The following is a 57,671-nucleotide window of genomic DNA, read 5'->3' as shown; positions in this document are numbered from 1 at the left end:
GCTTCAGTAATTACTGAAGCCTTTTTTGTTAATCATGTCATCCCACTTGATTCGGGATTCCACAGATAGTCTGCTAATTTGCAATTAAGTAATTATCCATGGCGTTGCAATCAAACTTGGATTATATTGCGACTTTGCCTTACTTACGGGTAACTTCAAGGCCATCTGATTTTCGGTAAAGTATTGTCCTTTCCACTTAATGGCACGTTCTTCCGAACTAAATGTGCGGAAGCCAAATTGCTCATAAAGTTTTATCGCCTTCATGTTGTTGGCTATTACTGTAAGGTTTATCTGCTCTATGTTACCCAGCTTAATAGCCCGGTGAATTATTTCACTTATCAGTTTTTTCGCCAGGCCTTTGCCGCGGTATTCAGATGAAACATACATCCTGAACAATAATCCTTTATGACGAAGCTTTTCCCGTGTGGCGCCTTCACGCTCAAAGCTACCTACACCTGCAAGTATATCGTTTACATAAATGCCTAATGTAAAGCTGTCATCCAAACCATGTGTTGGAAACAGGGCATCCCTATCATCATTGGGCGAAAGCCTGAAGTTATTTTCGTCGTTAGTGAGTGCCTGGTTAAAGAAGGTTTTGTATTCGTTTGCCTGTTCGGCAGTTATTTCTTTTATGGTGATAGTATTCATTTCGGCTGATTCTCTTTTTGCAACTATATAGACAATCATATGTCCGCAATCGTTACAAAGCAGGCACCATACAGTACGAAAATGACACAGTGACTATAATTCTGTACAGCGTTTCGTACGGATTACCAAAAAATCTGTTCCGTTTATTTCAGAACAAACAAAACTGTTAAAAAAGTTTTCAATTGCCTCTTTTGACCACTTGAACCGACATGTTGTATCAATAAACGATACAACTTTGTACAGTATTTATTTCATTTAAACGCTTTAAACGCCGGTTTTAAATTAATTCGACCGGCTATGCTCATCCCCCTTCTTATCGTTATAATAAGTGTTTTTTGTTTTGGCACTGTATTGGAATAAATCCAATCAAACGCATCTGTTATGGTTGTGATAGACAAAAAACAAAACCCCGAAACTCCGCAGGAAGAGAAACAATGGGAAAATCCGGTGAATCCGGAAAAGCCTGCCGACAGCCGGGAAGATGAACAACTGCTAAGGCAATATAAAGAAGCTAAACGCAGGAAAGAAAACCTGACAGACGACGAAGAAACTGAACATACTAACTAACTGACAAAAAATATTCAACTATGAAAACCTACAGAAAACCATCAGCAAGCAAACTGGTAGCTAAGTTCGACAGCGAGTTAAGAGACCTGATCATGAGCGACCTTAAAGCTATCAAAGCCGCTAAAAATCAATTTTCAAATCAAACTAACAACAGCTTAACTGCTGCTTAATTAAACATATTTCAACCCCTGCACTATGAAAACTGTAAAACCGGCAACCAGCAAATTAGTCGCAAAATTCGACGCTCAGTTACGTGAAATGCTAATGGAAGATTTAAAGGCTTTCAAAGCTAAACGCCAATTTGTAGGCACCAACCAGGAAGTTGCTAAGCAAAGCTTATCAGCCGCCTGACCATCATATACATCTACCTATAATTTTTTTCTTACATCACCTATGAAAAACGTAGAGCCCGGCAGATTGTGCCGGGCTTTAGTTTTTTGTGGCGTACTTTACGATAAGTGAAGCAGTTTTTGCAGATGCGCCGGGCTCACCCATACGCCGGTCAAGCTCGTCATAATCAACAAGCATGTTTTGTCGATAAGTATTGTTTTTTACTAACAATTCCAGCTCGGCCGATATCTTTTCTGGGTTGCAATCCTGCTGTATCAGTTCTTTTACCACCGGCTTATCCATAATAAGATTCACCAGTGAGATGAATTTTATCTTGATTACCATACGGCCAATAGCAATAGTTATGGCACTGCCTTTATAAACTACCACTTGGGGCACATTGAATAAGGCAGTTTCCAGCGTTGCCGTACCCGATGCTACTATAGCCGCTTCTGCATGAGTAAGCAAGTCATAAGTGGCATTAAATACTACCGGGATATTCCGCCCGTTCAAATAAGGCTCATAATATCCCGAAGAGAACGAAGGGGCACCGGCTATAACAAACTGGTAATCCGGAAAGCGGCCGGCTACCTGCACCATATCAGGCAGCAAATAATTTATTTCCTGCTTGCGGCTGCCCGGCAACAGCGCGACGATTTTTTTATTTGTTAACTGATACTTTTCAAGAAAAGCCGGATCAGGACTAAACGCGGCGGCTGCATCAAGCAGTGGGTTGCCCACGTAATCAACCTTCATATCCCAGCTGTTAAAGAAATCCACTTCAAAAGGCAGAATACAAAACAGGTGATCAACTACGCGCTTTATTCTGAGCACGCGCTTTTGGTTCCATGCCCATACTTTGGGAGATATATAATAACAAACCAATAAGCCATGGCTTTTGGCAAACTCGGCTATTTTCAGGTTAAAACCCGGAAAATCTATCAGCACAAGCACATCCGGATTCCAGGCAAGTATATCCTGCTTACACTGCTTTAGGTTTTTAAGTATCGAACGCAGGTTTAGCGCCACTTCCAGGAAACCCATGTACGCCATATCGGCATAGTGTTTTACCAAAGTACCGCCTTCAGCCTGCATCAGGTCGCCGCCAAAATAACGAAACTCGGCCCGCGCATCCTGCTGTTTCAGTGCTTTCATTAAGTTGGCGCCGTGCAGGTCGCCCGATGCTTCACCGGCTACCAGATAATACTTCATATTAAAACTTCCAGCTATTTAGTACAGGTATAGCATGATGAGCCGTCATGTCAAACTGCACAGGTACCACCGACACATAGCCATTTTCCAACGCCCAAACGTCGGTGTCCTCGCCTTGGTCGTTTAGTTGAAAAACACCGGTTAACCAATAGTAAGGCCGTTTATGCGGATCCATGCGCTCGTCAAACTCCTCGGCCCATTTGGCGTTGGCCTGGCGGCATATTTTAATACCTTTTAACGGCGATGCCACAGGAAAGTTCACATTTAGTAAAGTTGCTGTCGGCAAGCCATGTTTAAGCACCTGCTGGGCAATTTGTTTTACATATTTAATACAAGGCTTAAAGTCGGCCTGCAAGGTATAATCATCCAAAGAATAACCTATTGACGGAATGCCTTCAATAGCACCTTCAACGGCTGCCGACATGGTGCCTGAGTACAGCACGTTGATGGAGTTGTTTAAACCATGATTAATGCCCGAAACACATAGATCGGGTTTTTTACCTTTAAACACCAAGTTTACTGCAAGCTTTACACAATCAACCGGTGTACCCGAGCACTTATACATTTCAATCCCTTCGTAGATATCCACTTTATCAAAACGCAGGGGTTTACCAATAGTGATGGCATGCCCCATGCCCGACTGCGGACTGTCGGGCGCGACCACCACTACCCTGCCAATATCGTTCATGGCTTCAATAAGCGCTTTTATACCCGGCGCTGTAATGCCGTCGTCATTCACCACCAGAATGGTTGGTTTGCTTTTACTCATAGTGAAGCAAAGCTACTAATAATTGATTTGACCGATGCAAGCACTAAGTATGTATATAACGCCTGTAATTTTTACCTTTGCCGCATGGCATCCATAAAACCATCAGTACCAAAAGGCACACGCGATTTCTCTCCGGCCGAAATGGCTAAACGTAACTATATTTTTGATACGATAAAGTCTGTCTTTCGTAAATATGGCTATCAGCAGATAGAGACGCCTGCTATGGAAAACCTGAGCACCCTTACCGGCAAGTATGGCGACGAAGGTGATAAACTGATGTTTAAAGTGCTAAACAGCGGCGACTATTTGTCGAAGGTTAAATCGATACAAGAACTATTATCTATTCGGCTTGAACTTGATATACATCATGATCGTATTTTAAAAAAAGAACCGGAATACGCTCCAGATATTATTGATCCTGTTCGGGAGGCTATCAAAGAATTGCCTGCTATAGCTCAAATGCTTGGACAAGACTTGGAAGATAGTAGTCTATTATCGAATAAAATCTCCGAAAAAGCCCTTCGCTATGACCTCACCGTACCATTCGCGCGTTACGTGGTACAGCATCAAAATGATATAACCTTCCCATTCAAGCGTTTCCAAGTGCAGCCGGTTTGGCGTGCCGACCGTCCGCAAAAAGGGCGTTACCGTGAGTTTTACCAATGCGATGCGGATGTGGTAGGCAGCGATTCGCTGCTTAACGAAGCCGAATTTATACTGATATATGATGAAGCTTTGAGTAAACTTGGCCTGAAAGATTTTGCTATAAAAATCAACAATAGAAAAATACTATCAGGAATTGCAGAGATCATAGACAAAAGCGATAATATAGTTGACTTAACTGTTGCTATTGACAAACTGGACAAAATTGGGCTGGATGGTGTTACGGCCGAATTGATTACCAAAGGCTTTGCCGTTGATGATATTGATAGATTAAAGCCTATTATTTTACTTGAAGGAACAAACGAAGAGAAGCTGGAGAGCCTGCGTAAAACATTATTTTCATCAGAGGTAGGACTAAAAGGCTGTGATGAGATTGAAACGGTATTTAAATATATTAAAAGAACACCGCTTCAAAAGGCAAAACTCGAGCTAGATGTTACCCTTGCCCGTGGTTTAAACTATTATACCGGAGCCATTTTCGAAGTCAAAACCAATGAAGTAGCTATGGGCAGCATAGGCGGCGGCGGCCGTTATGATGACCTTACAGGCATGTTTGGTTTAAAAAATCTAACCGGCGCAGGTATAAGTTTTGGTGCCGACAGGATTTATGATGTAATGGAAGAGCTGAACCTTTTCCCTGCAGCTGCGGCGCAAAGCACCCAGGTGCTGATATGCTGTTTTGATAAAGAAGCTGAAGAGTTTGCACTTCCGTTTTTACAGCAACTACGTACAAATGATATCAGGGCCGAACTTTACCCGGCAGGCGCTAAAATTAAAAAGCAAATGGATTATGCCAACAGTAAGCAAATTCCATATACTGTATTAATTGGAAGTGAAGAAATGTCGAGCGGGTTGTTAGCATTTAAGGATATGAATAGTGGCGCTCAGGAGAAATTATCAACCACTCAGATTATTGACAGAATTATATAGTTAAGAGCTATTCGATTATTAGATGCCAATAGCTTTTGACTATTACATCTATTCAATCCAATCACTTACTATTTTAGCGGAAAGCAGACACAAAGGGATACCTCCGCCGGGGTGTACACTACCACCGCAGAAATATAGATTACCGATCTTTGACGAACGATTTGCATGGCGCATAAACGCCGCAAACTGGTTGTTTGAGCTTGTTCCGTATAGTGAACCCTGATAAGATGAGGTACGGCTTTCAATACTACGCGGATCAAGTATACCTTCGCTGGTAATTAATGAAGCTACATCCTCTCCCAACAGCCTGCTTAATTTTTTCAAAATGTTACCGCGTGCCTCCGCTATCAACATATCCCAATTCTGACCAATATTTGCAGGTACATTGATCATCACAAACCAGTTCTCGCAACCAGCAGGAGCATCATCCGACTTTAATTTCGAGCTTATGTTTAAATAAACAGTTGGATCAGCACTGATAATTTTTTGCTTCCATATAGCATCAAACTCCGCTTTATAATCAGCACTAAAAAATATATTATGCAGGTCAAGCTGCGGAAACTGCTTGTTTATTCCCCAATAAAAAATTAGCGCTGAACTGCTTCGCTCCTGTTGAAGAATTTTATTGCGGTGAAGTTCAGGATACTTTGCCAGTAGTTGTTTATATGTAGGCCATACATCCATGTTGGATATTACCATATCAGCCGGGAAAAAAGTGTCTTTTGATCTTACACCTTCGGCTTTACCTCCCTTGACAACTATCTCATCAACTTTAGTATTGTAAACAAACTGCACTCTCAGTTCTTCAGCCAGTTTAACCAGCGACGAAACGATGCTATACATTCCGCCTTCGGGAAAATAAGCGCCAAAATGCTGCTCGAAATAAGGGATCACATTCAAAGTGGCTGGTGCCTGGTATGGGTTCGAGCCATTATAGGTGGCATACCGGTCGAAAAACTGCAACATGCGTTTATCTTTGAAAAAACTTTGGTTTGCTGTATGCAGGCTTCGCATGGCATCTATCTGCGGCAAACGCAGTATCGATTTCAAGGTATCCCATCGTAAATAGGTACTCAACCTGTGCAGCGACCGTTCTAAAAAAACATGATTAGTGATATTATATATCCGGGCGCTGTTTTGTTGATGCTTGTACACCGCCTTTTCATCCACTCCGGTTTTGGCAGACAGTTCTTCAACAAACTGGCCCACATCAGCATGAGCTTGTAAACGGGTATCGTCTTCGTAAAAATAGTTACAAACGGAGTCCAGCTTTTGATAATTGAAATAGTCACGCGGGTTTTTACCGGCCAATTGGAACAGTTCATCAACATACTTCGGCATGGTGAACAGGCTTGGCCCGGCGTCGAAACGAAAACCGTCTTGTGTAAACTCAGATAACTTACCCCCCGGATAACTGTTTGCCTCAAACACCTGAACGGCGTATCCTTTAACCGCAAGCCTTATGGCCGCAGCTATTCCCGCAATACCAGAACCTATAATTATGACTTTTGAAGATGGCATGAATGGTATACAAATCAACTTAATAAATCTCAAAAACAAAAGCAGACCTTACTCCTGTTTGGTGAGGTTTTGAATTGATGTCTTAAAGTATTTTGTTGATGCTATAATGTTATTGAATCCAATTTTTTTATAAATAAAAAGCCCCTTTGCGTACAAAGGAGCTTTTCAAACTAACCAACTAAAAACTTGCCTGCCGCTTAAGCAGACGCTTGTATTAAGATCTTAATATCTTCTTTTACGCTCGGCGCGATCTTCACGGCTTTTGCCGGAGAAATCACGGAAGCCACCGCCACCTTTATTTCCCCTGTAGCCACCTTCGCGATTACCACCGCTGCGGAAGCCGCCTTCACGACGGTCGCCGCCGCGGTTACCTTTATAACCACTGCCACCGCTGCGTCTTTCGCTGGTGCCTTCGCCTGATATTTCAATTCGTACTTCACGGCCATTGTAATCAACGCCTTTAAAGCCTTCCATTACTTTGTTTACGTCGTCATTAGCTACTTCGAAGAAAGAGTAAACACCCTTAACGTCGATTTTACCAACCGTACGGCCAACAATTTTGGTTGTGTTGCAGATATAGCCCAGCAAATCGCCGCGGGTAAAATCATCTACCGAACCAAGGTTGATAAACAAACGGGTAAAGTCTGAACGCATACCTGTGCGGTTAAAGCGGTCGCCTTGCGCACCTTCACGGCCTGGCCTGTCTTCAAAAGAAGCATTAAGGTCTGGCGCGTTTTTGTAGTAGTCAAGGAAACGGTTAAACTCAAGCGAAGCGAAGCGTTTAATAACATCCTCTTTGCTCAAATCTTTAAACTCGTCCATGATGCGCGGAATGTACTGCTCAATTTGCTGCTCATTCACTTCAACATTATGAACTTTATGCACAAGGGCAAACAATTGTTTTTCGCAAACATCAAAACCTGTCGGAATTTCAGCCTTAACGAATTTTTTGCCTATAACACGTTCTATCTGGCGTATTTTGCCTATTTCCTTACCGTTAACTATCGAGATGGATACACCTGTTTTACCGGCACGTGCTGTACGGCCACTACGGTGGGTGTAGTTCTCAATTTCATCAGGCAACGAATAGTTGATAACGTGCGTAACATCATTAACGTCGATACCACGGGCGGCAACATCAGTAGCAATTAATAACTGCAGGCTGCGTTCGCGGTAGCGTTTCATTACCTTATCGCGTTGTTGCTGCGACAGGTCGCCGTGCAGCGAGTCGGCATTATAGCCGTCTTTAATCAGCGCTTCAGCAATTTCCTGTGTTTCAATTTTGGTACGGCAAAATACTATACCAAAAATCTCAGGGTTAAAATCTACAATACGTTTAAACGCGGCGTATTTATCACGGGCACGTACTACATAGTACTCATGTTCGATATTGGCGTTACCGGTATTTTTGGTACCCATGGTAAGCTCATACGGATCGTCCATGTATTTTTTTGAAATCCTGCGTACTTCGGCAGGCATGGTGGCTGAAAACAGCCAGGTTTTTTTCTCGTCCGGAGTGGTTGACAGGATATTGTCGATATCTTCCTGAAAGCCCATATTGAGCATTTCATCAGCCTCATCAAGTACTACATACTTAACCTGCGAAAAATCAATCGCCTTACGGTTAATAATGTCAAGCATACGGCCCGGCGTGGCCACTACAATTTGTACACCACGTTTAATCTGGCGTAACTGATCGGAAATGCTTGCACCACCGTAAACGGCAACTACATGAACGTTTTTAACGTTTTTTGAGTAATTTTTAAGGTCGTTTGTAATTTGTAAACAAAGCTCGCGTGTTGGGCACAACACCAACGCCTGCGGATAGTTCTCTTCGAAATCCAGTAACTCTAACAATGGCAAGCCAAAAGCAGCAGTTTTACCGGTCCCGGTTTGGGCTAATCCGACAAAATCGTTGCTGCCTGTTAACAATACCGGAATTGACTGTTCCTGGATTGGCGTAGGATTTTCAAATCCTAATTCAGAGATGGCATTAACAATATCATGACGGATTCCCAATTGAATAAATGGGTTCATGAATTTAAATAACGTATTTGACTGCATTGTCAAATCGGCTGCAAAGGTACGATTATTTAATTATAAGTCAAATCCCAAAATCATTCTGTCTTTTTAGTGACAATGGATATCTTTACAAAAAGATAACATTATGAAATACAAATACTTATTTGCCTTGCTATTTATCTCACTTTCAGCTTGCGGACAACAACCCGCTACTAATTTACAAACAACAAATGGCAAATTTGTTAACATACGTGGGTTCAAAATGTATTATGAAATTTATGGCGAAGGTGAGCCTTTGCTGATGATTCATGGTAATGGCGGCTCAACCCGGGCTTTTGACAAACAGATTCCTTACTTTTCAAAAAAGTATAAAGTTATAGTTGCCGACAGTCGCGCACAGGGTAAATCAACTGACCCAACTGATTCGCTTAGTTACGAAATGATGGCTGATGACCTGAATGCCTTATTAGATACTCTGAAAATTAAACAAGCATATGTTATAGGCTGGAGCGACGGTGGTATAAACAGCCTTTTATTGGCCATACGCCATCCGGACAAAGTAAAAAAACTGGCCGCAACAGGTGCCAACCTTGTACCTGATACTACCGGGCTGGTGCCTTATGTGTATAATGATATTGCTAAGACCGACAAAATGTTGCTCCGTTCTATGAAAACGTCAGGCCGTACATTCTCGCTTAAAAATGCTTATAAAGTGAACCACCTGATGGTGTTGCATCCGCATATTACTGCTGCGCAGTTACATACTATTAAGGTTCCGGCATTGATAATTAACGGTGACCATGATGCCATACCTGTTAAGCATGCAGTTGAAATTGCAGAAAGTATCCCTAACTCGTATCTGTGGATATTGCCTAATTCAGGCCACTCAACGTTGGTGAACTACAAAGATGAATTCAACAAAACCGTCGATGATTTCTTTAGCAAACCTTTCAGGAAGATTGAAGGCGGCGACCGCTATAATTAAGCGGTTGCAGGCGGTAGCTTCTGCTGCGACTTATACGAAAGCAGTATGCCTATAGCACCTGCAGTAACACAAATATCGGCTACGTTAAATATGCCCGTGCGCACATTGCCAATGCCCATATTCATAAAGTCGGTTACATGGCGGTCGTACAAAATACGGTCGATGATATTGCCAAGTCCGCCCGCTATAATTAATGACAGAGATAGCAGCATCAGCTTGTTAAATGTACTGATGTTACGCATTACATAAAATGTTAATCCAACCATAAATATAATGGGCAGCAAGCTTAATAATATAAAATTATACGGCTGAGGCAGGTTATCGCCAAGGCTTAGCGCGGCGCCTGTATTCTCAACATATTCAAGGCGAAAAAAATTATTGAGATACGATTTTGGCGCTTCAAACTGAAGATGCGTTTTAGCCAGATCTTTGGTTACCCTATCACAGCCTATACAGCTAAGGCCGGTAAGTACGAATGTTATTATACGGGCTTTTTTAGTCATCGTCGTTATTAACGTAATCTATCAGCCGAGCGTACAAGCTTTTCATCACGTTGTATCGCTTTTAATGCCAGTATTACCAATATTATAGCTATCGAACTTAAAAACATGCCAATGCCCATGCTGCTGAATTCGATTTGCAAACCACCCGGAACAACTCCTTTTACAGTTTGCGCTATCCAAAAGCTGAATCCTATTATTACTAAAATGGCGCTGTAGCATAAAGCAATTTGCTGCTTGCGCTTTTTATAGAAGAATATCACTGCCAAAGGCAAAAGCGCAACAGGGGCTGTTAGTATTTTTATTGCTACGAACTCAACCGAATATAAACGACCTTCTGCAAGTTCCTGGTAAACGCCTTGTATGCTTACGTTTGATATGGTACCGTTTATGTTCACGGTGTGTATAAGCGGGAATAGGTAAAGCGCCAACAAGGCCAGGGTAGCCAAAAAAAGATAAACGGTTTGTATTCTTTGTATCATGTTATTTCAGATGATTAAGCGGAAATATCGACCGCTTGTTTGAAAGCAAAGATATAGTAATATTGAAATTTTCTATCCATATCAACGCTTTTATAATGTAGGCATAATGGCTTTACGCTTTTACCTTTTTGCTTTCGGCTCAAAAATGTACTTTTGCAAACTTTATAAAAAATACCGGCTATGCTTAGAACTCATACCTGCGGCGAATTAAATATGAGCCATTTAGGCCAATCCGTAACCCTATGCGGATGGGTGCAAAAATTGCGCGATTTAGGTGGCACCACCTTTATTGATGTGCGCGACAGATATGGTTTAACCCAGTTAATACTTAATACCGAAAGCGATGTTACATTGCGAGATCTGGGCAAAGACCTAGGCCGTGAATTTGTTATTAAAGTAAGCGGAAAGGTACTTGAACGCACCAGCAAAAATCCGCGCATACCAACCGGAGATATCGAAATTGGTGTTGAAGAGCTTGAGGTACTTAACGCTGCCAAAATTCCCCCATTTTTAATTGAGGACGAAACCGACGGCGGTGAAGAACTGCGTGCCCGTTATCGTTATCTTGATTTGCGCCGTAACCCGTTACGCAACAACCTGGTGCTTCGCCATAAAATGGCGCAGGAAATACGTAAATATCTTGATGGGTTTGGATTTATAGAGGTGGAAACACCGGTATTAATCAAATCGACACCTGAAGGTGCACGTGATTTTGTGGTACCAAGCCGCATGAACCCGGGCGAGTTTTATGCCTTGCCGCAATCGCCGCAAACCTTCAAACAGTTGCTGATGGTGAGCGGTTTCGACCGTTACTTCCAGATAGTAAAATGTTTCCGTGACGAAGACCTTCGCGCCGATCGTCAGCCTGAGTTTACTCAGATAGATTGCGAGCTTTCGTTTATCGAGCAGGAAGATATCCTTAATATATTCGAGGGTATGACGCGTCACTTATTCAGTACGGTAAAAGGTATTCAGCTTGACAATTTTGCACGCATGCAATACGCCGACGCTATGCGCTTATATGGTTCAGATAAACCTGACCTTCGTTTCGGGATGGAGTTTGTTGAGCTTAATGATATAGTTAAAGGCAAAGGCTTCGGTATTTTTGATAATGCCGAACTGGTTGTGGGCATCAACGCTAAAGGCTGTGCCGAATACACCCGTAAACAAATTGACGAACTTACCGAGTGGCTGAAACGCCCGCAAATTGGCGCTACCGGTTTAATCTATTGCCGTTATAATAATGATGGTACACTAAAATCATCAGTTGATAAATTTTATAACGAAGACGAGCTCACTAACTGGGCAGCCGCTTTCGAAGCAGAAAAAGGCGACCTAATGCTGATACTTGCCGGCCAAACCGATAAGGTACGTAAGCAAATGAACGAGCTGCGTTTAGAAATTGGCGGCCGTTTAGGCTTACGTGACAAAGACAAATTTGCGCCGCTGTGGGTGGTTGACTTCCCGTTGCTGGAGTGGGACGAAGAAAGTGGACGCTACCATGCCATGCACCACCCGTTCACCTCACCAAAACCGGAAGATATTGCCTTGCTTGATACCGAACCGGGAAGCGTACGCGCAAACGCTTACGACCTTGTAATAAACGGCACCGAGATTGGCGGCGGCTCCATCCGTATCCACGAAAAAGGCCTGCAGTCGCTTATGTTTAAACACCTGGGCTTTTCTCCTGAAGAGGCACAAAAACAATTTGGTTTCCTGTTGGACGCTTTTGAGTACGGCGCGCCACCACATGGCGGTATTGCCTTCGGTTTCGACAGGCTTTGCTCAATTTTTGCCGGTCTTGATTCTATCCGTGATGTTATGGCTTTCCCAAAAAATAATTCGGGACGTGACATCATGATTGATTCGCCTTCGGTAATATCTCCTGAGCAGATGAAGGAACTTAATATCACTACAACGTTATAATAATATTTTTTGCCTTCCGTTGTAGCATTGCGTAATTTAACGGCGTAAAACCAATAAGCTATATATTAATGAAAAGGCATTTAATACTCATCGCATTAATAGCGGTGGCAGTTACTGCATGTAAGAAAGACAAGTTTAATGCTGCAGAACAAGCGAAAACTGATGAAGCGGATATAAAATACTATATCGGCATAAATAAAATACCGGCGGTTAAAGACGATGAATCACCTCTGTACTATCAAATAATAAATTCCGGCTCAGACAGTCATCCTACCGAAACAGCGAAGGTTACTTTGGCATTTGAAATTTCATTGCTTGATGGCACACAAATAAACAAAGGAACAACTTCTGCACAGCCTTTAAGCGGCCTTATTGAAGGGTTGCGCCGCGGCATACCCAAAATTGGCGCCGGCGGACAGATCATATTGTTTATTCCATCTGCTTTGGCTTATGGCCCTCAGGGTTATGCCAACATTCCACCCAACAAAGTACTTATATACAAACTTAACTTGGTTAGTTTTAATTGAACCAATCAACTAAATTAAGTTGTAGAAATTTATATTTAATGAAAGCCTTAATATGAAAAAGTTTTGCCTTTTATTCTCTGTCATTATAGCTATAACTACAAAATTAAAAACATAATAAAATGAAAAACTTTCTTTTGGTGGCTAAACTACTGGCGGTATCTTTTACCTCATGCAAAAAAGATAAGACTGTACCCAAAAGCCACGCAGTCAAAGAGGAAGAGTTGATTAAAGCTTATCTATTAGAAAAAAAATTAGTGCTAAAAAAGATACAGCCTCTGGATTATATTACTATATTGAGAATCCCGGTACAGGCATACACCCTTCGTCACTTTCGATACTTACAGTAAATTATACAAGCGAAGTGCTAACAACCGGCAAAGAAATCAGCAGTGGCACTGATGTTAAAATTTGGTTGCCTGAACTATAACATGCTTTAAGATCGGCTTACCTATGATTCGTGAAGGAGGTAAAATAGTTCTTTGCACCATCACATCTGGTCTTTAAAAGCGGTTATGTGGGCATAGTTTCGGAAACTACCGTTGTTATATTTAATATTGAACTACTTAGTCTTAGAAACACTGAATGAATTTAGATGCTTTTAAACAGCTGTAATTCTTATATATTTAAGGCAACCCTTCACATGAAAAAGTTTTGCCTTTTTTTATTCTCTGCCTGTTCGCTTACGGCATCGGCACAAAACAACGCGTTAAAAACTACCATAGCCCAAAAGGCTGACGCCCTGCAAAGCAAGATCATTGCCTGGCGGCGAAATTTTCATCAGCATCCTGAACTGGGCAACCGTGAAGTGCGCACAGCGGGCATTATAGCCAAATATCTCGATTCGCTGGATATTGAAGTAAGGACCGGCGTTGCTACAACAGGTGTTGTAGGAATTTTAAAGGGTGGTAAACCAGGTCCGGTTGTAGCTTTAAGGGCAGACATGGACGGCCTGCCTGTTATTGAACGTGTCGAGCTGCCATTCGCGTCCAAAGTAAAAACCACTTATAACGGCAATAAAGTGGGTGCTATGCATGCTTGCGGGCACGATTCGCATATGGCTATCCTGATGGCTGTGGCAGATATCTTGTCTTCAATAAAAAAAGACTTGCACGGCACCGTGAAGTTTATTTTTCAGCCTGCCGAAGAAGGTGCGCCTTATGGCGAAAAAGGCGGCGCTGAAGAAATGGTGAAACAGGGCGTACTTGAAAACCCTAAGGTTGATGCAATATTCGGCCTCCATATTTGGGCAAACCTTGAAGCAGGCAAAATTGAATATCGCCCGGGCGGCGCCATGGCCGGTGTTAACGACATGCTGATCACTATTAAAGGTAAATCATCACATGGCGCTTACCCATGGCAAAGCGCCGACCCGATAGTCGCATCGGCACAAATAATAACCGCGCTGCAAACCATTGTAAGCCGAAATATAAAAGTAACCGAAAATCCGGCTGTAGTAACGGTTGGCGCAATTAAAGGCGGTAACCGTTTTAATATCATCCCTGAAACGGTGGAAATGCAGGGCACCCTGCGCTATTTTACTAACGCCGATGAAAAGTTGATAACCGAACGGGTTAAACAACTTGCTACCAATATTGCTGAAGCATATAACACCACTGCTGATGTTAAAATTCCTTACAGTAATCATTATCCGGTTACTTTTAACAATGTGGCGTTAACACAACAAATGTTGCCTACGCTGCAGGCGGTGGTAGGTGAGAAAAATGTGATATTAACTCCACCGGTAACCGGTGCCGAAGATTTCAGCTTTTTTCAGGAGAAAGTTCCCGGCTTGTTTATCTTTTTAGGCGGTATGCCCAAAGGCGCCGATCCGGCCAAAGCACCCTCACACCATACACCTGATTTTTATATTGACGAAAGTGGTTTTACATTGGGTGTTAAAGCACTTTGTAATTTAACGCTCGATTATATGAGCCTAAACAAATAACATGATAAAGAAGGCATTATTTATTATGCTGGCTTTTACTTCGGTATCAGCCTCGGCGCAGAATCTGCGCAAAATTGAAGCAGAGATAACGGATGAAGCCAACGCAATGTACAAGTCGGAATGGGCTTCATGGTATGGAACTGATGTTTTTCAGGAGAAATGTGCGAATATAAAGGGTCAGCAGGGCGGCTATCTGTCATACGATAATGGCTCGGGACTTATAAATGTATTTTATTCAAAGGAAGAATTGCCACAGGTTATTGCTACAATAAACTTTGGTTATGGTTTTGATGCGAATAAGTACTTTTTGGATACTCTGAAACGCGAGTTTAATAAGCAAGAAAAAGCGTTGTATGGGATGAGAAAAGCAGCCATCGACGTTATGTATTCTGATACTACATTTAAGTACTATCAAAAATCAAGTTTAAACCCGGTACCGCTTATTTATAAAAACACTAAAAAGGTTTATGTGCTTACAGGTACCAATACCTCAGGCGTAGTTCTATTTGGCAATGATTATCAGATAGATTTTGATAAAAATGATAAAATTAAAGGCATAAGCAAACTCCACAATTCATTGATACCTGCATATTTTAAAAATAATGAAATCGATAGCAGCAAAATCCAAAAAGCCGCTATGCATAACCATATTAAAGGTAAAAGCGAGTTTATAACTGTTACCGATGTATGCACGCTGATGCTGTATTCAAAATTTACAACGTGGCAAACGTATTATGTAATAACCGACAAGTATGTTTCAATTTGGGATTGTAAGAAAAGTGGGTTAGTAATATTAACCCGTGAAGCCTGGGATAAGATATCCCGGGATCAAAAGAAAAAGCAAACTGTAAATTAGTGGCGAACCTGTTATTTATATGCAGTAAAAATCAGTGGCGAAGCCCTACTGCTGAACTGCTATTTAAAAATCACCCTGAACATATAGCCAGGTCGGCGGGTACCAGTATTAAAGCACGCATCAAAGTGAACCAGAAATTAGTTGACTGGGCTGATGTGATCTTTGTGATGGAACGAAAACATAAAACCTTGTTAAAGGAACGCTTTGAGATATCAATCAAACAAATAAACGTCATGGATATACCCGACGAGTATTTGTTTGGCGATGAAAGATTAATTATGATTTTAAAAGATCACCTGATTGATTATTTATAACTTAAATCAATCAACCTTTGTGCGCAGTTCCGACTCTTTCAGGTAAATGCGCTTGCCTTTTTTGTTAATGTAATAGTACTGCGAATTTTTGTCAATATAGATTGTCTCGTTATTAGGACCGGCTTTGCCTGCATATTTCTTATCTACTATTGATGATGCGCCTTTATTGGCAAGCTCAGCACTTTTATTGCCAACCTTCTTTGCAGTGTTACCTACTTTCTTTCCTACACTTTGCGCGAATGATTCTGACGCGATAAACATTCCGGCTGCAAGGGCAGCTATTTTTACTATGTTTTTCATAACCGTAATTGCATGTATAACTAATCAACCCAACTTTTCGGCCAATTGTTTCATTTCAATTATAGGTGGTTTCTTTTCATAAAGAATGGCGTACACTGCTTCGCAAATAGGCATAGAAACCTTATACTGCTTATTTATTTCGTGCAGGCAGTTAACGGCGTAGTAGCCCTCGGCAATCATGTTCATTTCCAATTGCGCCGAGCGGACGGTGTAACCTTTTCCAACCATGTTGCCAAACGTACGGTTACGACTGAATTGCGAGTAAGCAGTAACCAGTAAATCGCCCAGGTAGGCTGTTTCTTTTATATCACGGTCGATAGGATGCACGGCGTCAACAAAGCGCTTAAGCTCACGTATAGCGTTTGATATCAGTACCGACTGAAAGTTATCGCCGTAGCCTACGCCATGGCAAATACCGCTGGCTACGGCGTAAATGTTTTTAAGCACAGCTGCATATTCAGTACCAAAAATATCGTCAGACACGATAGTTTTTATATACCGGGTACTGATCATATTGGCAAATGTCGCCGCCAGTTGGGTATCATGTGAGGCGATGGTTAAATACGACAGCTTTTCAAGCGCAACTTCTTCTGCATGGCATGGGCCGCTTATCACAACAATATCAGTAAATGGTATGCCATAACGCTGGTGCAAAAACTCGCCAATAATAAGGTTCTCATCAGGCACAATACCTTTTATTGCTGATATGATCTTTTTGCCTTTTAAGTCAGCAGGTGTAATATCATGCAAAGCCTCTTTTAAAAACGCAGCAGGCACATTAAGCAATACAAAATCAGCTTTGGCTATAATGTCTTTAATATCGATTGAGATATTTTCCTGCGGAAGTTTTATCTCAACAGAACTAAGGTAGTTCGGGTTATGACGAAATTTATGGATATGCTCAACACTTTGCGCGTTGCGCATCCACCAGAAAATTTCTTTATCAGTATGATTGTCGGCAAGCATTTTAATGTTGGCCGTCGCCCAGCTTCCCCCGCCTATTACCGCTATTTTTATTGGTTGTGGTTGCATTAAAAAGAAAATGTCCTGCCGGGATAATTGTTTTCCGGCAGGACAAATGTACTATAGTTTTGCTGATCATAAAATCAGCTCAGCAACTGTTATTCTTTAGGCGCACCCGTTGACGAGTTACCAAACAGTTTCGATTTATCAACTTTCTCAACCACTTCATTGTCTTTTAGCGTTTTTGAGATAGCTGAATAAGGGGCCGATACCACTTCATCCCCGGCTTTAAGGCCCGACGACACCTGAATGTAAGCGTCATCCTGTATACCGGTAGTAACAGCTACCTGTTTTACCTTGCCAGCATTGTACACGAATACCACTTCCTGCACAGGGCCGCTTATTTTCTTAGCCGCTTCATCATCATCACTGCCGTCAGTTTTCACGGCAGGCGCTTTTTTATCCATGCGGGTAGTTACCGCCTGTATCGGCACTGCTAAAGCTTGTGTTTTGTTGGTTTTTATTTCAACGGTAGCGGTTAAGCCGGGACGGAACGGCGAAGGGTTACCCGCATTTTTCTTAAGTAAACCGGTATACGATGCTGAATCGATACGAACCTTAACCGTGAAATTGGTCACCTGGTCGGCATTGGTACCTACTACGTTAGCCGAACTGCCTATTTCAATAACTTTACCGGTAAATTTCTTACCAAGGAAAGCGTCAACCTCAATATCTGATTCATCGCCAATGCTTATACGGTTGATGTCATTTTCGTTAACATCAACATTTACGTCCATTTCATTAAGGTCTGATATAGTCATCATTTCGGTACCGGCCATTTGGATAGTACCCAGCACACGCTCACCTTTTTCAACAGATAGTTTTGACACCACACCATCAACCGGTGAGTATATCGAAGTTTTAGCCAGGTTATCCTGCGCTTCCTTAACCGATGCCTGTGATTGCTCTAAACCAAACTTAGCGCCTATTACGTTTTGACGTACGGCTTCAAGATTAGCCTTTGCAGTTTCATAATCAGCTTGTGCTTTTTCAAATTCTGCCGTTGTGATAACCTTTTTATCGTAAAGCTCTTTGCTTCTTTTAAATGTTGATGATTGATTAGCAAATGATGTTTCAGCTTGTTTAAGTACCTGGGCAGAGTTACCTACAGCAGCTTTTTGACTGTTGTATGAAGCCACTGCACGCTCGTAGCCTGACTTTAAAATATCAGGCCTGATACGGCAAAGCAGCTGGCCTTTTTTAACCACGTCGCCTTCCTTAATAGGAAGATCAACAATCTCGCCTGATACTTCCGCGCTGATCTTTACTTCAACGTGCGGCTTAATTTTACCGCTTGCCGAAACACTTTCAACAATTACCCGCTCGGTAGCCTTTTCAGTAGCTACCTGCGTTTTTTGAGGTCCGCCTATTAAGCCGGTAACCTTTCCTATTACAATCAACAGGATCAGGGCACCAAGGCCTATCAGAATATATTTAGTAGTTTTTCCCATGGTTTTATGTAGTTATAGCGTTATAGGGTTTCCAAGATAATAATCAATTACTTTACTGCGGAACACCAACTGGTATTGCGCCTGTATCATATCAAATTGTGCTTTGTTAAGATTGGTTAAAGCAGTGTTCAGGTCTAGCGAGTTAACCAGCCCTACATTAAAGCGTTCAAGAATTGCATTATATGCAACCTTGTTTGAGTTATAGGTTTGTATAGCCGATTGATAACGTTTGTCTGCCGCCTGTACGTCCCAAACGGCCTGATAAATAATCTTGCTTAAATTGTTTCTTGCCAGTTGTGCCGTAACCTCCGCATTCTGTAAGTTTATTTTGGCCTTGCGTACCGATGTACGGGTAGCAAAACGTGTAAATATCGGTATTTGTAAGCTAACACCTATCGACTGGTAAAAGTTATCGTTTAACTGCCCGAACACGCTTGGTTTAAAAAATATTGGTTGTTGTGTTATCGGATCTACGCCTGTTACACGCTGATAAATACTTGAATAATTTGAACCCAGTGAAGCGAACATTGCCAAAGTTGGATAATAAGCGCCCTGTGCAACTTTTACGGCCTGAGCCAAAGCATCGCGGCGCAGCTCGGCAAGACGAACATCCGGGTTAACGGAAACAGCGGTGTTGTAAACATCCTGAGCATTAAACAATGTTTTTACGCTTATTTTGCTGATGTCGGGTTTCTCAACCTCAATAACTGTTTCCGGCGGTATCTCAAGGTATTGTTTAAGTGTTAAAATAGATTGATCGAGCGCGTTCTGCGCGTCGGTAACATTCAGGTCGGCTGTTGAAAGCTGCGCCCTTGCCTGTGAAAGGTCGGCAGTGGTTTGGTTCCCTGCTTTAAAGCTTATCTCCGAGCGGTTAAGCGTTTGCCTTGCAATTTCTGTTTGCTGTCTTGAAGCAGTTAACAGATCCTGATTGTTTAATACTGAAAGATAAGTGGTGATCACATTCAGTATCAGGTCGTTTTTTACTTTAGCAGTATTAGTTTTATCGGCCTCTAAAGTGATTTTATTTTGGATGATCTGGTTACGCAACTGCCCGCCCTGGAACAATACAACCTGCGAGGTTAATGACCCATAAGCAGTAAATATCCTTTCGTTGGTGAACGAGTAGGTCGATTGGTCTAAGCTTCGGCCAAAGTTAAATGATCCCTGCGAGTTGATACCAAGATCGGGCAGACGATTATATTTTGATTGTTTAAGGTCTTCTGTTGAAAGCGCCTCATTAAATTGGGCCTGCTTTATGGTAAGGTTACGTTCAAGGGCCAGCTCAACCGCTTTTAACAAGCTGATTTTTTGCTGGGCAACAACGCTTATTGCCGGCACCGTGAACAGGATAAGGCATGTTACGGCTTTTATAATTTTTATTTTCATTTAGGATGAATATCTGCAATTTTAGCAACTAAATGCTGCCTGCCAAAAGTTTTTTAACTACAATTAACGTACTTTGTAACCATGTACCTGGTTAAAACACCATGGTGGCTAAAAATGCTATATCCCACTCTTACATGGGATGTGCCCGCCACGAATAAGCGTATTTATCTCACTTTTGACGATGGACCTATACCTATTGTTACACCATTCGTGCTAAATATTTTAAAGCAGTACCATGCCAAAGCCACCTTTTTTTGCATTGGCAATAATGTCGAAAATCATCAGGATATTTTTAATGAGGTAAAAAACGCCGGCCATGCTATAGGTAACCATACCTATAATCACCTGCGTGGCTGGAATACAGATGACGATATTTATACCGAAAATTATTTTAAAACGGATAAACTGCTTGATACTCCGCTTTTCAGGCCGCCATACGGACGTATCAAAAGGTCACAGATAAAACAGCTGAAGGCTGCCCGTCCGGACATTAACATTATTATGTGGAGTGTACTTAGCGGCGATTTCGACATGACGCTGAAACCCGAACTGTGCCTGAAGAATGTAATGAAATACACCAAACCTGGCTCTATCGTTGTTTTTCATGATAGTAAGAAAGCGTTTAACCGTCTTGAATATGTATTACCGCGCGCTCTTGGTTTATGGGAAGCCGAAGGTTATACATTTGAAACGCTTCCTGTACAAACGCCCTAAGTTTATATCTTTGCCCAAAATAGAAAATCATGCTGCAAGTAAGTTATATACGCGATAATAGAGAATTGGTGCTTGAACGTTTGGCTGTAAAAAATTTCAAACAGCCTGAATTGGTTGAGGAAATAATTGCGCTTGACGATAAACGCAAGCAAACTCAAAACCGCGCGGATAACACTTCGGCTGAGGCAAATGCCGCTGCTAAAAAAATAGGTGAGCTGATGCGCACCGGCCAAAAAGAAGAGGCTGAGGCCATAAAAGCCAATACCGGCAAGTGGAAAGAAGAAATAAAACAACTTACCGAGCAACTTGGCAGTATTGAAGAAGAACTTCAGCAAAAGCTGGTATTATTACCAAATCTGCCGCATACATCGGTACCCAAAGGCTTAACACCTGAAGAAAACGAGATAGTGCTTGAAAACGGCGAAAAGCCCCAGCTACCCGGCAATGCACTGCCTCATTGGGAACTTGCCGCAAAATATAACCTGATTGATTTTGAGCTTGGCGTTAAAATTACCGGCGCCGGCTTCCCGGTTTATAAAGGCAAAGGCGCTAAATTACAGCGCGCGTTGATCAGCTACTTTTTAGATGAAGCTGAAAAAGCAGGTTATAGCGAAATGATCGTTCCACTGCTGGTAAACGAAGCATCGGGCTTTGGCACAGGGCAGTTGCCTGATAAAGAAGGACAAATGTATTATGTAGGGCTTGATAACCTGTACCTGATACCCACCGCCGAAGTACCGGTAACCAACTTGTACCGTGATGTAATTTTAAAAGCCGATGAGCTTCCGGTAAAAAACTGCGGTTACACGCCATGTTTCCGCCGCGAGGCGGGCTCATATGGAGCGCATGTACGCGGACTGAACCGCCTGCACCAGTTTGATAAGGTTGAAATTGTACAGGTAGTACACCCCGACAATTCATACCAGGCACTTGAAGATATGAGCGCCCATGTACAAGGCCTGCTGCAAAACCTTGGCCTGCCTTATCGTGTGCTGCGATTATGCGGTGGCGATATGGGCTTCGCTTCAGCGCTTACCTATGATATGGAAACCTGGAGCGCGGCGCAGCAACGCTGGTTAGAGGTATCGTCAGTATCAAACTTTGAAACGTTCCAAAGCAACAGGCTTAAGTTGCGTTTCCGCAATGCCGAAGGTAAAACGCAATTGGCGCATACCCTTAACGGAAGCGCTTTGGCACTGCCCCGCATTGTTGCTACACTGCTGGAAAACAATCAAACTGAAGACGGAATTAAAATACCGGAGGTGCTGGTTCCTTATACTAAGTTTGAGTCGATCAGGTAAAACACCACAATCAACGGCACAATTTGCTATAGTTGGTTTTTTTAATTTTTTAATTCGGTTTAAAATACTGAAAATTGCTATAAGTAAATTAAACCGGATTATTCACCTATACATGAAACGCCTCTCGCCGGCAGCTATAGCTTGCTTTATATTAGTATTCTTTGCCGCCGATGCTTTTTCGCAACGCAGGCTTGTAACTGAAAATCAACGTAAAAATCTTGAAGATTTTGCAGGCCGGTTACGTGCTTCATCAATCACAGGCAGAGATCAGGCACGGGCGCTTGCAGCCTCCAAAAATTGGGCTGTACGCAAAGTTTCATCATCAGGAGCTGTTATTTCACTGCAGGGCGTTAACCGCGCAGGCTTCCCTATATTTCTTCGCACAAGTAATACTGAAGCTGCGGCAGCAACACGTACTAATACTGTACAACCCGGCGGTGAACTGGGCTTAAACCTATCAGGATCAAGTTCTATATTAAACAACAAACTGGCGATATGGGACGGCGGTATAGTTTATACCAACCATCGTGAGTTTAACGGCAAAACCATTACCATAGCGCCCGGCCAAACTAATGTTGATGAACATGCCACCCACGTTGCAGGCACATTAATTGCCAGAGGTGCAACGCCGTTGGCTAAAGGAATGGCTTTTGGAATGAGCACTTTACACTCATTTGATTATGATAAGGATGCTGAAGAAATGAGCGACAATGCAGGTGGGCTGATCCTATCTAATCACTCATACGGAGATATTGCTGGTTGGGACGACAATACATGGTACGGATTGCCCGGCGATACGGTTGACTACTTGTTCGGGTTTTATGACGACCGTGCACAGGCATGGGATAAAATTGCTTACGAAGCGCCTTATTACTTAATTGTTGAATCGGCGGGCAATAGCCATGCATATAACGGTCCTGCAGTAGGCTCAACCTATTACGGTTATAAAAGCCGTACCGATCCGGAAATTGTTGAAAAAGGCCCGCGCCCCGAAACCATCAGTAATAATGATGGTTTCGACGTATTGCCTACTACGGCTAATGCCAAAAATATTTTGACTATTGGGTCGGTAGGCTCACTCCCCGACGGACCTGATAACATAAATGATCTTGTAATATCAAACTTCGGGAGCTGGGGCCCTACCGACGATGGCCGTGTAAAACCCGACCTTTGCGGCATGGGCGAAAGCGTTTATTCAACCCTTAGTTTTGGCACCAATGCATATGGCTATAAATCGGGCACATCAATGTCTACACCTAATGTCACCGGCTCACTTTTGCTACTGCAGGAGTATTATTCAAAATTGCATAGTGATAGTCTGATGCTGTCATCCACCCTAAAAGGATTGGTTTGCCATACCGCTTTTGATGGCGGCAACCCGGGGCCTGATTATAAGTTTGGCTGGGGATTGCTGGATATGCGCAAAGCGGCACAAACAATTACCAATAATGGCACAAGCACTTATATCAAAGAAGCAAGCATACAGCAAGGGCAAACGCAGACATATAGCATAAGCACTACAGGTACTGAGCCTTTAGTGGCCACAATCGCCTGGACAGACCCTGAAGGCACGCCATCTGCAGCCGGTACCATAAACGACCGTTCACCCAAACTGGTGAATGATCTTGATATAAAAATAAGCGGTAACGGTATAGTTTATCAGCCCTGGGTGCTTGATCCTGAACATCCTTCGGCTGTGGCTAAAACGGGCAATAATAACGTTGACAACGTAGAACAAGTGCGCACTTCGGTTAATTCATCGGCCAATACTTATGAGGTTACAATATCTCATAAAGGCGTGTTGCAGCATGGCGGTCAAAACTATTCGCTGATAATAAGCGGTGCAAAAGTTACCGGTACTACCACCACCAATACTACCGAAGGCCTTTCGGTGTTCCCGGTACCTACTAATCAGAATAACAAGTTAACTGTGTTGTACAATGTAAAACAGGCAGGCTCATTAAAACTGCAACTTATCAATCTTGCAGGATATACCGTTTACTCGACACAGCAAAATGTACCTTCAGGTAATTTTAACGCCGAAATTGGGGTTGGCACCTTTGCTTCCGGCGTTTATGTGTTGAAATTATCTGTAGGTAATGAAGTTGAAACCAGGAAAGTGCTGGTTGTTAAATAGCTTAAAAAGTATATTTTAAACCTAAGCCAGGCGCAAGGTCAAAAAATGGCCCGTTCAACTCAACACGCGGGTTTAAATCAAGGCTAATACCAATAGGCGATTCTGGAATGATATATTCAAGTCCCAATACGCCATCAGCACCAATCATAATCTGGTCTTTGGTATAAATTTCATCATCGGCACCAAATCTTCTGTAGCGGCCTTTGCCAATAGCGCCAATGTGCGCGCCAAAGCCATAGTAAAATTTAAATTTATCTACGTTAAATGCCGGCTGATGAATCTCATATAAACCTGTGATAACTACGCCACCCCTCCTGAAACCCAATATACCTTCAAGCGCGGTATTAGGCTGTACAAAGTGTTTGGCCGATATGCCGTTTTCATATCCGCCAAATTTAAGGCCGACGGCTGTACTGTAATCCTGAGCTTTTATTTTGGTTGAAATAAATAAACAAAGGCTGAAACTAATTAAGTAAAGTGCTTTTCTCATCGTGATATTTTTATGCAAATAAACGGCATAAAACATATTTTATGTTAGCGGTTATTAAAAAAGCAGGGGTGCCTGCACCATATATCTTTAAAAGGCAAAGACGCCAAAGTGGTTAAACGGCTTGAAGTCAATTGCTTTAACCGTTGTTATACAAAATGCGTACAGTTAGTAAAAACACGAGGGAATAATAACATAATCCAACCGTTTAAAAGTTTTATCCAAAGTATATGCCTGTTAAATCAATGCATCTGCAGAATGGTAAGTACTTTAAAATAATTATGTTTGCTGCCAACACATGCGTAACACGTTAAAACACCGCGAAACCATTGATTACCTGCTTAAGCTGGTATGGCAAAGCATTGCCAATAAATATAACCAGCTGGTTATTGATCATGGTATTACCCAATCAATAGGTTATCTGTTGCTAAACATTGATGAAACCGAGGGTACTACCGTTTCGCAGGCGGCACAATTGCTGGGACTTAAATCAACCAGCCTATCGCGCACGCTTAACAACCTTGAAGAATCCGGATTGATTTATCGTGAATCAAACACGGGTGATAAACGCTCGGTGAAAATTTATCTTACCCAAGCCGGTATTGAAAAAAGGCAACTTGCACGCAGCGTTGCAAAAGAGTTTAACAATTACCTGAAGGAACACCTTTCTGAAAAAGAAGCCGAGTATCTTTCGGCGCTGCTAAAAAAAATAAACAAGCTCACCATTAATTACGAACCATCGGCCCAAAACAAAAAGTTTTAACCGGGTAATATTCAACGCTGCAGGGCGTTAAACGTTAAAAATTGTTAAGCTGCTGCTTTTGAAGTATAAAACCATAAATTTGCGGGTTGAAAGTAAAATGAAAAGGGTATTGGTGGCCATACTGTTTATTACCGTGGCTTTACAGGCTTGCAAAAAAACGCTTGTAGGCGAAGAGCGGTATCGTGAACAGGCGGCTAAGGATGATGCCATTATTCAGCAGTACATAGTTGATAATAATTTGCAGGATTCGGTACAGCGGATAGATACTTCGGGAGTTTATTATATTATCAGAAAACCGGGCAGCGGGAATGATGTATATACCAATTCGACACGGGTTACCGTTGGATTCACCACCAGGGTACTTACTACCGGTCAATTGATATTTCAAACCGATCAGTTTCATCCAACCTATTCATTAGGCAGCAATATTATAAGAGCCTGGCAACTGGGCATACCCCAAGTGCAGGAAGGCGGTGTTGTGAGAATATTATCACCGTCGCGTTACGCATATGGGCCATATCCGCAGCCATCGTTAGGGTTACCTGCCGATGCCATACTTGATTTTGAAATAACTGTTTATAACATACAGAACTAAAACTATAAATGAAACGAATTCTATTCACCTTTCTGGCAGGCGCGGCTATTTTAACATCATGTAATAAAGACAAGGTGTATCCTGATATCAAACAATATGATAGCGAACAAATACAAAATTACATTAATGCCAATGGCCTTAAAAACGCCATGCAGCGCGACACAACCGGCGGCGATACCAGCGGTATATACTATCAAATTATTGACCAGGGCCATGGTAAAAACATTGAATATTCAGACAGGCTGAACATGGTGTATACCATACGCACTTTTGATGGAAAATATGTTGCTACCGATACAATACTTAATCATTACAGTGGTTACCTGGGCCAGTTTGCGTCATTGGGATTACCAAAAGGTTTGCAATCCGCTATCTATAACAACCTGAAAAATAAAGGCGGCAGCATGAGGGTGCTTATACCATCACGGTTAGCTTACGGCGTTAACGGAACAGGATCAGGCAGCGTTGAAAACAACAGCCGCATAGCAGGTAACCAATGCCTCGATTATTGGGTACGCATTATTGATAACCAACGCGGATATGACAGTGTGGCTATACAGAATTTTGCAACTCGTAACAGTATAAATTTAAGCGAATACACACGTGATATTTCTGGCTTATATTATAAAATAAGCGGATTAGACACCGGCGATGTTGTTACAAAGTCAGCGTATGTTTCACTGTCATATTCTTTGTATAACTTAAACAATGCCTTAATTCAACAATCATCTTATTCAGATACTTATGATGCATTGATTAAGGCTGTACAAGAATCTCTTCTTTCAACAAGAAACGGGCAGCAGGTTTCATTATTGATCCCAACTCATCTTGGCTATGGTGATCCGGCGCAGTTATCAAATACCGGAGTGGTGATAATACCAGCTTTTAGCTGTTTAAAATACGATTATACAATAACAGCAGTAACTAACTATGCGCAAGAATAAAAATTAAAAGTTTTATTGTTTAAACCATTTTCGGCTTGCTATCAGCAGGCCGAATTCTTTTGAAGGGTATTTGTCCATTGATTTGTGGTGTATTTTATGCGCCCGCCGAATGCCTTTCAGATAAAGGTTATTGCTTTTAAAAGCCTTAAAGCGGTTATGTATAAACCAGTCGTGAAATATAAAATATATACACCCGTAGATACTGATACCCGTACCTATCCAAAAACGGTAGTCAAGTGTAACATGCCCGACCCACATCAGCCATAAAGCTATTGAGGCGAACAGCAAACTGAAAATGTCATTCAGTTCGAACCAGCCTTTTTTATGCCCGTGATGTGTTTTATGTATGAACCACAGCGGTCCGTGAAACAGGTATTTGTGGATAAACCACGAGAAAGCCTCCATACCGAAGATGGTAGCGAGGGTTATTCCTGTATTGATGAGTAGCTGAATCATTTCGGATGTCGAATGTTCAATTTCGAATTTTATTTAAACAATACCGAATTGACGGTCTTTTGTTCTGCAAATTCGAAATTGAACATTCGAATCCGAAATTAAATATGTATCGCCCTGTTACCGGTAGCGGCAAGGCAGGCCTCGCGCATGGCTTCGGTAAATGTTGGGTGAGCGTGGCTGGTGCGGGTAACATCCTCGGCAGATGCACGGTATTCCATAGCCAGTACAGCTTCGGCTATCATATCTGCGGCACGCGGTCCAATCATGTGTACGCCTAAAATTTCGTCTGTGCCGGCATCAGCAAGCACTTTAACAAAGCCGTCAAGGTCGCCGCTTGCGCGCGCACGGCCACTGGCCTTGAACGGGAACGAACCGGTTTTATATTTAACGCCTTTTTCCTTCAGCTGCTCTTCGGTATAACCTACGCTGGCAACTTCAGGCCAGGTGTAAACCACGCCTGGTATCAGGTTGTAGTTGATGTGCGGTTTTTGTCCGGCTATGATCTCTGCAACAAAAGTGCCTTCATCTTCGGCTTTGTGTGCCAGCATTGCGCCTCGAATAACGTCACCTATTGCATAAACACCTTTAACGCTGGTTTCCAGATGCTCGTCAACAGTGATTTTCTTGCCGCGCTCTTCAACGGTGATGCCAATTTTATCAAGCCCTAAACCATCAGTATAAGCTATCCGACCTACAGCTACCAGGCAGTAGTCGCCTTTGAGTTCTTTTTTCTCGCCTTTCGGACTATCAAACGTAACAGTCACTTCTTTACCTTTTACAGCAGCGCCGGTAACCTTATGGCCCAGGTAAAACTCCATGCCCTGCTTTTGCAATACCTTTTGCAATTCGCGGCCAAGGCTTTTATCCATAGTTGGAATAATGCCGTCCATAAACTCGATAACCGAAACCTTAGCGCCAAGGCGTGAATATACCGAACCAAGTTCCAGGCCGATAACACCGCCGCCAATCAGTATAAGGTGCTTTGGTATTTCTTTCAGCGCAAGCGCCTCGGTTGAAGTAATAATGCGTTTTTTATCAATTTGCAGAAACGGCAGAGACGATGGTTTTGAGCCGGTAGCAATAATTACGTTTTTGGTGGTCAGCTCCTGAACGCTTTTATCGTCTTTAGTAACAATAATGGTGTTTTTATCTTTAAATGAGCCCACACCCTGATGAACATCTATCTTATTTTTTTTCATCAGGAAAGCAATACCGCTGGTATTGGCCGCTACCACTTCCTCTTTGCGTTTTACCATCTGCCCGAAATCAACAGACAGATTATCTAAATTGATACCATGAGTTTTGAAGGCATGTGCCGCGTTATGATAATGCTCAGATGAATCGAGCAGGGCTTTTGATGGGATACACCCCACATTAAGGCAGGTGCCGCCCAAGGTGCTGTATTTTTCAATAATAGCAGTTTTTAAACCCAGCTGCGCGCAGCGTATTGCAGCCACATATCCGCCCGGGCCCGAACCTATAACGATAACATCATATTGCATAACGGTAGTATTTGTTTAGAGGCGGCTAAGTTAAGCATTATTAGCTGCTAATAAAATCTATAGCGTTTTGATACACAATTATACCATAGCCTGACATTGGTTAATTTGGCTCTATGCAATCGATATTTTTATATATGAATTATTAATGTAGATTTGTACACACAAGCAAACATAACGCTTACATAACCAATTACTTAAACATGAAAAGACCCTTACTTTATTTATCTGCTATTGCAATTGTTGCTATTGCCGGCTGTAAAAAAGAGTCATCGCCATCAACCAAAGCCAATGCAACAAAACTAAAGGCAGCCGCCACACCTGCTACAGCCGCTTACCTTGACACTACGGTTACCAACTTTTTCAGGCGCGAAACCGGCCATATTGCCAGCGACGGCGGCTCAAGTATTCCATTGTCAAACGGTAAAGTGTTGTGGCTGATGGGCGACAGCCATATTGATGATTACCGCGCATCTGATGGTACCATACCTTACCTGTTCCAGGTGCGTAACGCGGCTTTGCTGCAACCAAAGGGCGACTGGAACTGGCGTAACACACAAACGCTTATCGGAAACGGTAACAATCCTAAAAGCTATTTGAAAAATACCGACGATACAAAAAAATGGATATGGCCGGGATCAGGCATTGAGGTTAAAGGTAACCTGTATGTGTATTGCGGTTATCTGCAACAAACCAACACCGGATTTGGCTTTGAAGCCGCCCCGCGCGACCTGTGGGCCAAAATACAGCTATCAGACATGAAAGTGCTGTTTTATGTGGAGCTACCGGACTTTAAAGGAATTAATTTTGGCCTGTCGTTCATAAAAGATCCCAACAGCGATTATGTGTATGTGTTCGGCAATAAAATGACCTTTATTTACAACGACATTTTTCTTGCACGATTTAAAGCCACTACTGAACCCCCGGTTTGGGAGTTTTATGATGGCAAAGATTTCTCAAAAGACATCAACAAAATTAAACGGGTAGGCGAAGCCATGTCGAGCGGATGCCATGTAGCCCAGGTTGGCAGCCAGTTTGTTATTGTAAGTACCGAATTTAGTGTGGGATGTGATCAGGGTAAACGCATCTATATTTCAACTTCGGGCAGCCCGAGAGGCCCATATACGCCAAACAGAGCTATTTATACCATTACCGATACCGTAGAAAATCACTACCCTTTCTTTTACGCGCCGGTATTACATCCTGAGTATATTAACGAAAAAAACGAGGTGCTGCTTACATACGCCATTAACGGGTACCCCGGTTGCTTGCCCGATCATGTGAACTTCCGTTCTGATCCCGACCGCTACCGCCTGCGTGGCGTACGGATACCATATTCGGTAATTGCAGCACGATAATATAAAAAAGCCGGTGAAATTACCGGCTTTTTTATATTAAATCCTACCTAAAGAAAATAAGCGAAAATCACCTTTTAACTTTATGGTCAACTGTAAAGTTCAGGATTATTGCTACTTTGGTACGATTAACTGACTCAATAACAAAACATGAAAACCCTTGCAAAACTATTGCTGCTTATTGTTTCCTTTCCCCTGTTATCAAAAGCACAATTATTACAAAAAAAAGAAGCTTATACCCGCGCCGATACTTTACGCGGAGCGCTAACGCCACTGCGTACCTGCTACGATATTAATTACTACCACCTTGATGTTAAGTTTGACATCGACCAAAAGTTTATAAGCGGAAACGTACTGTTTAAATTTACTGCTACGCAGGATTTTACCAAACTTCAGTTTGACCTTTACGAAAACCTGAAAATTGAGAAGGTAGTGTACAAAGGCAAAGAACTTCCATTTACACGCGAGTTTAATGCGGTATTCGTTACTTTCCCTAAAGCTGTAAAAAGCGGTGCTAAAGATGAGTTTACAGTTTTCTACTCAGGCAACCCAACCATTGCCAAACATGCCCCCTGGGATGGCGGTGTAGTGTACACTACCGATTCACTTAAGCGCCCGTGGGTGGCTACAGCCTGCCAGGGCGCCGGCGCCAGCATCTGGTGGCCAACCAAAGACCACCAGGCCGATGAAGTTGACAGTATGCTGATCAGCATCAGCGTACCAAAAGGTTTGAAAGACATTTCAAACGGCCGACTGCGTAAAACCACCGAGCTTAAAGATGGCTACACCAAATTCGATTGGTTTGTTAGCTATCCTATCAATAACTACGACGTAGCAGCCAACATTGCAAACTATGACCACATCGGTGATAGCTACGATGGCGAAGACGGCAAACTTACGCTTGATTACTGGGTACTTAGCTACAATGTTGAGAAAGCTAAAAAGCACTTCGGCGAAGATGTAAAACCGATGCTGAAAGCTTTTGAATACTGGTTTGGGCCATACCCTTTTTACCGAGATGGCTATAAGTTGGTTGAAACACCGCACTTGGGCATGGAACATCAAAGCGCCGTTGCCTATGGTAACAAATACAAAAAAGGTTACTTAGGCATGGACATGGCAGGTACAGGTACAGGCTTGCAATGGGATTATATTATTGTGCACGAAAGCGGCCACGAGTGGTTTGGTAACAATATCACCACTAAAGACATTGCCGACATGTGGGTACACGAAGGTTTCACCAACTATTCGGAAGCGTTATTTACTGAAAGCCGCTGGGGTAAACAAGCCGGTTTAGAATACATTCATGGCTTAAGGACAGGTATCAGCAATGATGGCCCTATCATCGGGCCATACAACGTAAACAAAGAAGGCTCAGGTGACATGTACCCTAAAGGTGCAAACCTGCTGGGCATGATACGTACCATTATTAATGATGATGAGAAATGGCGCGGCATATTGCGTGGGTTAAACAAAACCTTTGGTAAAAAAACCACTACCAGCGATGAAGTGATCAAATACATTAATGAACAGGCCGGTATGGATTTAACTCCCGTATTTGATCAATACCTGAAACATGGCGCACTGCCTATACTTGAGCTTGCCGAGTTTCGCGGAAAATTATATTGCCGCTGGATAGCCGAGGAGCAAAAATTTAATATGCCGGTAAGGGTAAAAGTAAAAGATGGCGAATATAAAGTGATCAAACCTACACGTAAACTTTCTGCTGTAAATATTGACGGCGCTACAAAAGACAATATTGAGGTTGATACTTTTAACTTTTACATAGGTGTTTTAAAAGAGTAATGATATATTAGTTAAGTTTTCGTGCAACGTTTTGATAAACTGTTGCGTCTAATTACTAAACATTAACTATTCCACAATGAAATCACTAACCAAACTTATGCTCGCCGTAGTTTTAACTATAGGCAGTGCTGTTACAGCCGTTGCAAATACTGCTGTAGCCATAGTTAAACCGGCTTACAATACCGAAGACCGTCACCTATCAGGCTTCAACGCTGTTGAAGTAGCAGGTTCATTTGATGTTATAATCATGCAATCATCAACCGAATCAGTAAAAGTTGACGCGCCGGCGAATGTTTTAAAACGGATTGTTACAGAAGTTAAAGGTGGCGTACTGAAAATCTATACTCAGAAAGGCGATTGGAACTGGGATGGCGACGACCATGTTGTAGTTCATGTAAGTGCTAAAAGCCTTAACAGCATTGCGCTTGCAGGATCAGGTGATGTAAAGTTTGACGGCGGCATAAAAGGCACTTCATTAGCTTTAAAGCTAAGCGGGTCAGGTGATGTTAGCGGTAAAGTTGACGTTACCAATCTTGAAACCAGCATTGTTGGTTCAGGCGATATCAAAGTAACCGGTCGTGCGCAAAATTCGGTGGTTAAGGTTGCCGGCTCAGGTGATTTTACAGGCACCAACCTGATTACTACCAACACCACCGTAAACGTAGTAGGTTCAGGAGATGCACGTGTTAATGCCAGCCAAAAAGTTAACGCCGCAATTGCAGGTTCAGGCGACGTATACTACACCGGCGGCGCTACCAATATCTCAAGCTCAACCAGTGGCAGCGGCGATATCTCGAAGTTTTAAGATTTTCCTTATAAAAGCAAAAGGCGATGAAGAATTCATCGCCTTTTGTGTTTCAGTTAGGTGGCGTTTTAAAACCTTGTATAAACTACTAACTGGGCTACATGGTTAGTGATGTAAATACTGTTAGGCGATTTACTATAGTGGTTTAAATATCCTGCTTCAATATCAAACTTTTTGCTGAAGCGATAACCAATAGCTATAAAGGCGCGGTTCTGATCGTAAAAACTGTCGTTTAACTTGCTTTTGTTTTGAAGGTTTAAAAACAGCTCGTTTTGGGCGGCAAGGTAAATACCTTTACTAAATACCGAATCCTTTTTAAACGGAACAATCCCCCTTACAAAATATCGGAAGCGCTGGGAGAAAAGGTTGTCGTTGCTTTCTGCATCACCGGTTGAAGTATTGCCTAAAAAGCGTTGCTCCAATCTGAAACGGTGTGAAAGCGATATATTCCTTCCCACTTTGTGTGATATTACAAACTGCTCCCAGATACGGCTTTCGGGACGGAAGGTCTTTTCATCAAGGGGTGAACGACCATTGGTACCAATATAAGCGTAGCCTAGGCTGGCTACATGGTTATTATCAAAATAATAAGCTACCGATGGGCGTAACAGAATATTGCGCAGGTATTTCACATCGTCAGCCGAGCGGAACTGCCCGTCGAAAGCCACACCCCATTTGTCCGAGAGTCGCTGGGTGTGAAACCATGCGCCCCAAACGGTGGATTGTGACGATTGCGCGAATAAACGGGTGCTTAAAAGGCACACTATGGCCATAAGTAGTACTGTTTTTCTCATTATATAGATGTTAGTTCTTAAACTTTACAAGGGTGTTTCTTCCAAGATCCATTACTACGCGGAAAGCCTGTTGGTTGTCATTCCATTTGGCCGGCGACTGGTGGAAACTGAAAATAAACTGCCCCTTAATATTCTTAAACAGAAAAGGGGTAAAAATAATATCAAGGCGGTTATACATTTTTTTCAGGTAGTACGAATCACCATAGATAATATGGTGCCCCTGCCCTGCGTAAAACTCATCGTACAAAGCAAAGCGTTTATAACTTAAATAAGCGCTGGCTACAAATCCTGTAGGTGTTTTAAAGCCGTTGTCTCGGTTCTCACGCTCAAATGAGAACATGCCGCCTGCTTCAATGCTCAAAGAGTCCAGGGATGTTTTTTTGGTAAGATCAAACCCTAAACCTACCTGCCCGGCGCCGTTATCCTGCAGCGGGTGGTTAGGATCGGCAACCTCGGCACCGGCATCATGCAGCATCATAAAGTAATGCGATATATAGAACATGCCATCAGTAGCCGGCTTATATCTTCCGGCGAAGCCGAAAAGAAACTGCTCACGGTCGGTACGTGTTTGTCGACTCACCCAATCAAGCCATACTGTCTCGGTGAAATGCTCATTGGTAAAGCGGGTTAATAATCCCTCAACATTGGGGCGGTAATAACGCAGTGTATCGTTCAGCAACGCACGAGGGTAGTTAGTCAGCAACCCCTCGCGCGGGAACATACCGGCATTAAACAGCCAGTTACCGCTTTGGTAATTATAATAAGCAACCGGATCAACCTTTAAAAAGTATGGCTTGGCCCCAAACTCATGTATGCCGTTAACGCCAACAATAAAGCGGTTTACACTGTCCAGATTCAGTCCCAGATCAAGCGCCAAACGTGTGCCCGAGTAAGTGCGCGAACGCGGAATGAACGCTTTGTACTCCCGGTTATCTAAAAATCCTAAGGCGTTAAAATTAATATCGAGGCTTTGGGCAAGCGCGGCGCTACTAAGCAGGGTGCAGACAATTAGCAGCAGGTAAACCTTTTTAAACATGCGCAAAGGTATTTATTCCGACGTAAAAGTAATAATGCCACTGTTACGGCTCCCGCTGAATGGCTCGGTACGTATTGAAAACAACAAGTCGTATCTTCCTTTTTGCTTTGGTGCGGTTATCTTAAATTTATAATGGATGTTTTGGCCTGGCTGTAAGATAATATTGTTAAAGCCTGTGTCTGCCGACTGCACTGCTTGTTCATTCTTTAGCTTGAAAAAGCAGGCTTCTAAAAACACTTTGTGCTTTTGCTTTTCATTACTGAAACTTACCGGGTAAGAATAGGGGTTAGTGATCTTCAGCGTGATTTCCTTTGTTTTTCCTGACGGGATAGCAATCGTTTTAACACCCGGATCAATGCTGATTTTTTGATACGTACGTACACTGTCTATCCAACAAGTATACCAGGTGTGATTACCTGTAACAATACTATCCTTTAAAAACGGCAAGTGCAAGGTAGATATATAATGTACCTTTTTATTTTGGATGCTATCTTCAAGCGGCCAAATTTCGAATTGGGTAAGCCGGTAATAACGCGAGTCGTACGAGAAGGCTTTAAGTGTGTTGTTATAAAAATTATAACGTGAGGGCATCTGGAAGCCTTCATCCATCATAACCCAATTGTCACCTGCCTTCTTATGCATAGCAAGCACTTCTTCGCGATAGCCAAAAAAGCGGCGTACTGCTTCCATCTTTTGTACGAAAGGCGGCGCTGCAACCAGCAACAGCCTTATCGCTACTATTATGATGATGTTGGCTATAGCCAGTTTTTTAAACCATTTCGGCGGATAGCCCTTTTCGGCAAAATAAATCAGCATAAGTATCAGCAGGGCAGCAAATGCGATGATAGTCCACTGAGGCTGTACTTCGCCGCGAATTGAGCTGATCAGAAAGAACAGCATAATGCCTATAAAATTTACCTGCAGGCAGCGAGCAAAGGCATCTTTCTTAAAGAAATTAAAATTAAAGCCGCGGTAAAAAAGCAACCAGCCGGTGAGTACACCAGCCATAAGCGTTTGTGAGGCAATATAAGCCAGCGTATAATCGGGCCGGTATGTTTTTTCTGAACGATCGGCGAGATGGTATGCCACCGATGGATAATTATTTTCAACCTGCCATAAAATGTGCGGGATGTATAAGCCTATTGACACCAGTACAATTAGCCAGAATGTCCATCGCGTAAGCAGTTTAAAATTCGCCAGCACTGTAAAACCAATAAGCAATACAGCATGATATTTACTGTAAAGCAGGCACGCAACTATTATCCCTAATAAAACAGCCTGCCACCATTTGTTATCATCAAGATACTTTTGATAAGCATAAAAAAAAAGCGCGGTAAAAAACAGCAGCGGGCCGTCAGGCGTGGTAATAAAACCATAAATATGCAAGGTGAACATACCTCCGGCTATCAGTATAAACCATAGTGCGTTAGCCTTATATTTTTTAGCGATAAGCCACAGCAGATATAGCGTAGCAGTGCTCGACAGGATATTTATAAGACGTAAGCCCAGCTGATTATGTATAATTATATCACCCGGCCTGATGAACAATGCTACCATCGGCGGATGATCAAAATACCCCCAGTCGAGCAGCCTTGAATACATCCAGTAATAAGCTTCGTCGGCATGCAGCTCAAGAGTGCAAGCTTGCAAAATATTTAAAGCCGTCCAAAGAAATAAAAACCATTTGATATAGCGTTCGCCCCTGGCCGGAATGTTTATAGTATTATCAACCATCTACCGCAAAGGTTAAAATTTAATATGGCTTCGTCATGAAATTACCATTTCAATTATGTTAATGCTGCTCGGCTTTTCATTTACGGTAAGAAAAAGCATATTTACAGCGTTAACTCCCCCATTATGTTAAAAGCTATTGAAATACTTTACAAACCCCGCACATATCTTGTTAAACTTATTGAAGGCCTTACTATTGAACAATTAAACCAGATACCAACCGGCTTTAACAATAATATCATCTGGAACTTTGCTCACATGATAGCCGCCCAACAAGGTGTATGCTACATACGTGCCGGATTGAAAACGGTTATTGATGAAGATTTATACATGGCTTACAAACCTGAAACAAAGCCTGAAAAATTTGTTGATGCCGCCGAGTTAGACACCATAAAACAACTTGCCTTTTTTACCCTCGACAAACTGGAAGAAGATTATCATGCAGGTATTTTCGGTGGTTATATACCATGGACAACCCGCTACGGTGTCGATATAAATAATATTGATGAAGCGATAAAATTTCTCCCGTTTCACGATGGATTGCATACCGGCTATATAATGGCGCAACGTCGTGCACTGCTGCGGTAGGTTGTGTTATTGCGATGTCAAATATTGGCGACATTTATACAATGCAGATAAATAATTTGCATTTTTGTATACTGCCGTAAGTTATTTCTATTTAATAATGAGTGAGAGGACTATTCTGGTTTGGTTCCGTAACGACCTGCGTATTCATGATAACGAGATTTTGTTAGAAGCTACACGTAAGGCTGATAAGGTATTACCGGTATATTGTTTCGATCCTTTTTATTTTAAAAACAAAGATTGCGGCGGTGCAAAAACCGGAAATTTCAGGGCACGTTTTTTACTTGAATCAGTAACTGACCTGCGCAATAATCTGCGTGCGTTGAGAAGCGAGTTGATTGTTCGGGTCGGCGATCCGGCTGAAATAATTCCGCAGCTTGCCCAGCAATACCAGGTTAATGAGGTATATCACCACCGTGAAGTTGCTTTTGAGGAAACCGGTATATCTGAACAGGTTGAAGCGGCTTTATGGAAAATCAAGCTTAACCTTAAACACTTTATAGGTCATACGCTTTACCACAAAGAAGACCTTCCGTTCCCCATAAAGGACATTCCCGACAGTTTTGCTTTATTCAAAAAGAAGGTTGAACGTGACAGCGCCGTTCGCCAGGAAACCGGCAGCCCTGAACATATCAATACTCCTGAAATCACCGAAGCAGGCGAAATACCAACACTTACAGACCTTGGTTTGGCCGAACCTATTGACGACCGGAGGGCTACACTACACTTTACCGGAGGCGAAAGCACAGGTTTGATAGCGCTTGAAAAGTTCTTTGCCAACACACCTGTTAGCGGAAAGGCTCAGCGGAACTTACAAACCCAGGCAGAAAACTCGTCAAAGCTTTCACCATGGCTGGCATTAGGTTGTTTGTCATTAAGACGTGTTTACTGGGAGGCTTTAAAACACGGGCATAATCATAATAGCCCGGTAGTTACCGAGTTGTTGTGGCGCGATTACTTCAGGTTTATGTTTAAAAAGCACGGTCAAAAGTTTTTTAAACCGGAAGGTTTTAAAGCTGAAGCGCCGGAAACCGCCCCTAACCAGGACGAGCTTTTTGAGCACTGGAAGCAAGGCAATACCGGTGTTCCTTATGTTGATGCTGCCATGCATCAGTTAAATGCCACAGGCTATATTGACAATTATAGCAGGCAGATTGTTGCAGGTTACCTGGTGCGTGAACTTAAAGTTGACTGGACACGCGGAGCTACCTACTTTGAAGAAAAGCTGATCGACTATTCGCCGGCAAGCACATGGGGTAATTGGGCCTTTGTAGCAGGAGTGGGTAATGATCCAAAAGAAAACCGCAGTTTCATCAACAAGTCTGCAGCCGATCTTGAAAGTCGCAGCCCTTTTATTGATACCTGGCTAACCAGCGGCGAAACAGCTTTAAGTCACTGATATTAAAAAGATTTATAACATTTTTTAAATTATAACGTATATATAGTATATGAATTCTTTCGAGCAATATACGCTTATCATTGGCCTTCTGGCCGTCCTTTTCGAGGGGTTCTCATACCTGCGCGGTTTGGTGCAAAAATCATTGCACTAATCCGGCTTTCTTATGCGGCCTGTCACAGGTATTTAAAATTCTTTCGGGCAGCATTATGCTGTAAACTATGTTTGGTTTTTTTGTGTTAGGTATTATAACGGTATATGCCTGCGTTAAAAACACGGTAATTGTATTGATTTACAAATAAAGTTTAACGTTTGTAATACCTTATGTTTACTTTTGCACAGTTTTATTGATTGCATTTACAATGAGCGACCTGGATTATATAAACAGCGGAAACGCTGCATACATCGAATCTTTATACGAAGCATATAAACAAGATCCTGAATCAGTCGATTTTGGGTGGCAGAAATTTTTTGAGGGGTTTGATTTTGGCAGGGGTTCAAGCGCCGGTACGGTAAGCGTTGAAACGCCCGAGCACTTCCTGAAGGAAATTAATGTATTGAACATGATTGACGGGTACCGCCACCGCGGACACCTGTTTGCCAAAACCAACCCGGTGCGCGAACGCCGCAAGTACTTTCCGGGAAAAGAACTGGAAACCTTCGGTCTTAGCGATGCCGATTTAGATACCGTTTTTAACGCCGGTGTTGAAGTAGGCCTCGGCCCTGCCAAGCTGCGCGATATACACCAGTTACTTGAAGATACATACTGCGGCCCTATAGGCGCCGAGTATCGCTATATACGTAATCCCATCAAAATAAAATGGTTTGAACAGCGCATGGAAAAACAGCGCAACAAGCCAACCTTCAATGTTGATGAGAAAAAACTGATGCTGAATAAGCTTACTCAAGCAGTAGTTTTTGAAAATTTCCTTGGAACAAAATTCCTGGGACAAAAACGTTTCTCGCTTGAGGGTGCCGAGTCAATGATACCTGCGTTGGATTCAGTTATTCAGAAGGGCGCGCAAATTGGTATCGAAGAATTCATCATCGGCATGGCGCACCGTGGCCGTTTAAACGTGCTGGCCAACATCATGGAGAAAACCTACAAAGAGATCTTTTCTGAATTTGAAGGTAAAAACTATGATCTTGACTCACCACATGGCGGTGACGTAAAATATCACCTTGGTTTTTCAACCGATGTTGACGCGGCTAACGGCAAAAAGGTGCACTTAAGCCTTTGCCCTAACCCATCGCACCTTGAAGCGGTTGACCCTGTGGTAGAAGGCATCACCCGTTCAAAAATCGACTTTAAATACAACGGCGATTTCAGCAAGATAGCGCCGATACTCATACATGGCGACGCTTCGGTTGCCGGACAGGGCATTGTGTATGAAGTGCTGCAGATGGAAAAGCTTGACGGTTACCGTACAGGCGGCACCATTCATTTGGTTATCAATAACCAGATTGGTTTTACCACCAACTTTAAGGATGCCCGTTCAAGTACTTACTGTACCGATGTAGCTAAAACAGTATTATCACCTGTGTTTCATGTTAACGGTGATGATGTTGAAGCGTTAGCCTATGTAATCAATATGGCAATGGAGTACCGTCAGTTATTTCATGACGATGTGTTTATTGACATACTTTGCTACCGCAGATACGGCCATAACGAGGCCGACGAGCCAAAATTCACTCAACCGGTATTGTACAAAGCAATTGACGCGCACCCTAACCCGCGCGAAGTGTACATGAAAAAGCTGATGGCAGAAGGCAGCGTTACTGAAGATTTTGCTAAACAGGTAGAAAAAGAGTTCCGTGATCAACTGCAAAAAGAGCTTGACGAGGTTAAGGCCCAGGATAAATTTACTGACCAAATGCCGATGTTTGCCGGAGCATGGCAAGGTTTACACCTGCCAACTGACAGGGAACTGTTGGTATCAACAGATACTTCTGTTGAAGAGGCAGACCTTATAGAGATAGGTAAAAAAATAACTGACCTTCCGAAAGACAAAACCTTCTTTAAAAAGATTGAAAAGCTTTTTGAGGAACGCAGTAAAATGATAAACGAAACCCATGTGTTCGATTGGGCTATGGGTGAGTTGCTTGCTTACGGTACCTTGTTAAAAGAAGGCCACCCGGTAAGATTAAGCGGCGAGGATGTTAAACGAGGTACATTTTCACACAGGCATGCTGTTCTAACGCTTGCCGAATCTGAAGACGAATTTACACCACTTAACACTTTAGATACCGAGGCTAAATTTTCTATCTATAACTCTCTGTTATCAGAATATGGGGTTTTAGGCTTTGAATATGGCTATGCTTTAGCTAACCCTAATGCCTTAACCATTTGGGAAGCACAGTTTGGCGACTTTGTTAACGGCGCCCAAATTATAGTTGACCAGTATATTGCCAGTGCCGAAACCAAATGGCAACGTGGTAATGGACTGGTTATGTTGTTGCCTCACGGCTACGAAGGTCAGGGTCCTGAGCACTCATCAGCACGTGTTGAGCGCTTTTTAGAGCTTTGCGCCGATAACAATATCCAGGTGGCTAATTGTACCACACCTGCAAACTTCTTCCATATTTTGCGCAGACAGCTGAAACGTAATTTCCGCAAGCCACTGGTTATTTTTACACCAAAAAGCTTGCTGCGTAATCCCAAATGCTCGTCGCCGCTTGAAGAATTTACCAATGGCCGTTTCCACGAGCTGATCGACGATACTTACGCCGATCCTAAAAAAGTTAAACGCGTGCTGCTATGTACCGGTAAGATTTATTACGAGCTGTTTGAAAAACAACAGGTTGATAAACGCACCGATGTTGCCATAGTGCGTATTGAACAGCTTTACCCAACCCCTGTTCATCATATACTCAAGCTGAAACAGAAGTACTCAAAAGCAAAAGAGTTTATCTGGGTACAGGAAGAACCTGAAAACATGGGTGGCTGGCCATACATTTGCCGCAAGTTCCATAACGATAAGGTATTTAAATTGAACATCATTTCACGTATTGAAGGTGCAAGTACCGCAACAGGTTATGCCAAACAGCACGCAGCTCAGCAGTTGTATATTATCAATAAAGCTTTCGAAACTCCCGGCGAAAAGGATGTAAAAGGCACTATTGATAAAACAACCAAAAAAATGGCCGAAACAGGCGCTGATTGATAAAAACAGCCCGACAACAAAACCTTTACAACTACTACAACTATATAATTACAATGAGTTTAGAAATAAAAGTTCCGCCGGTAGGCGAATCAATAACTGAAGTAACCCTGTCAAGATGGGTTAAAAAAGATGGTGACCAGGTTGCCATGGATGAAGTGATTGCCGAATTAGAATCAGATAAAGCTACTTTTGAGCTTACTGCCGAACAAGCGGGGACTTTAAAAACTATTGTTGCTGAAGGTGACACATTGCCTATTGGCGCTGTTGTAGCCAGCATTGAAGAAGGTGGTTCATCTGCACAAGCTGTTAGCACTCCTGCTCCTGAAGAAGTTGCCAAAGCTGATGAGTCGGCACCCGCTGCTCCAGCTCAAACTGCTGCACCGACTGCACCTGCTGCCGGCGGCGAAGCACTTGAAATAAAAGTTCCGCCGGTAGGCGAATCAATAACCGAGGTAACCCTGTCAAGATGGATTAAAAAAGATGGCGAAGCCGTAGAGATGGATGAAGCCATTGCTGAACTTGAATCAGACAAGGCTACTTTTGAACTCACTGCCGAAAGAGCCGGTACTTTAAAAACTTTAGCTAACGAAGGTGATACTTTGCCAATTGGTACTGTAGTAGCCAGCATATCTGGTGGTAGCGCTGCCTCTTCACCGAAAGCTGAAGCCGCACCTGCTGCACAACCAGCCCCATCTGCACCTGCCGAAACTACTGGTCAAAAAACATATGCTTCAGGCACACCATCGCCTGCAGCAGCAAAAATATTATCTGAAAAAGGCGTTGATCCGCAAGGTGTAAGCGGCACCGGTGTTGCCGGCCGTATTACTAAAGAGGATGCTTTAAAAGCAGAGAAGCCCGCAGCTCAGCCTGCAGCCCCTGCTACAAAACCTGCAACCGCCCCTGCTGCTGCCACTACTACATCATTACCGGCCGGCGACAGAAGCGAGCGCCGCGAAAAGATGTCTAACCTGCGTAAAACCATTGCTAAGCGTCTTGTTTCTGTTAAAAATGAAACTGCTATGCTTACCACCTTTAACGAGGTTGACATGTCTCCAATTATGGAACTTCGCGGTAAGTACAAAGATAAATTCAAAGAAAAGCATGGCGTTGGCCTTGGTTTTATGTCATTCTTCACCAAAGCGGTTACTGAAGCCCTTAAAGACTGGCCTGCAGTAGGCGCCCGCATTGAAGGTGAAGAAATTGTTTACAGCAACTACGCTGATATATCAATAGCTGTATCGGCCCCAAAAGGACTGGTGGTTCCGGTTATTCGCAATGCTGATAAATTATCACTTGCCGAAATTGAGAAAGAGGTAATTAACCTTGCCGGTAAAGCTCGTGAGAACAAGCTAAGCATTGAAGAAATGAGCGGCGGTACCTTCACTATCACCAATGGTGGTGTGTTCGGCTCAATGATGTCGACTCCTATTATCAATTCGCCGCAATCGGCAATATTGGGTATGCACAACATTGTTGAGCGTCCGGTAGCGGTGAACGGTCAGGTAGTTATCCGCCCAATGATGTATGTGGCTTTATCATATGATCACCGCATTATCGACGGCCGCGAATCGGTAAGCTTCCTGGTACGCGTTAAGCAATTGCTTGAAGATCCGGCAAGATTGCTGTTAGGCGTGTAAATTGGTACTTCATCTTATAAATTAACAAAGCCCGGCTAAACAGTCGGGCTTTGTACTTTATTAAGTGTTTTTTCAGGCCGGCACAACCACAGAGCCACAATTAACGCGATAGCGGCAAACGTAAGTACACGGAAATGCAGCATTAATTCGTACACATAACTGGTAACAATATCGCGCCCAATCAAGGGGGTGAAATTTATGCCGACTATAAATAACCCTGTCCAGGTAAATAAATTCATTTTTTGCTTAATGGCTTGCCAATTAAATACAAAATACCATGCAAGGTATATCAAAGCAGGCGCCGCGTAAATAAATGCGTATCGCTGCTGGTGAGGGAATAACAAGGGGATAGCTATAAACAAATAACTCATTTCCCAATATTGGCTCAATTTGCTATGTGTCGATGTAAAAGGTTTTGAGCGTAGAAAGACCAGTGTCAGTATCACAAATATCAGCCTTACCGCATTAACAATTATAAATACTATATTATAACTTAGGTTTATAAAATTCCTTTTAACAGGTAATACGCCTACGGTATCTGTTAAATAAACAGGTATCATTGCCACTAAACTGCTTGGGCCGCTTTCTGCTTCAATAGTCCAGTTTTTTTGCAGAGGATTAATCAGCGTGAACCACTCTGCCAATAAAAAATTATTGCTATCCCAGCCTAAATATAGCACAGGCAAGTATAGATAAAGCACATAACACAGGCAGGTAAGCATAGCACCCTTAATTTTCTTGCGATATAACAGGTAAAATACAAAGGGCAACGGCAATAACTTAATGTTTATAGCAAACGCCAGCAGTGCGGCACCGGCTAAAGGCTTATCGTTCCAAAACCATTTGAGGCTTTGCAAAGTAGCCCAAAGCAAAAAAATGGTCATTTGCACAGCAGTCATATCATAGCGTATAAAGCGAGCTGTAAGCACTAAACTTACAGCGATCCACCAAACACGCTGTTTTGAAGATAGCTGCGGCAAATCAAAATATTCGGTTGATAATATCCAGATACGATAAAGCAGAAAGCATGACAGAATACCCCAAAATGCTTGAGATAGTACAATGGGCAATCCCGCAAGAGGAGATAACAATAATGCAAACAACGGACTATAATAATACTGCAGGTTTTGTGCAAAAGGCGGCTTATAAATATTTTGCCCGTTAATGATTTTGCCGCCGGCATCAACAAAAACTTCGAAATCCCGGCCTGTTTTAGCACAACTGATGGCAAACGCTATAGCTAATATTGCCAATAGTATCAATAAATATTTGTTTTTGTGCATGAGAATATGGGACAATGTTAAGATGACCTAAAATAGTTGGTTTTAAGCAACTATTTAATTAAAGCTGAAAATCTTAATAAGCCAACAGGTAATATCACACGACATCAGGCGTTTATTTCAATATAAGTATGACACAAGTTTGCGTTTGCGATGTTATATTTATTTTTTCAAATCATTTTTATGGTAACTACCGAAAGTATCCAGACAGCATATATTGATTATGTATTAACTGAAGGCGCTCAGCCAAAATCAGTGTACATATTCGCCAAGCAAAACGAAATGAGCGAAGAGGAATTCTATCGCTTTTACGGCTCATTTAACGCATTGGAGCAGCACATTTGGGGCGATCTGGCTACTAAAGCACTTTTAGAGGTTGGCACGCAAGAAATATGGCCGCAATACACCGCCCGTGAGAAAGCGCTTTCATTTTTTTATGCCTTTTTTGAGCTACTTAAAAGCAGCCGGAGCTTTGCAGTTTATAGTTTAAGCAAACAGCCTAAAGGTTTGGGTAGTCCGGTTGTACTTGATCAGTTGAAAACAGTGTTTGATGGCTTTGCGGGTGAGATACTAAACCAAGGTCTGGAAAGCGGCGAACTGTCTGACAGGAAATATTTTGCAAAAAGATATAAAGACGCGCTTTGGGTTCAGTTTGGCTTTGTATTGAATTTCTGGATACAGGATAATTCAGCTGGTTTCGAAAAAACTGACGAAGCCATTGAAAAGGGCCTGAACGTAACTTTCGATCTGTTTGAGCGCTCGCCTATTGATAACCTGATTGACTACGGTAAATTTCTTTATCAAAATGGCGGAATTAAGGAGAAGATGGGCTTTTAAGCATGAGTGATACGCCTAAAGAACAAAACAGCATACCCACCAGTAAAGTACAACGTTCGGCTAAGTTCGTAAAAACCGGCTTTAAAATTGGAGGTAATTATATAAAACATTATAGCAAGAAACTGTTTAACCCCGAGCTGGATAAAACGGAGTTGAATGAAGATAACGCTTCCGATATTTACAAGTCGCTAAGTGAACTGAAAGGCAGTGCGCTCAAAGTTGCTCAAATGCTGAGCATGGATAAAAACTTGTTGCCTCAAGCCTATGTAAATAAGTTCTCACAATCGCAATATAATGCCCCTCCGCTGTCGGGACCGCTAATTGTGCAGACTTTTAAAAAACTTTTCGGCAAAACACCCGAGCAGATATACGATAAGTTTAATTTAAAGTCGACCAACGCGGCCTCCATTGGACAAGTGCATCAAGCTGAACTCAACGGCAAGAAGCTGGCTGTTAAAATTCAATATCCCGGTGTTGGCGACAGCATTTCATCGGACCTGAAATTAGTGAAACCCTTTGCATTCCGCCTGTTGGGGATGAGCGAGAAGGAACTGGATATTTACATGCGTGAAGTAGAGGAACGACTGCTTGAAGAAACCGATTATGAGCTGGAGGTGCGGCGTTCAATCGAATTTTCCAATGCCTGTGCTATACTCGATAATGTTGTTTTCCCGACATATTATTCGGAACTATCTGGCAAGCGTATTATTACTATGGACTGGCTTGAAGGAAAGCATTTGCGTGAGTTTTTGCAAACCAATCCGTCGCAGCAATTGCGTGATACCATCGGACAAGCATTGTGGGATTTCTACAATTTTCAGCAACACGAACTGCGTGCGGTACATGCTGATCCGCATCCCGGCAATTTCATGATAACACCAGATGGCAAACTTGGTATTATTGACTTTGGCTGCATCAAAGAAATGCCTGAAGACTTTTATACACCATTCTTCTCACTTACCTCTACCGACTTATTGAGCAATAAGGAAGAAACTATCAAAGCTTTCCGCCTGCTTGACATGATACATTCCAATGATACTCCGCAGCAGGTAGAATTTTATTACAACATTTATAAACAAATGATAAGCCTGTTCGCAAAGCCATACATTACTGATAGGTTTGATTTCGGTCAAACCGATTTCTTTGACGAACTGTACGGCTTTGGTGAAAAATTATCGAAAATGCCTGAGTTCAAACAGGCACGAGGGGTAAAACATTTTATCTACGTTAACCGAACCAACTTTGGCCTGTACAATATCTTGCACGAACTAAAGGCACGTGTAAAAACTGATACGTATAAGCCACATGTAGTACTTGAATATTAGATAACGCCTTAGTTAAGCTTATCTAAAAAGCCATAGTGTTCCACCAGTTTTTTTCCGTCAGGAATTTCGTTAAAAGCTCGGTAAGCTATAAAGTTCTTATCACTATCAATACCAGGGAACACCCTTGAAATTTCTTTCCTGATTTGTGTGTTTTCAGCCTTTAACGCTGTAGTATCTTTGAGATTAATTGTCGAAAGATATTGCACCATAGGGAAAATACCTTCTTTAAATACTTCAGGATAAATGCGGAAAACTTTTGGCTTCGTTTTTAAATTGTTTAATGTTAGGGGAAATTTATACTTTTCGTTTACTTCAGCCATTAACTTTTGATGAAAAGCCTGCATTTCAGCTTCTTTTTGGTATCGAAAGAAATCATCGCCCGGGTGAGCACAAATCTGTGCTAATGATATAAAGTTTACCGCATCTATTAAAAAAGATTTTTTATATGCGCTTTGTGCAAGCTTATAAAAATCAGGACTGGTTTTTCCCATAATTTTAAATGCTCCAAAATGAATGATATTAAGCTTCCAATCATCATCATATTTTCCGTATATAGCTATTGTCAAAAGATCATTGGTACCGCCTTTTACCGAAAATAGAGTTATGTACATTTCCTTGTTTAAAGCAAGATATTTTATAAGATAATCGTTATACCCTGACAACCCGGATGGGACAGTGTTGGTGATATTTGTAGTGGAGTTTTTTACATAATATTCATCAACTATTTCATAGTTTCCTGCATCTTTGAAGATATCACTTACTTGGTTTACAATCGTGTCTAACTTGTCGCCATCTTTTTCCATTAGAGCATCGGATGAAAGTTGTTTAAAAAATTTCGTATTTCCGTTTGCAAGGGCTTTAAAAAGATCAGCATTAGTTTTATCAAGCTGTTGTTTTACATCTGGTTTGATGCTCTCGTTTTTCCATATGCCGGATGTGCCAACATTGCAGCTTTGGGTTAATAAGGTAACGATAAGTATAAGAAATAATATAACTTGTTGGTGATATTTCATGGTTTAGTATAAATAATGCAATTAATATACATAATTTGCATTATAACGTATAATTTTGCCATGCTATTGAAAAATACCCTCTCGCACCACGTATTGTTTTGGTTAAAAAATCGCGGTGACCTCGACCTGTTTATTGACGGATTACATACGCTTGCTGACATTCCATCTATTCGTCATTACCATGTGGGTAAACCTGCCCAAACCTTTGACGATGTGGTTGACCGTACATACGATGCCGGTTTGCTGGTACTATGTGATGATGTAGAAGCGCTTAACGCTTACCATGCCCATCCGATACACGACGCGTTTGTTGAAAAGTATGCACGTCCACTTGTAGAAAAGGTAGTGGTACATGATGCTGTAAACGCTTAAGCAGCGCTTACTTGGCAAAGCTTTATACGTTTTCCATACCGTATTGCTTAAGCACATCTTTAGGTACACCTGTCCACTGGTTAGGCTGGTTACCTACGTAGCCTAAATCTTCAAAGCCCATTTTTGTGGTAAAGAAACCGGTAGCGGTAAGATCGCGCATGCGGTTAAAAAAAGCTACGCCCTGTTTCATATCCGGCGTTGCTTTTAGCGGATAGGCAATCCTGTCAATCATTTCAATGCGCTGCTTTTCAGTACAGGCAGCAAATATGTTGTTATAACGATTAAGGCACTGCAAATCGAGCCAGCGCAGGCCGCCACGTAGCGGTACCTGGTGATCGGGCATATCGCGGGCAATGAAATCAATAAAATCCGGCACCTTCGCGTCAGAGGCGCTACCTGATTTTTCATCCTTAGGGATGATCATATCAGCCAGGATGGTGATAGCCGCCATCTCAGCAGCGGTGAAGAATTTCGGCCCGTTCATCAGTTGCTCGTCACGCTCAACCTCCCAGGTCTGCCGGCCGGGGTCCGGCTCAGATGGTTGAGTAGGTGCAGCAGCCTTTACCTCTTTCCGTTCTTCTTTGCCTTTACATGCTTCAAGCAGCAACCCTGTTGAAAGGGTACCTAAACCTATTGCTTTGAGTGAATCGCGCCTGTTCATATTATAGTGTTTAGATGTTCAGTTTTTTGCGTTGCGATACAATGTATTCAGATGTACGCATTGATAGTGCGAGTATTGTCCAGGTGGCATTTTTATCACCCTGCTGTACAAACGGAGCGGCATCAACAACAAAAAGGTTTTTACAGGTATGCGCCTGGCACCACCTGTTAAGCGCCGAACGTTTAGGGTCATCGCCCATACGTACAGTACCTACTTCATGTATGATCTTGCCGGGGGCTTCAAGCCCGTAACCGGTATCAGCGCCTTGGTGCACATAACCAATGGCGCCCATGTTATGCATAATCTCTTTAAAGGTATCCTGCATGTGCCTGGCTTGCTTGTATTCTTCAGACGCCCATTTGTAATGGAAGCGCAGTACAGGTATGCCAAACTTATCAACCACGTCGGGGTCTATCTCACAGTAATTATCTTTACGAGCTATTGCGGTCCCGCGCCCGGCAAGGTAAACACCTGTCCCGAAAAATCTGCGGTAGTCGTTCTTCAATTCAGCGCCGTAGCCACCCGCTTCTTTCATTTTTCCGTCACGGCCGGGTACCATACCGTTCATGGTATGTATACCTGCCATATAACCGTATGAAGGCATGCGCATACCGCCACTAAATTCAATATGATATCCGCGTGGAAAATCAAGTTTTTTATTATCAAGCCACCATGGTGAGTAGAGGTGCAGAGAGCCTACACCATCTTCGTTATAACGTTTTCTGTCAAGCAATTGCGGAAGGAAACCCACCATGCTTGATCCTGTTGAATCATGCAGGTATTTACCTATCACGCCGCTTTCATTAGCTAAACCACCCGGATGCGCTGCAGATTTTGAGTTAAGCAGCAACCTTGCCGATTCACATGCGCTGGCACCCAGTACAACCACTTTGGCACGCACCTGGTACTCAAGCATATCATCCTTGTTAACGTACGATACACCTGTGGCATTACCTTCTTTATCGGTAAGCACTTCACGCACCATTGCGTTAGAGATTACCTGAAGGTTACCTGTTTTAAGCGCGGGTATAACCAAACATGATGACGCAGAGAAATCAGCATACACCTTACAGCTGCGGTTACATTGTCCGCAATAAAAGCAAGCGCCGCGATCATTATTTCCCGGCAATGGCTGAGTAAGCACCGAGCCACGACTGGGTATTACTGTTACACCGGCTTTTTGCGCGGCCTTTTTTATAAAAAGTTCAGGAAGCCGTGGCGGCGGTGGTGGTAGAAATATACCATCGGGTTCGTTTTCAAGGTTTTCAACCGTACCAAAAACACCTATTAAACGGTCAACCTTATCATAGTAAGGCTTTATTTCATCGTATGTAAATGGCCAGGCCTCGGTTATGTCATCTTTGGGTTTGAAATCATACGGGCCCATCCGCAAAGAAATACGCCCCCAGTGATTGGTACGTCCGCCAAGCATACGCGAGCGGAACCATTGAAAATCGGTACCGTCTTTTGTAGTATATGGCTCACCCTCTAATTGCCAGCCGCCAAAAGCGGCATCAAAATCGCCGAAAGGGCGGGTAGTACCTGCACCTCGTCGCGGCGACTCCCACGAGGGGCGTAACTGATCTGAGTTTTTAGCAGGATCAAAAAAAGGCCCTGCCTCAAGCAGTAACACTTTTAACCCGGCGTGTGCCAGCACATAAGCCGACATACCACCACCCGCGCCCGAGCCAACAATTACGGCATCATAAACAACGGTTGATTTTTTTATCTGAAAATCGCTCATAGGCAGGCGTCCTCATTATAACTGTTTCAATTTTATGTTACGGAAATAAACCGCGTTGCCATGGTCCTGCAACGCAATGTGGCCTTTTCCGTATGTTGCCCAATCGGGCATGCTTTTGAATTTGCTTTTTTCAACTAACGCTTTCCAATCGGCGCTGCCCATTTGCACATTAACTACTTTGCTGCCGTTAAGCCAGAAAGTAAGTTTGCCATGGTCTTTACGGATTTTGATGCTGTTCCACTGTCCGGCAGGGTTTGCTGCTTTTCCGGCTGGAATTAGGTCATATAATGATCCTGCAAGATGGTTGGCCAGTTTGTTGTCTTCAGCTTTTTCGTTATCCAGTATCTGCATTTCAATACCGGTTAAAAACGAATAGCTATATTTCGGATCTTCGTTCACATCGAAAATTATACCGCTGTTGCCGCCTTCGGCTATCTTCCAGTCGAGCGCCAGTTCGTAATTTTCATATTCTTTATCAGTGATGATGTCGCCACGGCCTTCGGCACCGGTGTTTAATTGTAAAACGCCGTCGGCAACAGTCCACGCGTCTCCGGCTACACCTTTGTTGTAGGTATGCCATCCGCCGGTGGTCTTTCCGTCGAATAATGATACCCATCCTTCTTTTTGCTCTTTCGCGGTAAGCGTGTTGGTGGTTTGCGCGAAAGTTTGGGTGCAGGTAAATAAAATGGCAACCAGGCCGGGCAGTAATTTTTTCATATCTAAATAAATAGTAGTTTTTGCTTGTTAGGTTGCGGTAAATATATTGCTTTTTTATTTACATAAACTGCAAATTAAAACCATGCTTGTAAAAAAGACGATACCTAAACACCTGCCCCAAGGTAAGCCCGGAGGATAGCCATTTAAATTTTATGTATCTTGCCATAATTTAATTCATACTGTGACATTTCACGACTTTAATTTTGACGAGCAAGTACTGGAAGGCATTTTAAGCATGGGCTTTAAACAGCCTACGCCTATACAGGAAATGGCCATTCCGGTTATAATGGGTGGAGAGGATCTGATAGCGTGCGCGCAAACCGGTACCGGTAAAACCGGGGCGTTTTTGCTGCCAATTTTAGATCAGATAGCAAAATCGCATGAGCACCATACCACCGTACTGATACTTACACCTACGCGTGAGCTGGCGCAGCAAATAGACCAGCAGGTAGAAGGTCTGGCTTATTTTGCGGGTATAAGTTCGCTGGCGGTTTTTGGCGGCGGCGACGGTATTGTGTATGAGCAGCAGCGCCGGGGAATACAAAATAATGTGAACATCATTATTGCGACACCCGGCAGGCTGATTGCGCACCTGACATCAGGTATACTAAAGCTGAACCAAATAAAGCACCTGGTGCTTGACGAGGCCGACCGGATGCTGGATATGGGCTTTTATGATGACATTATGCGCATTATCAGCTATCTGCCTAAAAAACGGCAAACGCTGTTGTTTTCGGCAACCATGCCGCCACGCATACGCACGCTTGCCAAATCGGTACTCCATAATCCGCAGCAAATAAACATCGCTATTTCGCAGCCTGCAGTTGGTATAGATCAGCAGGTTTACCAGGTAGCCGATCAGCAAAAAACGCCGCTGGTAAAGCTGCTGCTTAAGAATGGCAATTATAACAGCATCATCATCTTTTCATCAACCAAAGAAAAGGTTAAGGCAGTTTATAAAGAACTAAAAAAGGACTTCAAAATCGCCGCTTTTCATAGCGACCTTGAGCAGACCGAGCGAGAAGATATATTACGTGATTTTAAAAATAAAAGTCTGCCAATCATTATCGGTACCGATGCACTTTCCCGGGGTATTGATGTTGAAGGTATTGATTTGGTGCTGAATTACGACGTTCCGCCTGATCCGGAAGATTATATTCACCGTATTGGCCGTACGGCACGTGCTGCTACTACAGGTACTGCTATTACCTTGGTTAACGAGCGCGACTTCCGTCGCTTTAAAAGCATTGAAAAACTGATCGACCGTACTATCGATCAAAAACCTTTGCCCGAAGAGCTTGGCGAAGCGCCTGTATTTAAAGAGCGTACCGGTGGCCGCGATAACCGCAGGAAGAAAAATTTCAAAAAGAAAGGCCCTAATAAACAACATACCCCTAACAAGCCAGCTTCAAAACCATGATACGTAAACTTGCTGTATTAAGCTGTTTAGCTTTTTTATCTATTGTATCTGAGGTAAGTGCTCAGGAAAAGTCGGGCAATCCTATTTTTCAGGGATGGTATGCCGACCCAGAGGCTGTGGTATTTGATAAAACATATTGGGTATACCCTACCTACTCGGCTCCATATGACGAGCAGGTAAAATTTGATGCATTTTCATCAACCGACCTTGTGCACTGGACAAAGCATAGCAATATAGTTGATACCTCAGCCATAAAATGGGTTAAGCGTGCATTGTGGGCGCCTGCCATTGTAAAAAAGGATAACAAGTATTTCCTTTTTTTCGGAGCTAATGACATTCAGAATAACAATGAGTACGGCGGCATAGGCATTGCAGTAGCTGATAATCCGGCCGGGCCATTTAAGGATTACCTGGGTAAACCGCTTATTGATAAGATATATAACAAGGCACAGCCTATCGATCAGTTCATTTTTAAGGATAAAAATACTTACTACATTATTTATGGCGGATGGGGCCAGTGCAACATTGCTAAACTGAATAAAGATTTCACCGGCTTTGTTCCGTTTGAAAATGGTGAAACTTTTAAAAAGATCACGCCTGAAGGTTATGTAGAAGGACCGGTAATGTTTAAGCGGAAAGGCAAATATTACTTTATGTGGTCAGAAGGTGGGTGGACAGGACCTGATTACCGGGTGGCTTATGCTATTGGTGATTCACCGACAGGCCCTTTCAAACGCATTAATACCATTTTAAAGCAGGATCCGGCAATTGCAACAGGCGCCGGGCACCATTCGGTAATAAATGTACCGGGCACTGATGAATGGTACATTATTTATCACCGCCGCCCTTTAACCGAAACCAACGGCAACCATCGTGTTACCTGTATAGATAAACTTTATTTTGATGAACAGGGTTTCATCCTTCCGGTTACAATCACTAAAGAAGGTGTAACTGCGCATAAGATAAAATAGCGCATATCCAAATGTCTATAAAAAAACAACCCGCCAAGCCTCGCGCTTAGCGGGTAACCAATTAAATTAAACTATACTTTTTATTGAAAAAAAGCCAAATCAAGTGATGATCGGCAGCCGTAAATGTATTTATCAAGCGCCAATCATATCCTGTAGTGCTATAAATAGCCAAACAGGCAGACAAATGTATAAATTTTTTTATATAGTGTTATGCACACACTATTCAATAAAATTGGCATACTGTTCATTTCATTCAGTTTCGTAATAGTTAAACCTAATAAATGTTTGATTACTTTTATTAGCGGAAGTTGCAATCGCTCATGAATGATTTCAATATACTTTTTTATTCAAGTCCGCAGCCTATGTGGATTTATGACACCGAAACCTTACAGATACTTGAGGTAAACGATGCTGCTGTAAAGCGTTATGGTTATACACGCGAAGAATTTATAGGAAAAAGTATAAAAGAATTACGACCGCCTGAAGACATCGTCTTTTTGGAGCAAGCGATAAAAAATATAAATATATCCCCCGGTGAAGTTGCAAGCAACGGAGAATTCAGGCACCGTACCCGCGATAATGTCATTCTGAATGTAGAGCTGATAACTTATCCGCTCACTTTTAATGGCCGGCAAGCACGGTTGGTACAAACTCAAAATATTGACGCTCAAAAAGCCATGCAAGGCAAACTGCAGCTAACTCAATCAAAGCTCGACAAACTGCTCGACAGCACCAGTATCGGTTTTTTTCAGCTGGACAATAATTTAAATTTTACTTATTGGAATAACGCTGCCGAAAAACTTATTGGCTATACCCGCGAGTATGTTATAGGCAAAAACATATGGGAAGTATTCCCTGATATTATGAACTCAGATTTTCATGTTAACCTGGAAAAGGCGATATATGAACGGGTGAACGTTGAGTTTACCGACTATTTCTGGCCATTACAGAAATGGTTTTTTACCAATGCCTACCCCGGTGAAGACGGTGTTTTGGTACACTTCAGGGATGTTACCCACATTAAGCGTTCTCAGGAAGCATTGCTTGAAAAGATCGACCAATTGAAGGAGGTTTCCTTTCTTAACTCGCACTACATACGTAAACCGGTAGCCAGTTTGCTTGGATTAACCAGCCTCATAAAAGAAAACCTGATCGGTGCTGAAGAGTTTAAAGTAGTAGCCGAACAAATACAGGTGTGTAGCCTGGAACTTGACGAGGTTATAAAAAAGATAAACCGTAAGGTAAATGATGGTGAAAACTTAAGTGAAGTTGCTTTCGCGATGGAAGAGTTTTCGTTTAAAGGATTGCTTGAAGATATCATCAGAGAATATCAAAGCCGTACACCTTATCATGACCTTGTTTTACAGAACGATGAAAATGTGATGTATTACGGCAACAAACAAGGAATAAAGATTGCTATTGAAAGCCTGCTTGAAAACGCTATTAAATATTCGCCCGAATATAGCCATGTTACGGTTACGCTTAAGGTGATAAATCAAAATATAGTATTGGCAGTGCAGGATTTCGGGATTGGCATGGATGCCCGGTTTGTAAACCGTATATTCCTTAGCTTTACCAAAAAAGAACTGGTTCGTGAGCTTGGTGAGGGTTTAGCCAAAGTAGCTGAAGTTACCCGGCGGCATAACGGCAGCATTTGGGTTGAAAGCAGGCAGGATAAAGGCTCAACCTTTAGCATCAGGTTCCCGATGTCAAACCTCTCGGCCTTTAAAACAGGCAGCGTTTGCGATTACCAGATGCTTACCGACCCGGGTGTTGAAATAAAATATATTGAAGACGGACATTATCTGCATATTGCCTGGCGTGGGTTTCATAGCCTGCACAGTATAAAAGCCGGGTGCTTCAAAGTTATCGAAGCGCTTACAAAGCATAACTGCATTATGGTACTGAATGACAATACCAAAGTTATGGGTAGCTGGGAGGACGCTGTAGACTGGGTAGGAAATGAATTTTTTCTTATAATGGAAAAAGGCGGCCTTAAATATCTGGCATGGGTATATTCATCAAGCACATTCAGCCGCCTTGCTGCCGATCTTACCATTGATAGTATAAAAGCTGATATCATTATTAAAACCTTCGAGGATATAACGCCTGCAACACAATGGCTGGAAGATATGAGACGTGATTGTGAGAAAGCTTAAGGGATTTAACGATATTTATAGCCTCCATATATGAAGTATTATCCCTGTATATTGAACGCTGAATATTACTCTTCGCCAATACATATCTCTTCACCGGCAAATGCATCCAGTTCATGGCGGTTATGACTGACGATAAAAACAGTGCAATTCAATTGCTTAAATATTTCAACAAGTTCAGCTATAAGTTCTGTTTTGGTACGGTTGTCTAACGCCGAAAAAGGCTCGTCCATTAATAATATATCCGGTTTAATGGCGAGTGCACGTAATACCGCCAGGCGCTGCTGCTGCCCGCCTGAAAGGTATAGCGGTTTTTGATCAGATAAATTATCCAGCTTGCCTAACATTAATAGTTCGGCTATCCATTTCGCATCGTTGGTAGCGTATTGCAGGTGCTGCTTCACTGTCATATTCGGAAACAAAGCATAGTCTTGGAAAACAAAACCTGTTCGGCGTTTTTGTGCAGGAAGATTAATACGCTTGTTTGTGTCTGCCCAGGCAATGCCGTTAACTGTAATACATCCCTCATCAGGAGTAATTAATCCTGCAATGATCTTTAAAAAAGTTGTTTTTCCGGCACCCGACGGTCCGTAAATTTTGGTGACGCTACCCGGCACAAATTGCTTGGTCACATACAAAACCAGCTGTCCGCCATGCCCTCTCAGTTTCTTTGTAATGTTAATGCTGATCATTTGAGCGGGCTTTTAACTTGCGATTTATTGTAGATGAATACCGATATCAGCATAACAAAAGTTATGGCGAACAATATCAGCGAATAATTTCCGGCGGCTGCATAATCCATTTGCTCAACGGCATCATATACCGCTATCGACGCCACCCGGGTTACGCCCGGAATGTTTCCGCCTATCATCAGTACCACCCCAAACTCACCTAATGTATGTGCAAACGTAAGCACAATAGCCATAACAAGCGATGGCTTTATATTTGGCAGCAGCACATGTATAAAGGTTTGAAACCGGGTTTTGCCTAACGTATATGATGCCTGTGCCAATGATGCAGGCAATTGCTGCAATGCCGACCTCACCGGCCCTACCATAAACGGCATGCTGTAAATTACAGATGCCAGCACCAATCCCTGAAAGGAAAATACCAGTTGTATGTTAAATGCCTGATGCAGCCACTTAGCAAACCCATTTTGCGGACTAAACGCCAGCAGCAAATAAAATCCCAGTACCGACGGCGGCAGCACCAGCGGCATGGTAATAAGCGCTTCGATGATCAGTTTTTGTACTGAACGGCCTTTGTACAACCACCAACCCAACGGCAGGCCGATCAATAGTAACAGCAGGGTAGTAATTGCCGCCAGTTTTAAGGTAAGCCATATAGGTGCTAAGTCCATAATTAAACGTTGTAGCCGTATTTTTTAAAAATGCGCTTAGCGCCAGAACTTAAAATATACTGATAGAATTTTTTTGCGGCTTCGTTGCCTTGCGCACGTTTTAGTAATACCATACCTTGTTCTATAGGCGCATAAGCCTTTTTTGGAACCTGTTGCCAGTATAGTTTCAGGCTGGCAGGCACGTCTTTCACAAACGACTGTGACGTAAATGCAATATCAGCGACACCGGTGTTGATGTAGGTGTTCACCTGCG

At 42.6% G+C, this 57,671-nt stretch carries 55 protein-coding genes (1 of these 55 only partly in view); 30 read left to right on the top strand and 25 right to left on the bottom strand.

Going from position 1 to position 57,671, the window contains the following annotated elements; genetic code table 11:
- Positions 1-84: 84 nt before the first annotated feature.
- The gene (locus tag EOD41_RS17780; protein ID WP_164849978.1) at positions 85-648 is read right to left on the bottom strand and encodes a GNAT family N-acetyltransferase; all 564 of its coding nucleotides are present in this window, start codon (positions 646-648) and stop codon (positions 85-87) included.
- 381 nt (positions 649-1,029) lie between these two features.
- Here EOD41_RS17780 and EOD41_RS17775 point away from each other — a divergent pair, with 381 nt between their 5' ends.
- The 3 genes from EOD41_RS17775 to EOD41_RS20785 are packed head-to-tail and all read left to right on the top strand — an operon-like array spanning position 1,030 to position 1,566.
- Positions 1,030-1,215: a hypothetical protein gene (locus EOD41_RS17775; RefSeq protein ID WP_127707451.1), complete on the top strand. Its 186-nt coding sequence runs from the start codon at positions 1,030-1,032 to the stop codon at positions 1,213-1,215.
- 20 nt (positions 1,216-1,235) lie between these two features.
- A complete protein-coding gene (locus EOD41_RS20790; RefSeq protein WP_164849977.1) occupies positions 1,236-1,385 on the top strand; it encodes a hypothetical protein in 150 nt (49 codons plus the stop codon).
- Positions 1,386-1,410: 25 nt separating this feature from the next.
- Positions 1,411-1,566 carry a hypothetical protein gene (locus tag EOD41_RS20785; RefSeq protein ID WP_164849976.1) on the top strand — a complete coding sequence of 52 codons (156 nt, stop codon included), beginning with the start codon at positions 1,411-1,413 and terminating at the stop codon, positions 1,564-1,566.
- A 78-nt stretch (positions 1,567-1,644) separates the two neighbouring features.
- Here EOD41_RS20785 and lpxB read toward each other — a convergent pair whose 3' ends face one another.
- Together lpxB and surE are read right to left on the bottom strand one after the other, a co-directional pair.
- Positions 1,645-2,757 (bottom strand): lipid-A-disaccharide synthase, encoded by a 1,113-nt coding sequence (lpxB, locus tag EOD41_RS17770; RefSeq protein WP_127707449.1) that lies wholly within the window; start codon positions 2,755-2,757, stop codon positions 1,645-1,647.
- 1 nt (position 2,758) lies between these two features.
- Positions 2,759-3,526 (bottom strand): 5'/3'-nucleotidase SurE, encoded by a 768-nt coding sequence (surE, locus tag EOD41_RS17765; RefSeq protein ID WP_127707447.1) that lies wholly within the window; start codon positions 3,524-3,526, stop codon positions 2,759-2,761.
- A gap of 84 nt (positions 3,527-3,610) precedes the next feature.
- Between surE and hisS the strand changes: the two genes are divergently transcribed.
- On the top strand, positions 3,611-5,119 hold the full coding sequence (gene hisS / locus EOD41_RS17760) for a histidine--tRNA ligase (protein WP_127707445.1): 1,509 nt from the start codon (positions 3,611-3,613) through the stop codon (positions 5,117-5,119).
- 48 nt (positions 5,120-5,167) lie between these two features.
- On the opposite strand, the gene crtD is transcribed toward hisS, so the two are convergent.
- Both crtD and EOD41_RS17750 read right to left on the bottom strand, forming a co-directional pair.
- Entirely contained in the window at positions 5,168-6,640 is a 1,473-nt protein-coding gene (crtD, locus tag EOD41_RS17755) for a 1-hydroxycarotenoid 3,4-desaturase CrtD (RefSeq protein ID WP_127707443.1), read from the bottom strand.
- A 222-nt stretch (positions 6,641-6,862) separates the two neighbouring features.
- Complete coding sequence (locus EOD41_RS17750) at positions 6,863-8,677, bottom strand: DEAD/DEAH box helicase (protein WP_127707441.1); 1,815 nt, start codon at positions 8,675-8,677, stop codon at positions 6,863-6,865.
- Positions 8,678-8,807: 130 nt separating this feature from the next.
- Here EOD41_RS17750 and EOD41_RS17745 point away from each other — a divergent pair, with 130 nt between their 5' ends.
- On the top strand, positions 8,808-9,647 hold the full coding sequence (locus EOD41_RS17745; RefSeq protein ID WP_127707439.1) for an alpha/beta fold hydrolase: 840 nt from the start codon (positions 8,808-8,810) through the stop codon (positions 9,645-9,647).
- Here the strand turns inward: EOD41_RS17745 and lspA are convergent.
- Entirely contained in the window at positions 9,644-10,150 is a 507-nt protein-coding gene (lspA, locus tag EOD41_RS17740; protein WP_127707437.1) for a signal peptidase II, read from the bottom strand. The genes EOD41_RS17745 and lspA overlap by 4 nt on opposite strands.
- An 8-nt stretch (positions 10,151-10,158) precedes the next feature.
- The gene (locus EOD41_RS17735) at positions 10,159-10,629 is read right to left on the bottom strand and encodes a DUF4293 domain-containing protein (RefSeq protein ID WP_127707435.1); all 471 of its coding nucleotides are present in this window, start codon (positions 10,627-10,629) and stop codon (positions 10,159-10,161) included.
- 180 nt (positions 10,630-10,809) lie between these two features.
- On the opposite strand from EOD41_RS17735, the gene aspS reads away from it, so the two are divergent.
- The 6 genes from aspS to EOD41_RS17705 all read left to right on the top strand — a co-directional run bounded on the left by aspS (position 10,810) and on the right by EOD41_RS17705 (position 16,197).
- Positions 10,810-12,555, top strand: a complete 1,746-nt coding sequence (gene aspS, locus EOD41_RS17730) for an aspartate--tRNA ligase (protein WP_127707433.1) — start codon at positions 10,810-10,812, stop codon at positions 12,553-12,555.
- Between the two features lie 68 nt (positions 12,556-12,623).
- Entirely contained in the window at positions 12,624-13,082 is a 459-nt protein-coding gene (locus EOD41_RS17725) for an FKBP-type peptidyl-prolyl cis-trans isomerase (RefSeq protein ID WP_127707431.1), read from the top strand.
- 119 nt (positions 13,083-13,201) lie between these two features.
- Complete coding sequence (locus EOD41_RS17720) at positions 13,202-13,429, top strand: hypothetical protein (RefSeq protein ID WP_127707429.1); 228 nt, start codon at positions 13,202-13,204, stop codon at positions 13,427-13,429.
- A 293-nt stretch (positions 13,430-13,722) separates the two neighbouring features.
- Positions 13,723-15,027: an amidohydrolase gene (locus EOD41_RS17715; protein WP_127707427.1), complete on the top strand. Its 1,305-nt coding sequence runs from the start codon at positions 13,723-13,725 to the stop codon at positions 15,025-15,027.
- A 1-nt stretch (position 15,028) separates the two neighbouring features.
- On the top strand, positions 15,029-15,883 hold the full coding sequence (locus tag EOD41_RS17710; RefSeq protein ID WP_127707425.1) for a hypothetical protein: 855 nt from the start codon (positions 15,029-15,031) through the stop codon (positions 15,881-15,883).
- On the top strand, positions 15,883-16,197 hold the full coding sequence (locus tag EOD41_RS17705; protein ID WP_127707423.1) for a low molecular weight protein tyrosine phosphatase family protein: 315 nt from the start codon (positions 15,883-15,885) through the stop codon (positions 16,195-16,197). The genes EOD41_RS17710 and EOD41_RS17705 overlap by 1 nt, the downstream gene beginning before the upstream one ends.
- Before the next feature lie 6 nt (positions 16,198-16,203).
- Here EOD41_RS17705 and EOD41_RS17700 read toward each other — a convergent pair whose 3' ends face one another.
- The 4 genes from EOD41_RS17700 to EOD41_RS17685 all read right to left on the bottom strand — a co-directional run bounded on the left by EOD41_RS17700 (position 16,204) and on the right by EOD41_RS17685 (position 20,357).
- Complete coding sequence (locus EOD41_RS17700) at positions 16,204-16,497, bottom strand: hypothetical protein (protein ID WP_127707421.1); 294 nt, start codon at positions 16,495-16,497, stop codon at positions 16,204-16,206.
- Between the two features lie 24 nt (positions 16,498-16,521).
- Positions 16,522-17,529, bottom strand: coding sequence for an NAD(P)H-dependent glycerol-3-phosphate dehydrogenase (locus EOD41_RS17695; protein WP_127707419.1), 1,008 nt, complete (start codon positions 17,527-17,529; stop codon positions 16,522-16,524).
- A gap of 89 nt (positions 17,530-17,618) precedes the next feature.
- Positions 17,619-18,971, bottom strand: coding sequence for an efflux RND transporter periplasmic adaptor subunit (locus EOD41_RS17690; RefSeq protein ID WP_127707417.1), 1,353 nt, complete (start codon positions 18,969-18,971; stop codon positions 17,619-17,621).
- Positions 18,972-18,983: 12 nt separating this feature from the next.
- Entirely contained in the window at positions 18,984-20,357 is a 1,374-nt protein-coding gene (locus EOD41_RS17685) for a TolC family protein (protein ID WP_127707415.1), read from the bottom strand.
- 81 nt (positions 20,358-20,438) lie between these two features.
- On the opposite strand from EOD41_RS17685, the gene EOD41_RS17680 reads away from it, so the two are divergent.
- The 3 genes from EOD41_RS17680 (at position 20,439) to EOD41_RS17670 (ending at position 24,509) form a co-directional block, all read left to right on the top strand.
- Positions 20,439-21,071: a polysaccharide deacetylase family protein gene (locus EOD41_RS17680; RefSeq protein ID WP_127707413.1), complete on the top strand. Its 633-nt coding sequence runs from the start codon at positions 20,439-20,441 to the stop codon at positions 21,069-21,071.
- 29 nt (positions 21,072-21,100) lie between these two features.
- Positions 21,101-22,372, top strand: coding sequence for a serine--tRNA ligase (gene serS, locus EOD41_RS17675; RefSeq protein ID WP_127707411.1), 1,272 nt, complete (start codon positions 21,101-21,103; stop codon positions 22,370-22,372).
- Between the two features lie 112 nt (positions 22,373-22,484).
- Positions 22,485-24,509, top strand: a complete 2,025-nt coding sequence (locus EOD41_RS17670) for a S8 family serine peptidase (RefSeq protein WP_127707409.1) — start codon at positions 22,485-22,487, stop codon at positions 24,507-24,509.
- Between the two features lies 1 nt (position 24,510).
- Here the strand turns inward: EOD41_RS17670 and EOD41_RS17665 are convergent, their stop codons facing one another.
- A complete protein-coding gene (locus EOD41_RS17665) occupies positions 24,511-24,999 on the bottom strand; it encodes a hypothetical protein (RefSeq protein ID WP_127707407.1) in 489 nt (162 codons plus the stop codon).
- Positions 25,000-25,294: 295 nt separating this feature from the next.
- On the opposite strand from EOD41_RS17665, the gene EOD41_RS17660 reads away from it, so the two are divergent.
- The 3 genes from EOD41_RS17660 (at position 25,295) to EOD41_RS17650 (ending at position 27,298) form a co-directional block, all read left to right on the top strand.
- Positions 25,295-25,759 carry a MarR family winged helix-turn-helix transcriptional regulator gene (locus EOD41_RS17660; protein WP_127707405.1) on the top strand — a complete coding sequence of 155 codons (465 nt, stop codon included), beginning with the start codon at positions 25,295-25,297 and terminating at the stop codon, positions 25,757-25,759.
- A 97-nt stretch (positions 25,760-25,856) separates the two neighbouring features.
- Positions 25,857-26,354 carry an FKBP-type peptidyl-prolyl cis-trans isomerase gene (locus EOD41_RS17655; protein ID WP_127707403.1) on the top strand — a complete coding sequence of 166 codons (498 nt, stop codon included), beginning with the start codon at positions 25,857-25,859 and terminating at the stop codon, positions 26,352-26,354.
- Positions 26,355-26,362: 8 nt separating this feature from the next.
- The gene (locus tag EOD41_RS17650) at positions 26,363-27,298 is read left to right on the top strand and encodes a hypothetical protein (protein ID WP_127707401.1); all 936 of its coding nucleotides are present in this window, start codon (positions 26,363-26,365) and stop codon (positions 27,296-27,298) included.
- 12 nt (positions 27,299-27,310) lie between these two features.
- Here the strand turns inward: EOD41_RS17650 and EOD41_RS17645 are convergent, their stop codons facing one another.
- Together EOD41_RS17645 and lpdA are read right to left on the bottom strand one after the other, a co-directional pair.
- Positions 27,311-27,754, bottom strand: coding sequence for a sterol desaturase family protein (locus EOD41_RS17645; RefSeq protein ID WP_205780589.1), 444 nt, complete (start codon positions 27,752-27,754; stop codon positions 27,311-27,313).
- A gap of 98 nt (positions 27,755-27,852) precedes the next feature.
- Positions 27,853-29,256, bottom strand: a complete 1,404-nt coding sequence (gene lpdA / locus EOD41_RS17640) for a dihydrolipoyl dehydrogenase (protein WP_127707399.1) — start codon at positions 29,254-29,256, stop codon at positions 27,853-27,855.
- Between the two features lie 200 nt (positions 29,257-29,456).
- Here lpdA and EOD41_RS17635 point away from each other — a divergent pair, with 200 nt between their 5' ends.
- The 3 genes from EOD41_RS17635 to EOD41_RS17625 all read left to right on the top strand — a co-directional run bounded on the left by EOD41_RS17635 (position 29,457) and on the right by EOD41_RS17625 (position 33,219).
- A complete protein-coding gene (locus EOD41_RS17635) occupies positions 29,457-30,611 on the top strand; it encodes a hypothetical protein (RefSeq protein WP_127707397.1) in 1,155 nt (384 codons plus the stop codon).
- A gap of 147 nt (positions 30,612-30,758) precedes the next feature.
- On the top strand, positions 30,759-32,414 hold the full coding sequence (locus EOD41_RS17630) for a M1 family metallopeptidase (RefSeq protein WP_127707395.1): 1,656 nt from the start codon (positions 30,759-30,761) through the stop codon (positions 32,412-32,414).
- 76 nt (positions 32,415-32,490) lie between these two features.
- On the top strand, positions 32,491-33,219 hold the full coding sequence (locus EOD41_RS17625; RefSeq protein ID WP_127707394.1) for a head GIN domain-containing protein: 729 nt from the start codon (positions 32,491-32,493) through the stop codon (positions 33,217-33,219).
- 68 nt (positions 33,220-33,287) lie between these two features.
- On the opposite strand, the gene EOD41_RS17620 is transcribed toward EOD41_RS17625, so the two are convergent.
- The 3 genes from EOD41_RS17620 to EOD41_RS17610 are packed head-to-tail and all read right to left on the bottom strand — an operon-like array spanning position 33,288 to position 36,783.
- On the bottom strand, positions 33,288-34,013 hold the full coding sequence (locus tag EOD41_RS17620; RefSeq protein WP_127707392.1) for a DUF2490 domain-containing protein: 726 nt from the start codon (positions 34,011-34,013) through the stop codon (positions 33,288-33,290).
- 10 nt (positions 34,014-34,023) lie between these two features.
- Positions 34,024-35,049 carry a hypothetical protein gene (locus EOD41_RS17615; protein WP_127707390.1) on the bottom strand — a complete coding sequence of 342 codons (1,026 nt, stop codon included), beginning with the start codon at positions 35,047-35,049 and terminating at the stop codon, positions 34,024-34,026.
- Positions 35,050-35,061: 12 nt separating this feature from the next.
- Positions 35,062-36,783 (bottom strand): ArnT family glycosyltransferase, encoded by a 1,722-nt coding sequence (locus EOD41_RS17610; protein WP_127707388.1) that lies wholly within the window; start codon positions 36,781-36,783, stop codon positions 35,062-35,064.
- 123 nt (positions 36,784-36,906) lie between these two features.
- Between EOD41_RS17610 and EOD41_RS17605 the strand changes: the two genes are divergently transcribed.
- From EOD41_RS17605 to odhB, 4 genes are all read left to right on the top strand, one after another.
- Positions 36,907-37,368, top strand: a complete 462-nt coding sequence (locus EOD41_RS17605) for a DinB family protein (protein WP_127707386.1) — start codon at positions 36,907-36,909, stop codon at positions 37,366-37,368.
- Positions 37,369-37,465: 97 nt separating this feature from the next.
- Positions 37,466-38,764, top strand: a complete 1,299-nt coding sequence (locus EOD41_RS17600) for a DASH family cryptochrome (protein WP_127707384.1) — start codon at positions 37,466-37,468, stop codon at positions 38,762-38,764.
- Positions 38,765-39,123: 359 nt separating this feature from the next.
- A complete protein-coding gene (locus EOD41_RS17595; protein WP_127707382.1) occupies positions 39,124-41,925 on the top strand; it encodes a 2-oxoglutarate dehydrogenase E1 component in 2,802 nt (933 codons plus the stop codon).
- A 53-nt stretch (positions 41,926-41,978) separates the two neighbouring features.
- A complete protein-coding gene (odhB, locus tag EOD41_RS17590; protein ID WP_127707380.1) occupies positions 41,979-43,562 on the top strand; it encodes a 2-oxoglutarate dehydrogenase complex dihydrolipoyllysine-residue succinyltransferase in 1,584 nt (527 codons plus the stop codon).
- 35 nt (positions 43,563-43,597) lie between these two features.
- Here the strand turns inward: odhB and EOD41_RS17585 are convergent, their stop codons facing one another.
- Positions 43,598-44,845: a glycosyltransferase 87 family protein gene (locus tag EOD41_RS17585; protein ID WP_127707378.1), complete on the bottom strand. Its 1,248-nt coding sequence runs from the start codon at positions 44,843-44,845 to the stop codon at positions 43,598-43,600.
- A 180-nt stretch (positions 44,846-45,025) separates the two neighbouring features.
- On the opposite strand from EOD41_RS17585, the gene EOD41_RS17580 reads away from it, so the two are divergent.
- Positions 45,026-45,679, top strand: a complete 654-nt coding sequence (locus EOD41_RS17580; protein ID WP_127707376.1) for a TetR family transcriptional regulator C-terminal domain-containing protein — start codon at positions 45,026-45,028, stop codon at positions 45,677-45,679.
- A gap of 2 nt (positions 45,680-45,681) precedes the next feature.
- On the top strand, positions 45,682-47,004 hold the full coding sequence (locus EOD41_RS17575) for an ABC1 kinase family protein (protein ID WP_127707374.1): 1,323 nt from the start codon (positions 45,682-45,684) through the stop codon (positions 47,002-47,004).
- An 8-nt stretch (positions 47,005-47,012) separates the two neighbouring features.
- Here EOD41_RS17575 and EOD41_RS17570 read toward each other — a convergent pair whose 3' ends face one another.
- Positions 47,013-48,017, bottom strand: a complete 1,005-nt coding sequence (locus tag EOD41_RS17570; protein ID WP_127707372.1) for a hypothetical protein — start codon at positions 48,015-48,017, stop codon at positions 47,013-47,015.
- 60 nt (positions 48,018-48,077) lie between these two features.
- Between EOD41_RS17570 and EOD41_RS17565 the strand changes: the two genes are divergently transcribed.
- The gene (locus EOD41_RS17565) at positions 48,078-48,389 is read left to right on the top strand and encodes a Dabb family protein (protein WP_164849975.1); all 312 of its coding nucleotides are present in this window, start codon (positions 48,078-48,080) and stop codon (positions 48,387-48,389) included.
- A gap of 22 nt (positions 48,390-48,411) precedes the next feature.
- On the opposite strand, the gene EOD41_RS17560 is transcribed toward EOD41_RS17565, so the two are convergent.
- From EOD41_RS17560 to EOD41_RS17550, 3 genes are read right to left on the bottom strand one after another with little or no spacing between them, the layout of a single operon-like run.
- Complete coding sequence (locus EOD41_RS17560; protein WP_127707368.1) at positions 48,412-49,050, bottom strand: gluconate 2-dehydrogenase subunit 3 family protein; 639 nt, start codon at positions 49,048-49,050, stop codon at positions 48,412-48,414.
- A gap of 10 nt (positions 49,051-49,060) precedes the next feature.
- Positions 49,061-50,794 carry a GMC oxidoreductase gene (locus EOD41_RS17555; RefSeq protein ID WP_127707366.1) on the bottom strand — a complete coding sequence of 578 codons (1,734 nt, stop codon included), beginning with the start codon at positions 50,792-50,794 and terminating at the stop codon, positions 49,061-49,063.
- Between the two features lie 15 nt (positions 50,795-50,809).
- Positions 50,810-51,511, bottom strand: coding sequence for a 3-keto-disaccharide hydrolase (locus EOD41_RS17550; RefSeq protein WP_127707364.1), 702 nt, complete (start codon positions 51,509-51,511; stop codon positions 50,810-50,812).
- A 181-nt stretch (positions 51,512-51,692) separates the two neighbouring features.
- Between EOD41_RS17550 and EOD41_RS17545 the strand changes: the two genes are divergently transcribed.
- From EOD41_RS17545 to EOD41_RS17535, 3 genes are all read left to right on the top strand, one after another.
- Positions 51,693-52,931: a DEAD/DEAH box helicase gene (locus EOD41_RS17545; RefSeq protein WP_127707362.1), complete on the top strand. Its 1,239-nt coding sequence runs from the start codon at positions 51,693-51,695 to the stop codon at positions 52,929-52,931.
- Positions 52,928-53,902 (top strand): glycoside hydrolase family 43 protein, encoded by a 975-nt coding sequence (locus EOD41_RS17540; RefSeq protein WP_127707360.1) that lies wholly within the window; start codon positions 52,928-52,930, stop codon positions 53,900-53,902. The genes EOD41_RS17545 and EOD41_RS17540 overlap by 4 nt, the downstream gene beginning before the upstream one ends.
- A 320-nt stretch (positions 53,903-54,222) precedes the next feature.
- Positions 54,223-56,061: a PAS domain-containing sensor histidine kinase gene (locus EOD41_RS17535; protein WP_127707358.1), complete on the top strand. Its 1,839-nt coding sequence runs from the start codon at positions 54,223-54,225 to the stop codon at positions 56,059-56,061.
- 65 nt (positions 56,062-56,126) lie between these two features.
- Here the strand turns inward: EOD41_RS17535 and EOD41_RS17530 are convergent, their stop codons facing one another.
- The 3 genes in view from EOD41_RS17530 to modA are tightly spaced (at most 2 nt apart) and all read right to left on the bottom strand, a layout consistent with a single transcriptional unit that may run on beyond the window.
- Entirely contained in the window at positions 56,127-56,750 is a 624-nt protein-coding gene (locus EOD41_RS17530) for an ATP-binding cassette domain-containing protein (protein WP_127707356.1), read from the bottom strand.
- Entirely contained in the window at positions 56,747-57,418 is a 672-nt protein-coding gene (modB, locus tag EOD41_RS17525) for a molybdate ABC transporter permease subunit (protein WP_127707354.1), read from the bottom strand. The genes EOD41_RS17530 and modB overlap by 4 nt, the downstream gene beginning before the upstream one ends.
- A 2-nt stretch (positions 57,419-57,420) precedes the next feature.
- On the bottom strand, positions 57,421-57,671 hold the final stretch of the coding sequence (gene modA, locus EOD41_RS17520; RefSeq protein ID WP_240663482.1) for a molybdate ABC transporter substrate-binding protein. The gene runs 460 nt beyond the window's last position; 251 of the gene's 711 nt are visible here — the last part of the coding sequence; the start codon falls outside the window, past its right edge; its stop codon occupies positions 57,421-57,423.

Origin of the sequence: Mucilaginibacter limnophilus (assembly GCF_004005815.1) — a bacterium.
In the GTDB taxonomy this organism is placed as follows: Bacteria; Bacteroidota; Bacteroidia; order Sphingobacteriales; family Sphingobacteriaceae; genus Mucilaginibacter; species Mucilaginibacter limnophilus.
The sequence above is the reverse complement of the archived record's forward strand: the minus strand, read 5'-3'. Positions and strand labels throughout refer to the sequence as shown.

What these genes read in the sequence shown, in the direction of transcription:
- EOD41_RS17780 (WP_164849978.1), bottom strand. Translation starts at nt 648, where the DNA reads ATGAATACTATCACCATAAAAGAAATAACTGCCGAACAGGCAAACGAA.
- EOD41_RS17775 (WP_127707451.1), top strand. Translation starts at nt 1,030, where the DNA reads ATGGTTGTGATAGACAAAAAACAAAACCCCGAAACTCCGCAGGAAGAG.
- EOD41_RS20790 (WP_164849977.1), top strand. Translation starts at nt 1,236, where the DNA reads ATGAAAACCTACAGAAAACCATCAGCAAGCAAACTGGTAGCTAAGTTC.
- EOD41_RS20785 (WP_164849976.1), top strand. Translation starts at nt 1,411, where the DNA reads ATGAAAACTGTAAAACCGGCAACCAGCAAATTAGTCGCAAAATTCGAC.
- lpxB (WP_127707449.1), bottom strand. Translation starts at nt 2,757, where the DNA reads ATGAAGTATTATCTGGTAGCCGGTGAAGCATCGGGCGACCTGCACGGC.
- surE (WP_127707447.1), bottom strand. Translation starts at nt 3,526, where the DNA reads ATGAGTAAAAGCAAACCAACCATTCTGGTGGTGAATGACGACGGCATT.
- hisS (WP_127707445.1), top strand. Translation starts at nt 3,611, where the DNA reads ATGGCATCCATAAAACCATCAGTACCAAAAGGCACACGCGATTTCTCT.
- crtD (WP_127707443.1), bottom strand. Translation starts at nt 6,640, where the DNA reads ATGCCATCTTCAAAAGTCATAATTATAGGTTCTGGTATTGCGGGAATA.
- EOD41_RS17750 (WP_127707441.1), bottom strand. Translation starts at nt 8,677, where the DNA reads ATGAACCCATTTATTCAATTGGGAATCCGTCATGATATTGTTAATGCC.
- EOD41_RS17745 (WP_127707439.1), top strand. Translation starts at nt 8,808, where the DNA reads ATGAAATACAAATACTTATTTGCCTTGCTATTTATCTCACTTTCAGCT.
- lspA (WP_127707437.1), bottom strand. Translation starts at nt 10,150, where the DNA reads ATGACTAAAAAAGCCCGTATAATAACATTCGTACTTACCGGCCTTAGC.
- EOD41_RS17735 (WP_127707435.1), bottom strand. Translation starts at nt 10,629, where the DNA reads ATGATACAAAGAATACAAACCGTTTATCTTTTTTTGGCTACCCTGGCC.
- aspS (WP_127707433.1), top strand. Translation starts at nt 10,810, where the DNA reads ATGCTTAGAACTCATACCTGCGGCGAATTAAATATGAGCCATTTAGGC.
- EOD41_RS17725 (WP_127707431.1), top strand. Translation starts at nt 12,624, where the DNA reads ATGAAAAGGCATTTAATACTCATCGCATTAATAGCGGTGGCAGTTACT.
- EOD41_RS17720 (WP_127707429.1), top strand. Translation starts at nt 13,202, where the DNA reads ATGAAAAACTTTCTTTTGGTGGCTAAACTACTGGCGGTATCTTTTACC.
- EOD41_RS17715 (WP_127707427.1), top strand. Translation starts at nt 13,723, where the DNA reads ATGAAAAAGTTTTGCCTTTTTTTATTCTCTGCCTGTTCGCTTACGGCA.
- EOD41_RS17710 (WP_127707425.1), top strand. Translation starts at nt 15,029, where the DNA reads ATGATAAAGAAGGCATTATTTATTATGCTGGCTTTTACTTCGGTATCA.
- EOD41_RS17700 (WP_127707421.1), bottom strand. Translation starts at nt 16,497, where the DNA reads ATGAAAAACATAGTAAAAATAGCTGCCCTTGCAGCCGGAATGTTTATC.
- EOD41_RS17695 (WP_127707419.1), bottom strand. Translation starts at nt 17,529, where the DNA reads ATGCAACCACAACCAATAAAAATAGCGGTAATAGGCGGGGGAAGCTGG.
- EOD41_RS17690 (WP_127707417.1), bottom strand. Translation starts at nt 18,971, where the DNA reads ATGGGAAAAACTACTAAATATATTCTGATAGGCCTTGGTGCCCTGATC.
- EOD41_RS17685 (WP_127707415.1), bottom strand. Translation starts at nt 20,357, where the DNA reads ATGAAAATAAAAATTATAAAAGCCGTAACATGCCTTATCCTGTTCACG.
- EOD41_RS17680 (WP_127707413.1), top strand. Translation starts at nt 20,439, where the DNA reads ATGTACCTGGTTAAAACACCATGGTGGCTAAAAATGCTATATCCCACT.
- serS (WP_127707411.1), top strand. Translation starts at nt 21,101, where the DNA reads ATGCTGCAAGTAAGTTATATACGCGATAATAGAGAATTGGTGCTTGAA.
- EOD41_RS17670 (WP_127707409.1), top strand. Translation starts at nt 22,485, where the DNA reads ATGAAACGCCTCTCGCCGGCAGCTATAGCTTGCTTTATATTAGTATTC.
- EOD41_RS17665 (WP_127707407.1), bottom strand. Translation starts at nt 24,999, where the DNA reads ATGAGAAAAGCACTTTACTTAATTAGTTTCAGCCTTTGTTTATTTATT.
- EOD41_RS17660 (WP_127707405.1), top strand. Translation starts at nt 25,295, where the DNA reads ATGCGTAACACGTTAAAACACCGCGAAACCATTGATTACCTGCTTAAG.
- EOD41_RS17655 (WP_127707403.1), top strand. Translation starts at nt 25,857, where the DNA reads ATGAAAAGGGTATTGGTGGCCATACTGTTTATTACCGTGGCTTTACAG.
- EOD41_RS17650 (WP_127707401.1), top strand. Translation starts at nt 26,363, where the DNA reads ATGAAACGAATTCTATTCACCTTTCTGGCAGGCGCGGCTATTTTAACA.
- EOD41_RS17645 (WP_205780589.1), bottom strand. Translation starts at nt 27,754, where the DNA reads ATGATTCAGCTACTCATCAATACAGGAATAACCCTCGCTACCATCTTC.
- lpdA (WP_127707399.1), bottom strand. Translation starts at nt 29,256, where the DNA reads ATGCAATATGATGTTATCGTTATAGGTTCGGGCCCGGGCGGATATGTG.
- EOD41_RS17635 (WP_127707397.1), top strand. Translation starts at nt 29,457, where the DNA reads ATGAAAAGACCCTTACTTTATTTATCTGCTATTGCAATTGTTGCTATT.
- EOD41_RS17630 (WP_127707395.1), top strand. Translation starts at nt 30,759, where the DNA reads ATGAAAACCCTTGCAAAACTATTGCTGCTTATTGTTTCCTTTCCCCTG.
- EOD41_RS17625 (WP_127707394.1), top strand. Translation starts at nt 32,491, where the DNA reads ATGAAATCACTAACCAAACTTATGCTCGCCGTAGTTTTAACTATAGGC.
- EOD41_RS17620 (WP_127707392.1), bottom strand. Translation starts at nt 34,013, where the DNA reads ATGAGAAAAACAGTACTACTTATGGCCATAGTGTGCCTTTTAAGCACC.
- EOD41_RS17615 (WP_127707390.1), bottom strand. Translation starts at nt 35,049, where the DNA reads ATGTTTAAAAAGGTTTACCTGCTGCTAATTGTCTGCACCCTGCTTAGT.
- EOD41_RS17610 (WP_127707388.1), bottom strand. Translation starts at nt 36,783, where the DNA reads ATGGTTGATAATACTATAAACATTCCGGCCAGGGGCGAACGCTATATC.
- EOD41_RS17605 (WP_127707386.1), top strand. Translation starts at nt 36,907, where the DNA reads ATGTTAAAAGCTATTGAAATACTTTACAAACCCCGCACATATCTTGTT.
- EOD41_RS17600 (WP_127707384.1), top strand. Translation starts at nt 37,466, where the DNA reads ATGAGTGAGAGGACTATTCTGGTTTGGTTCCGTAACGACCTGCGTATT.
- EOD41_RS17595 (WP_127707382.1), top strand. Translation starts at nt 39,124, where the DNA reads ATGAGCGACCTGGATTATATAAACAGCGGAAACGCTGCATACATCGAA.
- odhB (WP_127707380.1), top strand. Translation starts at nt 41,979, where the DNA reads ATGAGTTTAGAAATAAAAGTTCCGCCGGTAGGCGAATCAATAACTGAA.
- EOD41_RS17585 (WP_127707378.1), bottom strand. Translation starts at nt 44,845, where the DNA reads ATGCACAAAAACAAATATTTATTGATACTATTGGCAATATTAGCTATA.
- EOD41_RS17580 (WP_127707376.1), top strand. Translation starts at nt 45,026, where the DNA reads ATGGTAACTACCGAAAGTATCCAGACAGCATATATTGATTATGTATTA.
- EOD41_RS17575 (WP_127707374.1), top strand. Translation starts at nt 45,682, where the DNA reads ATGAGTGATACGCCTAAAGAACAAAACAGCATACCCACCAGTAAAGTA.
- EOD41_RS17570 (WP_127707372.1), bottom strand. Translation starts at nt 48,017, where the DNA reads ATGAAATATCACCAACAAGTTATATTATTTCTTATACTTATCGTTACC.
- EOD41_RS17565 (WP_164849975.1), top strand. Translation starts at nt 48,078, where the DNA reads ATGCTATTGAAAAATACCCTCTCGCACCACGTATTGTTTTGGTTAAAA.
- EOD41_RS17560 (WP_127707368.1), bottom strand. Translation starts at nt 49,050, where the DNA reads ATGAACAGGCGCGATTCACTCAAAGCAATAGGTTTAGGTACCCTTTCA.
- EOD41_RS17555 (WP_127707366.1), bottom strand. Translation starts at nt 50,794, where the DNA reads ATGAGCGATTTTCAGATAAAAAAATCAACCGTTGTTTATGATGCCGTA.
- EOD41_RS17550 (WP_127707364.1), bottom strand. Translation starts at nt 51,511, where the DNA reads ATGAAAAAATTACTGCCCGGCCTGGTTGCCATTTTATTTACCTGCACC.
- EOD41_RS17540 (WP_127707360.1), top strand. Translation starts at nt 52,928, where the DNA reads ATGATACGTAAACTTGCTGTATTAAGCTGTTTAGCTTTTTTATCTATT.
- EOD41_RS17535 (WP_127707358.1), top strand. Translation starts at nt 54,223, where the DNA reads ATGAATGATTTCAATATACTTTTTTATTCAAGTCCGCAGCCTATGTGG.
- EOD41_RS17530 (WP_127707356.1), bottom strand. Translation starts at nt 56,750, where the DNA reads ATGATCAGCATTAACATTACAAAGAAACTGAGAGGGCATGGCGGACAG.
- modB (WP_127707354.1), bottom strand. Translation starts at nt 57,418, where the DNA reads ATGGACTTAGCACCTATATGGCTTACCTTAAAACTGGCGGCAATTACT.